Raw genomic sequence first — 45,483 nt, 5'->3', positions numbered from 1 at the left:
CACCCGAGAGACTCTCTCAGGCTTTCCTCCGGGCAGTTTCCCTTCGGTCTTGCGTTTCCGACTCTATCAGACTCTTTCGCGTCCGATTTCCTCGGTGCCTTTCAGGTTTCCGCTCCGGCCTTTCGGCTTTCGCGTTTCCCTTTCCGGCGGTTCCGACTCTATCAGATCCTTTCGGGCCTGATTTCCAGTCAGTGGCCACCCGGCGGAGCCGGATGTTTATGCCGTGTCTTCCCGGCTGTTGGGCCGTTCCGACGTCCCAGACTTTAGCGGATTCCCCCCGGCGGCTCCTAATCGGGCCACCGAGTCCACCGTGAATTGAATTCGGGCGTGCCGAATTCGCTCCCGGTGGGAGATCGTGCTGCTTGTTTGGGTGCCGCTTGAGCGGCGGAGGTGCTGCCACGGGGCCGACTGGCCGGGTGACAACTCGGAGGACTCTAGAGATCTCCGGGCCCTGTGTCAATTCGGTCCTACTGAGGCCCCTGGGCCGAGGGGTCCACTGTCGCCTGGTGCTCCTGGGCGAGGTGCTCCTCGGCCTTGAGCCAGGGCAGGAACTGGGCCGGTTTTCGCCAGCCGCAGGTGTCGCATCTGATGGTGCGGCGCGGGCCCGTGCGCTGTACCCGCACGGTGTGCTCCCGGCCGTGCTGGTCCCAGCGGCTGACCTTGCTCGTGGTGGTGTTCGGCAGCATGACGCCTCCTCCGCGGCCCCTGTGGGCGCGCGTTCCGCAAGGAGTGTGCAGCAAGAGCAATATCAACAGGGGGGTTTCTGTGGTGCGTTGTGTGTCTCGCCGGCGTCCGTGGCCGCCCGGAAACGACGGAAGCGGCCCGGGAGCGCGATGTGCACGCTCCTGGGCCGCTTCCTGTGGTGCGGGACCCCTTAGGGGGGCCAGGGGCCTGGGTTCAGCAGCCGACGAGGCGCGTCGCCAGGTAGCCCTCGATCTGGTCGAGGGAGACGCGCTCCTGCTTCATGGTGTCGCGCTCGCGGACCGTGACGGCATTGTCGTCGAGGGTGTCGAAGTCGACGGTGACGCAGTACGGCGTACCGATCTCGTCCTGGCGGCGGTAGCGGCGGCCGATGGCGCCGGCGTCGTCGAAGTCGATGTTCCAGTTCTGGCGCAGCGCGGTGGCGAGTCCCTTGGCCTTCGGGGACAGCTCCGGGTTGCGGGAGAGCGGGAGGACCGCGACCTTCACCGGGGCGAGGCGGTGGTCGAAGCGCATGACGGTGCGCTTCTCCATCTTGCCCTTGGCGTTGGGCGCCTCGTCCTCGACGTAGGCGTCGAGCATGAAGGCGAGCATGGAGCGGCCGACACCGGCGGCGGGCTCGATGACGTAGGGGGTGTAGCGCTCGCCGGCTTCCTGGTCGAAGTAGGAGAGGTCCTGGCCGGAGGCCTTGGAGTGCGCGGAGAGGTCGTAGTCCGTGCGGTTGGCGACGCCCTCGAGCTCGCCCCACTCGTTGCCGCCGAAGCGGAAGCGGTACTCGATGTCAGCGGTGCGCTTGGAGTAGTGGGAGAGCTTCTCCGCCGGGTGCTCGAACCAGCGCATGTTCTCCTCGCGCATGCCGAGGCCGGTGTACCAGTTCCAGCGCTGCTCCATCCAGTACTCCTGCCACTTCTCGTCCTCGCCCGGCTTGACGAAGAATTCCATCTCCATCTGCTCGAACTCGCGGGTGCGGAAGATGAAGTTGCCGGGCGTGATCTCGTTGCGGAAGCTCTTGCCCATCTGGGCGATGCCGAACGGCGGCTTGCGGCGCGAAGTCTGCTGGACGCTGGCGAAGTTGGTGAAGATGCCCTGGGCGGTCTCGGGGCGCAGGTAGGCGATGGAGCCGCTGTCCTGCGTGGGGCCGAGGTGCGTGGAGAGCAGGCCCGAGAACTGCTTGGGCTCGGTGAAGGTGCCCTTGTTGCCGCAGTTGGGGCAGTTGAGGTCGGTGAGGCCGTTCTCCGGCAGCTTGCCGTGCTTGGCCTCGTACGCCTCCTCCAGGTGGTCCGCGCGGTAGCGCTTGTGGCAGGAGGTGCACTCGGTGAGCGGGTCGGTGAACGTGGCGACGTGACCGGAGGCCTGCCAGACCTCGGTCGCCAGGATCACGGACGAGTCGATACCGACGACGTCCTCGCGCGAAGTGACCATGTAGCGCCACCACTGGCGCTTGAGGTTTTCCTTCAGCTCGACGCCCAGCGGCCCGTAGTCCCAGGCGGCGCGCTGGCCGCCGTAGATCTCGCTGCACGGGTAGACGAAGCCACGGCGCTTGCTGAGGCTGACGATGGTGTCGATCTTGTCGGCGGCCACGGTGCTCTCTTCATTACGACGACGACGAAGCGATTGCTGCTTCAGAGCGAATGCGAATGCTTCAGGTTACCGGCGGCGTGGGGCTCCGGATCAAATCGGTTGGGGGTCCGGGGTCCGGGCTGGGGTGGGATGCCCGTTTCGGTGTGATCGCGGCGACAGCTTGTTGACAATCGTTTCCAGATTTGTTGAAAATGAGTGTCATGAACGTACGACGCCTCATACCTACCGCCGCTGTCGCCTCCGTCACCGTGCTCGGCCTCGCGGCCCTGTCGGCCTGCTCCGCCTCCGCGGGTGACGGCAAGGACGGTGACGGCAAGCTCGCGGTGGTGGCGTCGTTCTATCCGATGCAGTACCTCGCGGAGCAGATCGGCGGGGACCACGTCGCCGTCACCAATCTGACCAAGCCCGGCCAGGAGCCGCACGATCTGGAGATCAGCGCGAAGCAGACCGCGCAGCTCCAGGACGCGGGGGTCGCCCTCTATCTCAAGGGCCTCCAGCCGGCCGTCGACGACGCGATACAGCAGTCCGGCATCAGGACCAAGGTCGATGCCGCGTCGCTGACGCATCTGGAGAAGCACGGCACCGAGGTCGGCGGGCACGCCGCGGAGCACGACCACGAGCACGGCTCGGAGGGCGGCAGCGACCCGCACATCTGGCTGGACCCGGTGAAGTACGCCGAGGTCGCCAAGGGTGTGGGCAAGGCCTTCGAGAAGGCCGACCCGGATCACGCGGCGGCGTACAAGAAGAACACCGCGGCGCTGGTCGGCAAGCTCGACGGGCTGAACACGCGGTTCAAGGACGGGCTGAAGGACACCGACTCGAAGGTGTTCATCACGACCCATGCGGCCTTCGGCTATCTGGCCGAGCGGTACGGGCTCACCGAGGAGGCCATCAGCGGTCTCGACCCGGAGAGCGAGCCCAGCGCGGCGCGCGTGAAGGATCTCCAGAGCATGGCGAAGGCCGACGGGGTGACCACGATCTTCTACGAGACGCTCGTCAGCGACAGGACGGCGAAGACCCTCGCGGGCGACGCGCACCTCAAGACCGATGTGCTCGACCCGCTCGAGGGCATCACGGACAAGTCCAAGGGCGATGACTACATCCAGGTGATGGATTCGAATCTGAAGGCCCTGCAGACGGCGCTCGGCGCCAAGTGACCACGGAGGACAGCGGCATGGACGCATCGGTGAAGGCCGGCGAGCCCGTCATAGCCCTGCGCAGCGTGACGGCCGAGCTCGGCTCGCGTCCCGTGCTGCGCGGCATCGATCTGACCGTGCGCCGAGGTGAGGTCGTGGCCCTGCTCGGCGCCAATGGGTCGGGCAAGTCGACGGCCGTCCGTACGGTGATCGGGCAGGTGCCGGTCAGCGGCGGCGAGGTCGAGATCTTCGGTACGCCGCGTCGGCGGTTCCGGGACTGGGCGCGGGTCGGTTACGTGCCGCAGCGGACGACCGCCGCGGGCGGTGTGCCGGCCACGGTCACCGAGGTCGTGTCCTCGGGGCGGCTGTCGCGGGCCCGGTTCGGGCTGCTGCGCAAGGCCGACCGTGAGGCGGTGCGCCGGGCGCTGGACCTGGTCGGGATGGCCGACCGTGCCAAGGACTCGGTGGACGCGCTCTCCGGCGGCCAGCACCAGCGCGTGCTGATCGCGCGCGCCCTGGTCTCCGAGCCCGAGCTGCTGATCATGGACGAGCCCATGGCGGGCGTCGACCTGGCGAGCCAGGAGATCCTCGCTCGGACGCTGCGGGCGCAGGTCGCGGCCGGCGCCTCCGTGCTGCTCGTCCTGCATGAGCTGGGTCCCCTGGAGCCGCTGATCGACCGCGCGGTCGTGCTGCGCGACGGCTGTGTCCTGCACGACGGGCCGCCGCCCGAGGCCGTGGGCCAGCACGCGCTGCCGGGCCACGACCACGTCCACCCGCACACCTCGGATCTCACCCCCGTACGCACAGGACTGCTGAGCTGACATGGAATTCCTCGACTCCGCCTTCATGCAGCGGGCCCTGCTCGCCGCGGTCCTGGTCGGCATCACCGCCCCCGCGATCGGCATCTATCTCGTCCAGCGCAGGCAGGCCCTGATGGGCGACGGCATCGGCCATGTCGCGATGACGGGCGTCGGCCTCGGCTTCCTGCTCTCCACCTCGCCCGTGTGGATGGCGATGGCCGTCTCCGTGGTCGGCGTGGTGATCATGGAGCTGATCCGCTGGTACGGGAAGACGCGCGGCGACATCGCGCTCGCGATGCTCTTCTACGGGGGTATGGCGGGCGGCGTGATGCTGATCAACCTCGCCCCCGGCGGCTCCACGGCGAATCTGCAGAGTTATCTCTTCGGTTCGCTGTCGACCGTCTCGCAGAGCGACCTCGTGTCGATCTGCGTCCTCGCCGGATTCGTCGCCCTGGTCACGATCGGTCTGCGCCGGCAGCTGTTCGCGGTCAGCCAGGACGAGGAGTTCGCCCGGGTCACCGGCCTGCCGGTGCGCGTCCTGAACCTGCTCGTCGCGGTGACCGCGGCGGCGACCGTCACCGTCGCGATGCGCGTCGTGGGCCTGCTCCTGGTGTCGGCGCTGATGGTGGTCCCGGTGGCGGCGGCGCAGCAGCTGACGCGGAGCTTCGCGGCGACGTTCGCGATCGCCGTCGCCATCGGCGTCACCACTACGCTGGGCGGCACCATCACCAACTACTACGTCGAGATCCCGCCCGGCGCGACGATCGTGCTGCTGACCATCGCGGCGTTCATCGTCTTCAGCCTGATCGCCACGCCGCTGGCCAGGCGCAGGGCGCGGGCGGCGGCGAGCGCGGCCGGCGACCCGGCGGAGTGCGCGATTCCGGGCCGGATCCCCGGTCAGGCCGGGGCCGAGGTCTGACCCGGGCACCGCGCGGCCTGGCACAATGGGCCGCCGGCAGTAAATGCGAGGAGGCAACAGTGGGAGCCCCGGTTCGAGGCAGGTCGACCCGCCAGCGTGCGGCCGTGGCGGCGGCGCTCGACGAGGTGGACGAGTTCCGCAGTGCCCAGGAGCTCCACGACGTCCTCAAGCACAAGGGTGACTCGGTGGGTCTGACGACCGTCTACCGCACCCTGCAGTCCCTCGCCGACGCGGGCGAGGTCGATGTCCTGCGCACGTCGGACGGCGAGGCCGTCTACCGGCGCTGTTCCAGCGGCGAGCACCACCATCACCTGGTGTGCCGGGTGTGCGGCAAGGCGGTCGAGGTCGGGGGGCCGGCCGTGGAGAAGTGGGCCGAGGCGATCGCCGCGGAGCACGGGTACGTGAATGTTGCGCACACGGTGGAGATTTTTGGTACGTGCGCGGAGTGCGCTGCCGCGGAGTGAGTTTTCGGGTGCGGGTCGGGTGTGGCTGGGTGCGCAGTTCCCCGCGCCCCTGAAATGCATGCGCTCCGCGCAGCATTTCCCCGATGGGGAAGGCGCGGCGAAGCCGCAAGCCTTCAGGGGCGCGGGGAACTGCGCGACCAGCCCCCAACGGCCCGCAGACTCTGTCTAGCCCTCCGCCTCCAGTTGCTGGAGCACCTCGTTGGGCGTCGCGCCGCCGAAGCGGCGGTCGCGCGAGGCGTATTCCACGCAGGCGCGCCACAGGTCGCGGCGGTCGAAGTCGGGCCACAGGACGTCCTGGAAGACCATTTCGGCGTAAGCGCTCTGCCACAGCAGGTAGTTGGAGGTGCGCTGCTCGCCGCTGGGGCGCAGGAACAGGTCGACGTCCGGCATGTCCGGGTAGTAGAGGTACTTCGCGAAGGTCTTCTCGCTGACCTTCGACGGGGCGAGGCGGCCCGCCTTCACGTCCTCGGCGATGGCCTGCGCGGCGTCGGCGATCTCGGCGCGGCCGCCGTAGTTCATGCAGAAGTAGAGGGTCAGCTTGTCGTTGCCCTTGGTCTGTTCCTGGGAGATCTCCAGCTCCTGGGCGACCGACTTCCACAGCTTGGGCATGCGGCCCACCCAGCGCACCCGTACGCCCAGCTCGTCGAGCTGGTCGCGGGTCTTGCGGATGAAGTCGCGGTTGAAGTTCATGAGGAAGCGGACCTCGTCGGGTGAGCGCTTCCAGTTCTCCGTGGAGAAGGCGTAGAGCGAGATCGCGCCGACGCCCATCTCGATCGCGCCCTGGAGGACGTCCATGACGCGCTCGGCGCCGACCTTGTGTCCCTCGGTGCGCGGCAGTCCGCGCTCCTTCGCCCACCGGCCGTTGCCGTCCATGACGATGGCGACGTGCTCCGGCACCAGCTCGCCGGGGATCTTCGGCGGCCGCGCGCCCGTCGGGTGCGGTTCGGGCGTCTTGTACTCACGGCGGGACCGTCCGAGGATTCCGCGACGTGCCATGTGGGCTCTCCCCTAGCTCAGTTCTAGCTTTTCTCTACGTAACGCAGGGAGCGCAGTCCGCGCTCCAGGTGCCAGTGCAGATACGCCGACACCAGTCCGCTGCCCTCTCTGACGAAGCGTGCCTCGCACGCGTCCGCCGTCTCCCAGTCGCCGGTCAGGAGCGCGCCGAGGAGGATGAGGGCCTGCGGTGAGGGTACGACGCTGCCCGGTACCCGGCAGTCGACGCAAACCGAGCCGCCCGCGCCGACGGAGAAGAACCGGTTGGGGCCCGGGAGGCCGCACTTCGCGCAGTCGCCGAAACTCGGGGCATAGCCGTTCACGGCGAGGGAGCGCAGCAGGAAGGCGTCGAGGACGAGGTGGGGTTCGTGCTCGCCCCTGGAGAGGGTCCGCAGTCCGCCGACCAGGAGGAGGTACTGCTGGACGGCCGGCTCGCCCTCGTGGTCGGTGAAGCGTTCCGCGGTCTCCAGCATGGCGGTGCCGGCGGTGTAGCGGGCGTAGTCGCTGACGATGCCGCCACCGTAGGGGGCGATGGTCTCGCTCTGGGTGCACAGGGGCAGCCCGCGCCCGATCAGCTCGCTGCCCCGGGCGAAGAACTGCACGTCGACGTGCGAGAAGGGTTCGAGCCGCGCCCCGAACTTGGACTTGGTCCGCCGCACACCACGCGCCACGGCGCGCACGCGCCCGTGATTGCGGGTGAGCAGCGTGATGATGCGGTCCGCTTCGCCCAGCTTCTGGGTGCGCAGCACGATGCCGTCGTCGCGAAAGAGACTCATCGCGCGCCGCCGCGGGTGTCCGGCTGGGGGTACGGGGGTCGCCCCCCGGGAGCGAACAGCATGATGCGGTCCGCTTCGCCCAGCTTCTGGGTGCGCAGCACGATGCCGTCGTCGCGGAACAGGCTCATGCGCCTATTCTCGCCTACGCCGAAGGGGTGAGGGCCGGGGACCTACGAAGGGTGCGGTGAAGGGACCTCTCGAGGTGGGGTCAGGGGACCTCAGGTGGAGTCAGGGGACCTCGCCGCGGCTCCTCGCGTTCGCATAGGCCGTTGCCGCCCGCAGCCGCTCGGAAGTCGTCGCCACTCGCACCGTGTCCGGGGCACAGTCCCATTCGCGGCCGCCTCCGAAGGGCCGGAGCTGTACGTACGGACCCTCGTGCCCCATGACCCGGCCCACCTGTCCGGTGCTGATGTCGACGGCGTAAGAACCGATTGGCGGCTTCATCGGCGTTGGCTCCTGTCCATACGTTCCGTGCGTTTCCCGGCGGGCGGCGGCGTCAACCGAAACAACGGCCCCATTCCACGAGCAGACACGGGACGTGGCGCTGAATCGTCAGCGGGGTGAAGCGAGAGGCAATTCCCGACCTCCGGCGCGGGTATTCGCCCAGCCCTTCCCGCACCTTCGATCGCATGACCGGGCCGCCGTTCCGCCCACGTCAGATGGCTCCCCGCCGCCGTCGGATTTCACGCTTCCCGCCCGGGCGGGTACGCGCGCCAATTAGAGTGGGAACGACCTCTGGGCTCTATGCGGCGAGGGCGAATTCGAACACTCTCTTAAGAACGGGGATGCTCGATGCTGTTTGAAGCCGGGGGAATGTGCACGCGTAACTCCACAGATATCCAGCGCGCTCACTCGACGCCTCTCGTCTCCTGTTCCGCGCGTGCCTCGATGCCCCGGAAATGATGGGCCATGGCCCGCTGCGCGCCGACGGCGTCCTGGGCGCGCAGGGCGGTGACGATGTCGCGGTGGCGGCTGACGGTGACGTCGGGGGCGGGGTCGCTGGACCAGGAGCGCGCGCCGGCGACCCGGTCGAAGACGTTCCAGAACGCGCCGAGGAGCTGCGGGATCAGTTCGTTGCCCAGCGAGCCGTAGAGGGTCTCGTGAAAGTCCCTGTCGAGGTCGGCGAAGGGCTCGTCGATCTGGCCCGCGGCGGCCATTTTCCGGACGATGTCGTCGAGCCGGTCGAGGATCTCCGGTGGGAGCGGGGCCGCGGCGACCCTGCGGATCAGGCCTTCCTCGAGGATCTCGCGGACCTGGAGGATCTCGGCGAGGGCGTGCGCGTCGGCGGCGGGGCGCAGCAGGGTGCGGAAGGTGAGGCCGTCGGCGAGCGGGGTGAGGGAGGCCTGGCCGACGTAGGTGCCGTAGCCGTGTCTGATCTCGACGATGTCGAGTGCCTGGAGTGCCTTGAGGGACTCGCGTACGGAGTTCCTGCTGACGCCGAGTGATTCCATCAACTCGGCCTCGGTGGGCAGCAGTTCGCCGGGCCGCAGCCCTCTGTCCAGGATGAGCTGTGTGACCGCGCGCTGGACCTGCTGGCTGACGCGGCGGTGCCGGATCGCCGGGTTCCTGGGCTCCTCAGACATGCGCCGCATCGTAGGCCGAGCAGACGTCCCACGTCCCATGTCAGGACCAAACTTCTTCCCGCCCGGCGCCCGGAGCTCCACGGGCCTCCCTCCGGGCTTCTCTGCGCGATCTCTTGACCGGCCATCGCGGCGCTCTTATGGTCACGTCGCTACCAAGACGTAGGACGTTGGATCTCCCGCGCATCTCCCTCTCTGGAGGCACCATGAGCGACCACGAGCCCACCGGCCGCCGATCCTTCCTCAAGTACACCGGCGCCCTCGGCGCGGCAGCTGCCATCTCCACCTCCCTGTCGGCCTGTTCGTCCGGGCCGAAGTCCACCAACGACACGGGCGGTGGCAAAGGCGGCGGATCCTCGCTGACCGCGGTCATCGGGTACGGCAACGACGGAAGCTGGGACCCGACGCAGACCGCGTCGGCCTTCGCCATGGCCGGCAACCAGCACATCTACGAGGGCCTCCTCGACACCGACCCGATCACACGCGAGCCGTACGCGGCGCTCGCCACGAAGGTGCCGACGGACGCCGAACTGGCCACCACCTCCTGGAAGTTCACCCTGCGCGCGGGCGCCAAGTGGCACGACGGCAAGCCCGTCACGGCGGACGACGTCGTGTTCGTCTTCGACCGGATCCTCGACCCGGGCACGCAGTCGCTGGCCAAGGGGTTCTTCGAGAGCTGGCTCAAGGAGGTCAGGAAGACGGGCGACGACTCCGTCGAGCTCGTCCTCAAGTTCCCGTTCCCCGACGGGGCCGCGCGGCTGACCCTCGCCAAGATCATGCCGAAGCACGTGTTCTCGAAGCCGGGCGCGTGGGACGACGCGACCAAGGGCAAGGCGGTGGGGTCGGGCCCGTACCGGCAGACCTCGCACCAGCCGAAGACGAACACCACCTTCGAGGCGTATCCGGACTACAACGGGCCGCTCAAGGCGTCGTTCAAGAAGATGAACTGGCTGACCATCGTGGACGCGGCACCCCGCGTGGCGAAGATCTCCGGCGGCAACGCGGACGCGCAGATAGCCGACAACATCCCGTACGCGAACATCACCCAGCTGAAGAAGGGCGGCCTCACCGTCGAGGGCGGGGCCGGGATGAACAACCTCTTCCTGATGTTCAACACCGCGCACAAGCCGTTCGACGACGTGCGGGTGAGGCAGGCCCTGCACTACGCCATCGACAAGCAGAAGATGATCGAGGTGGCACTCAAGGGGCACGGGAAGGCGTCGAGTTCGTTCCTGAACGAGGGCAACCCCGACCACCGGCCGGCGAAGACGGTGTACGACTACGACCCCGAGAAGGCGAAGAAGCTCCTCAAGGACGCCGGGGTGAGCGGGCTCTCGGTCTCCCTGATGTCCGTCAACGTGTCGTGGATCATGGACTGTCTGCCGACGATCAAGGCGTCGTGGGACGCGATCGGCGTGAAGACGACGCTCGATCCGCAGGAGACCACGGCCGTCTTCACGAAGATGGACCAGAAGAAGGACTACCAGATCGTGGCGGCCGCCTCGAACCCCAACCAGTTCGGGGTCGACGCGGACCTGATCATGCATTACAACTACGGCCCCTCGAACCTGTGGATGGGCTACGCGCGCTGGGCGGGCAGCTCCGACGCCAAGAACCTCTTCAAGCTGATGGACCAGGCCACGCGAGAGCCGGACCCGGCGAAGAAGAAGACGATGATCCAGGAGTACATCGACATCGTCGCCGAGCAGGCCGTGCTCTACCCGGTCGTGCACAACGAGCTGATGACGGCCTGGGACCCGAAGAAGATCACCGGCGTGCAGGCGCAGCCCTATCCCGGGATCAACGTGCTCAAGGCCAAGCCCGCGTAACGCGGCTTTCTCGCAAGGGAGTTCGTGCCCGTGGTCGTGATCGCCAGAATTCTGGCCCGACGCCTGGTCCTGCTCGTGCCGCTGCTGCTCGGCATCGTCCTGTTCGTGTTTCTCGTGATGCGGTTCTCGGACAGCGATCCGGCGTCGGCGTTCTTCCAGGGCGCCAATCCGACGCCCCGGCAGCTGCACGACTTCCGGGAGCGCAACGGGCTTCTCGATCCGCTGCCCGTGCGCTACTTCCACTTCGTGGGCGATCTCGTCCGGGGCGACATGGGCGTCAGCGCCCTGACCCGGCAGCCGGTGGTCGACCAGGTGACCACCGCGCTGCCGCTGACCCTCCAGCTGACGTTCCTCGGCCTCGCGGTCGCGGTCGCCGTGTCCCTGGTGCTCGGAGTCACGGCGGCCATCCACCGCGACCGGCTCCTCGACCAGGTCATCCGTGTCGTGTCGCTGACGGGGGTTGCGGCGCCCGGGTTCTGGCTGGCGCTGCTGATGATCCAGTATCTGGCGGTCGGGCAGGGCTGGTTCCCGACCGGCGGCTACGTCAATCCGGCGGACTCCTTCACCGGCTGGCTCAAGTGCATGACGCTCCCCGCGCTGTCGCTGTCCCTGCCGGTCGCGGCGCAGCTGACGCGCATCGTGCGTACGGCGGTGGTCGAGGAGCTGGACAAGGACTACGTCCGTACGGCGATCGGCAGCGGTCTTCCGCCGGTCGTCGTGGTGGGGCGCAACGTGCTGCGCAACGCCCTGATCAATCCGCTGACCGTGCTCGGACTGCGGGTCGGCTATCTGCTGGGCGGGGCGGTCGTCACGGAGACGATCTTCTCCCTGCCGGGGATGGGGAAGCTGATGATCGACGCGGTGAAGAACGGTGACCCGGCGGTCGTCCAGGGCGTCGTCCTGACGACGGCCGTCGGGTTCGTCGTCGTGAACCTCGCCATCGACATCCTGTATCTGATGGTCAACCCGCGGCTCAGGGGGGCGCAGAGCTAGATGGTCACCTCCCGTGAAGCGCTCGCCGAGGCGCTGTCCCGGCCGGGCATCCGGCTGCGGTCCCTGCGCCGGCTGCCCGTCCTGTCCCGGATCGCCGTCGCCGTCGTCGCCGTCGTCGTCCTCATGGCGCTGTTCGCGCCCCTGCTCGCACCGCACGACCCGCTCGACCAGCAGTCGCAGACCGACGGCACCGGGCATCCGTCGGGCGGCCACTGGATGGGCCAGGACAGCCTGGGCCGCGACATCCTCAGCCGGCTGATGTACGGGGCGCGCTGGTCGCTGGCCATCGGGCTCGGCGCGACGCTGCTCGCGCTCGTGGTGGGCGCGGTGCTCGGGGCGATCGCGGCGACGTCGCGCAAGGCGGTCGACGAGACTCTGATGCGCTGTCTCGATGTCGTGATGGCGTTCCCCGGGATCGCTCTGGCGGCGGTCCTCGTCGCCGTGTTCGGCGGCGGCATCCCCGTACTGATCTGCGCGATCGCGTTCCTGTTCACTCCGCCGGTCGCCCGGGTCGTACGGGCCAACGTGCTCGACCAGTACGGCGAGGACTACGTGACGGCGGAGCGGGTGATCGGGGCGCGGACGCCGCACATCGTGCTGCGGCACGTCGCGGTCAACTGCGCGGCGCCCGTGCTGGTGTTCTGCACGGTGCAGGTCGCGGAGGCCATCGTCTTCGAGGCGTCGCTGTCGTTCATCGGGGCGGGGGTCCGGCCGCCCGACCCGTCGTGGGGCAGTGTCATCGCGGACGGCAAGAACATGGTCCTGATCGGGGGCTGGTGGGCGACCGTCTTCCCCGGTCTGCTGATGCTGCTCACCGTGCTGGCGCTCAACGTCCTGTCCGAGGGCGTGTCCGACGCGTGGGCCGCGCCCGGCGCGCGTGACGTGTCCGGCGCGGAGGCGGACCGCCTCGAAGCGCCGAAGCCCGGCAGCGGCACCGTCCTCGAACTGCCCGGACTCACCGAGGCCGCCGCCCGGCTGAGGTCCCGCGCCCGGCCCCTGCCCGAGGGCGACCCCGTCCTCCAGGTCACCGATCTCGCCATCGGCTTCGACGCGCGGCACGGCGGCGTGGACATCGTCGACGGCATCACCTTCGACGTACGCCCCGGTGAAGTGCTCGGCCTGGTCGGCGAGTCGGGGTGCGGCAAGTCGCTGACCGCGCTGACCGTGATGGGTCTCGAACCCAAGGGCGCGCGGATCCGCGGCCGGGTCACCTTCGACGGCCAGGAGCTGATCGGCCGCACGATGGGGGCCAGGCGCCGCCTCCTCGGCCACGACATGGCGATGATCTACCAGGACGCCCTGTCCTCGCTGAATCCGGCGATGACCGTGCGCTCCCAGCTCAAGCAGGTCGTACGCCGGAGTGGCAGGCGCACCCCGGCCGAGCTGCTCTCCCTCGTCGGCCTCGACCCCGAGCGGACCCTGCGCAGCTACCCGCACGAGCTGTCGGGCGGGCAGCGCCAGCGTGTCCTGATCGCGATGGCCCTGTCGCGCAGCCCGAAGCTGATCGTCGCCGACGAGCCGACGACCGCGCTCGACGTGACCGTGCAGGCGCAGGTCATCGAGCTGCTGCTGCGGCTGCGCGAGGAGCTGGGCTTCGCGCTGATCCTCGTCTCGCACGACCTGGCGCTCGTCGCCGACGTCACGGACCGGGTGGTCGTGATGTACGGCGGGCAGATCGTGGAGACGGGCGTGACGGCGGACCTCGTCGAGGCGCCCACCCACCACTACACGCGCGGGCTGCTCGGCTCGGTCCTCTCGCTGGAGACGGCGGCGGACCGGCTGACGCAGATCCGGGGTGTCGTGCCCTCACCGGCCGACTTCCCTGCGGGCTGCCGGTTCGCCGACCGGTGCCCGATGGCGAGCGAGGTGTGCCGGACGACGGCGCCCGATCTGCTCGGCGGCCGGCGGCACGCGTCGGCCTGTCACCATCCGGCGGTGGTCCCGCCGCCCACGGTTCCGGCTCCCCGGGGAAGCGAGGCTCTCAAGTGACGGATCCCGTGGTCGAGTTGAAAGCTGCCCACGTGGTGCACCGGGCCCGCTCCGGCGGCCTGTTCGCCCGCGACCGGGTGTACGCCCTCACCGGCGCCGACCTGTCCGTGTCCCCCGGCGAGACGGTCGGTGTGGTCGGCGAGTCCGGCTGCGGCAAGTCGACGCTCGCCAAGGTCCTCGTGGGGGTGCAGCGCCCGACGTCCGGCACGGTCGTCGTGGACGGCCGCGACCTGTGGACCATGAAGCCGGGCGAGCGGCGCGCCACCGTCGGCGAAGGGGTCGGCATGATCTTCCAGGACCCGTCGACCGCCCTGAACCGGCGCCTGACCGTCCGCCAGATCCTGCGCGACCCCCTCGACGTCCACCACCGTGGCACGCCCGCCGCGCGCGAGGAGCGCGTACGGGAGCTGATGTCCCTGGTCGGGCTGCCGAGCGCGCTCGCCGGGGCGCTGCCCGGGCAGCTGTCGGGCGGGCAGCGCCAGCGCGTGGCGATCGCCCGTGCCCTCGCCCTCGAACCCGCCCTGGTCGTGGCGGATGAGCCGACGAGCGCGCTCGACGTGTCGGTGCGGGCGCAGATCCTGAATCTGCTGCTCGACCTGAAGGAACGCCTCGGTCTCGCCCTCGTGTTCGTCTCGCACGACATCCAGACCGTGCGGCGCATGAGCGACCGTGTGATCACGATGTATCTGGGCCGGATCGTGGAGGAGTCGCCGTCCGAGGACGTGCTCGACCGGGCCAGGCACCCGTACACCCGCGCGCTGTTCTCGGCGACACCCGGGCTGCTCGACCCGATCGACCCGATTCCGCTGGTCGGCCCGGTACCGTCGGCGACGCATCCGCCGAGCGGCTGCCCGTTCCGCACGCGGTGCTGGAAGGCCGACGCGGTGTGCGCGCAGGCGATGCCGGAGTTCGAGTCGGGCGGTGACGGGCACCGGTTCCGCTGCCACCATCCCGTGCGCGAGGGCCAGTCCACGCACGAACTCGTCCAGGAGGTCTCGTGACGCCAGGCACCCCGCTGACCGGAGTCGTCCCGCCCGTCTGCACGCCCCTGACCCCGGACAACGAGGTGGACGTCGCTTCCCTCGTGCGCCTTGTCGACCACCTCGTCGCGGGTGGTGTCGACGGGCTCTTCGTGCTCGGCTCGACGAGCGAGGCGGCCTTCCTGCCCGACCGGCACCGCACCGTGGTCGTCGACACCGTCGTCGGTCATGTCGCCGGCCAGCTGCCCGTCCTGGCCGGGGCGATCGACATGGCGACGCTGCGCGTCCTCGACCACGCCCGCACGGCGGCGGCGGCCGGCGCGGACGGGATCGTCGCGACGGCGCCGTTCTACACGCGCACCCATCCGGCCGAGATCGCCCGCCACTTCCGGCTCCTGGCCCAGCGCTGCGGCCTGCCGGTCTTCGCCTACGACCTCCCGGTGTCGGTGCACTCCAAACTGGGCGCCGACCTCGTCCTCGACCTGGCCGCCGACGGGACGCTCGCCGGCCTGAAGGACTCCAGCGGTGACGAGGGCGCGTTCCGGGAGGTCCTCATCGGGGCGCGCTCCCGCGCCGACATCACGGGGTTCAGCGTCCTGACCGGGTCGGAGCTGACCGTGGACTCGGCGCTCGCGATGGGCGCGGACGGGGTGGTGCCGGGTCTCGGGAACGTCGACCCGGCCGGGTACGCGCGGCTGTACGCGTACTGCCGGGCCGGTGACCGGGAGCGGGCGCGGATCGAGCAGGAGCGGCTGTGTGCGCTGTTCCGGATGGTGCGGGTGGGGGATCCGGCGCGGATGGGCGGGAGTTCGTCCGCGCTCGGGGCGTTCAAGGCGGCCCTGTATCTGCGGGGCGTGATCGACTGCCCGGTGACGGCGGAACCGCAGATCCCGCTGTCCGCGGAGGAGACCGAGCGGGTGGGGAAGTTCCTCGCGGCGGCCGGTCTGCTGTAGCGCGGCGGCGGGTGGGTCCGCTGTAGCGTGGACGGTCAGGCGCTGCCCGGCTCGATGAGGCCCGACTCGTAGGCCACGATGACGAGTTGGGCCCTGTCGCGCGCGGCCAGCTTGCCCATGATGCGGCTCACGTGCGTCTTGACCGTGAGAGGGCTGAGGCCGAGGACGTCGGCGGCCTCCGTGTTGGTGAGGCCGCGCGCCACGAGGGTCAGGACCTGGCGCTCGCGGCCGGTGAGCGCGGCGAGGCCGGGCGGGACGGGGCCGGGTTCGGCCGGGGCGCGCAGGACGCGGGCGATCAGGCGGGCCGTGGGGCCGGGCGAGAGCAGGGACTCGCCGGCGGCGACGGTGCGGATGGCGTCGAGGAGTTCGGCGGGCTTGGTGTCCTTGACGAGGAATCCGGACGCGCCCGCCCGCAGCGCCTCGACGACGTGTTCGTCGGTGTCGTACGTCGTCAGCATCAGGACCTTGACGCCCGCGAGGTCCTCGTCGGCGGCGAGCAGGCGGGTCGCCTCGATGCCGTCGAGGTCGGGCATGCGGATGTCCATGACGATCAGGTCGGCGCGGCGGGTGCGGGCCTGTTCCACGGCCTCGCGGCCGGTGCCGGCCTGGCCGACGACCTCCATGTCCGGCGCGGACTCGACGAGCATCGCGAACGCGGCCCGTACGAGGGTCTGGTCGTCGGCGAGGAGTACGCGCACGGCCTGTGGCTCGGTCACGGGTGTCCCCCGGTCGGCAGGACCGCCGCGACTTCGAATCCGCCCTGGGCGCGCGGCCCGGCGTCGAGGGTGCCGCCGACGCTGCGGGCCCGCTCGCGCATGCCGAGCAGGCCGAAGCCCGGGGGCCGGTCGGGTTGGGGGCCGGGCGAGGGCGGGGGTGCGCCGTCGTCCGCGACGCGCAGGTGGAGGGCGTCGCCCCGGCTGCGGATGCCGACGCGGACGGTGAGTCCGGGGCCGCCGTGCCGGACGGCGTTCGTGAGGGCCTCCTGGACGATGCGGTAGGCCGCGGCGCCCACGGCGGGCGGTGCCTCCATGTTCTCGACGGACAGGTCGACGGTGGCTCCGGCGGTGCGGGCGGCCTCGGCGAGGTCGGGCAGCCCGTCGAGCCCGGGGAGCGGGCCGCGGCTGTCGTCGGGTCCTGCGCGCAGCACTTCGAGGGTGGCGCGCAGTTCGCCGCGTGCGGTGCGGCAGGTCTCGGCGATGTCGTCGAGCGCCTTGGCCACGGCGGCGCGGTCCAGGCGGTCCGGGTCGGCCTGGAGGACGTGGGCGGCCACCGACGTCTGGACGCCGACGAGGGTGATGCTGTGGGCGAGCAGGTCGTGCAGGTCGCGGGCGACACGCAGCCGCTCCTCCGCGACCCGGCGCCGCGCCTCCTCCTCGCGGGTCCGTTCGGCCCGCTCGGCGCGCTCCACGACCGACGCGACGTACTGGCGGTGGACGCGGACGATGACGCCGACCAGGAGGAACGCGACGATCCAGCCGGAGATCCGCAGCGCCTCCGTGCCCTCGGTCATGCCCTCGCCGAACTTGACGCCGAGCATGATGCCGAGGACGCCTGCGCCGAGGAACAGGGTGCGCAGGGGACGCCCTGTCGCGGCGATCGTGTAGAGGGCGGTCATGGAGACCACCATCGGCGCCGTGTGGTTGTAGTCGAGGGCGTGGTACGGGGCGACGCAGACGACGAGGCCCAGGAACGCCCGCAGCGGCGCCCGCCGCCGGAACACCGACGGGACGTGCGCGGCCAGGAGCAGGGCCCAGCCGAGCGCGTCGGGGTGACGGCCGTTGCCGCTCGTCGTCAGGGCGATCACGACGGAGGCGACCGCCACGACGGCGGCCAGGAGCGCGTCCTCGCGCAGGGTCCGGGCGGCGCTGACGTCGCGCCGGCCGAGGCCCGGGACCAGGATGTGTTTGACGTCCACCGGTACATCTTCCGTCAGGAGGGCGCGGAGGACGCCCCTGCGGGGAGAGAGGGGCGCCGTACGGTCCGCGGGGCGGTCAGGGTGCGGGCGCGAGGGTGCGCTCCGGTTCCTGGGCCGGTGGCTGCTGGGGCCGCGGCTTCCTGGACAGCGGCCCGGGCCACCACACCGTACGGCCGAGGGCCATGCTCGCCGACGTCACCAGGTACGTACGGACGAGGAACGTGTCCAGGAGCACGCCGACCGCGATGACGAAGCCCATCTCGACGAGTGACACCAGCGGCATGTTGGTGAGGACCGAGAACGTCGCGGCGAGGACGAGTCCGGCCGACGCGATCACCCCTCCCGTGGTGCGCAGCGCGGTCAGCGCGGCGGCTCCCGGTTCGGCGCCCGCGAGGGACTCCTCGCGCATGCGGTGCATCAGGAAGATGCCGTAGTCGACGCCGAGGGCGACGAGGAACACGAAGGTCAGCAGGCCGAGTCCGGGGTCGGTGCCCTGGAAGCCGAACAGCGGCCCGAAGACGAGTCCGGCGATGCCGAGCGAGGCGCCCCACACGGCGATGACCGCGGCGAGCAGGATCAGCGGCGCCACGAGGCTGCGCAGCAGCACGACGAGGATCAGCAGGACGGCGGCCAGGACGATCGGCACGACGACCTTGCGGTCACGGGAGTTGGTGTCCTTGAGGTCGAGCTGCTGGGCGCTCGGTCCGCCGACGTACGAGCCCTTGCCGTCGAGCCGGTCGCGCAGGGTCTCGATGGTGGTGGTCTCGCCCCTGGACTGGGGCGGGGCGGAGGCGGTGACGGAGATCTCCGTCCAGCCGTGTCCGCTGCGCACCTGCTCGGCGGCGGCGACCCCGGGCACGCCGCGCGAGGTGGCGAGCGTCTCGCCGGCGCGGCCCGTCGGGGTGATCACGCTGATGGGCTGGGTGCCGCGCTCGGGGTACGCGGCGGCCAGGGTCTGCATCGCGACGACGGAGTCCGGCTTGTCGGTGAAGGTGTCCTCCTGCTTGAGGCTGCCGGGCAGGCTGAACACGCCGAGCGCGAGCGCCCCGAGGAGCAGGGCGCCACAGGCGAGGACGGTCAGCGGCCTGCGCCCGGCCGAGCTGCCCATCGCCGCGAACAGGGACCTGCGGACCTTGGGCGTGGAGCCGTACGCAGGGACGAGCGGCCAGAACACGCGCCGTCCGAGCAGGACGAGGACGGCGGGCAGCAGCGTCAGCATGGCGAAGAGCGCGCACAGGACGCCCACGGCGCCGAGCGGTCCCATGCCGCGGCTGCTGTTGAGGTCGGCGGCGAGCAGGCAGAACAGGCCGACGGCGACGGTCCCCGACGAGGCGAGGACGGCGGGCCCGCAGCCGCGCAGGGCGGCCCGCATCGCGTCGTAGGGCCGCTCGGTGCGGCGCAGTTCCTCGCGGTAGCGGGAGACGAGGAGCAGCGCGTAGTCGGTGCCCGCGCCGAAGACGAGGATCGTCATCACGCCGGAGCTCTGACCGCTGACGGTGGTGCCGAACGCCTGGTGGAGCCCGTAGGCGACGCCCATCGACAGGAAGTCGGCGATGCCCGCGACGACGAGCGGCACGAGCCACAGGAACGGGCTGCGGTAGATGAGGATGAGCAGGATCGCGACGACGGCGACGGTCGTGTAGAGCAGGGGGCCGTCGAGCGAGCCGTAGACCTCGCTCGCGTCGGTGGCGAGCGCTCCTGCTCCGCCGGTGTCGACGCTCAGGCCGCCGGTGTCGTGGGCGATGTCGCGCACATCGTTGACGAAGGCGTCGCGGGCCTTCTCGTCGTGTCCCGGTGCGGTGCTGGCGACCGGGTACATGAGGGTGGCGCCGTCGCGGGACGGTACGCCCTTCGGGGCGGCGGTGAGGTCGAAGTCCCGGTCGATGCGGGCGACTTGGGCGGCGGCCGTGGTGCGGTCGGCCGCGGTGAGCCCGCCGTCGCGGTGGTAGACGAGGACGAGTTCGGTGCTCTCGCCGCCCGGCAGTCCGTCCTGGATCTTCGCCACCTGCGTGGAGTCGGCGCTCGCCGGCAGATAGTCGACGGCCCGGTCGTGCTGGACGTCGCTCAGCTTGCCGGCGAAGGGCCCGGCGATCGCGAGCACGGCGATCCACAGGCCGAGCAGCGTCCAGGGCACGGCTGCCCGGCGCCTCTTTGTCGGTACGCCCCCCATCGGCGGGCCTCCCTCAGGTCACGGTGTCCGGTGTCGCCGTCCGGTCGGACAGGACGTCTCCAGACTCCCGTCGGGGAGGCCTCGGTTCGTCGGGCGTGAGGGCGAGGTGCGGGGTACTGCCGGGGGTGCGGGCGGCGGCTCGTTACTCCCTGGGGAGTACGGGAGCGCCGTACGGCGTCACGACGGGGTGCGGGCGGCTTCCAGGAGCTGCGAGACCTCGTCGGTGCACATGGTGAGCGCGGCGCCCGCGGTGCTGAGTACGTCGCGTTCGGCGGGCGTGTAGGGCCCGTCGGCGAGCGCGATTCTGGCGCCCTGGAGGAGGATCGACTCGCGTCCGGCGGGGGCGAGGTGCGGGGCGAGCGGGTCGAGGGCCTCATGGAGTTCGATGGCGAGTCCGGCGCCGGGCCCGCAGTGTTCGGGGACGCGGCCCGCGTCGGTGAGCAACGCCTCGACGAGTGCGGCGAGTTGGACGTCCGTGCAGTCGTCGAACCCGGCGCCGCGCAGCGTCCCGACGGCCGTCTCCAGTGCCGTACGGGAGGAGACTCCGCCCGCGGAGAGGACCGCGAGGACGACGGTGTGGACGGCGTCGCGGAGCATCGCGGAGAAGCGGTGCGTGGTGGGGTGGTCGAGGACGTCGGCGGCGAACCGGTCCTCGCAGGCGGCGCATTCGACGACGGGGCCGGTGGAGCCGCGCGGGACGAGCGGGATGCCGAGGAGCACGAAGCGGCGACGGCCCGTGCGGCGGCGGTAGTTGCGGTCGCCGCCGCAGCCGGGACAGAAGAACTCGCCGTCGCCGACGGTGGTCCACGCGGTGCGGACGCCGATCAGGCCCGACAGGGGGCGGTCCCCGGCGCGTGCCACGGGAACACCGGGACCGTTACGACTGGTTCGTCCCCAATTCGGCAGCACGTCGCACACCTCCGTCGACCCCCAGGCCCCATCGCCTGGTTGGGCGTGATGTTAGCCACATTGTTGATACGGCGTCATCACCTTGTACGGGACCGTGGCCGGTATACGACGCGGCCCCGCCCGCCACGAGGGCGGACGGGGCCGGGGAACGTGCCGGTGACCTGGGTCAGCGTGCGGAGCGGTTGACCGCGGAGACCACGGCCTTCAGGGACGCGCGTGTCGTATTCGCGTCGATGCCGATGCCCCACAGGACCTTGTCGCCGATCGCGCACTCGATGTACGAGGCGGCCTGCGCGGAGGCGCCCTCGCTCATCGTGTGCTCCTGGTAGTCCAGCAGGCGGGCGTCGATACCGACGGCCTGCAGTGCGTCGAAGAACGCGGAGATCGGGCCGTTGCCCGTACCGGTCAGGACGGTGGCCTCACCGTCGACGTCGGCCGAGACGGTCAGCGTGTCGACGCCGTCCGTGTCGGTCGTGCTCTGCCCGGCCCTGACCTGGATGCGGCCCCAGGGGTTCTCGGCGTGGGGCAGGTACTCGTCCTGGAAGACCGACCAGATCTCCTTCGGCGTGACCTCGCCGCCCTCGGCGTCCGTCTTCGCCTGGATGATCTTCGAGAACTCGATCTGCATGCGGCGCGGCAGGTCCAGCTTGTGGTCGTTCTTCAGGACGTACGCGATACCGCCCTTGCCGGACTGCGAGTTGACGCGGATGACGGCCTCGTAGGAGCGGCCGACGTCCTTCGGGTCGATGGGCAGGTACGGGACCGCCCACTCGATGTCGTCGACGGACTTGCCCGCGGCCGCGGCCCGCGCGTCCATCGCCTCGAAGCCCTTCTTGATGGCGTCCTGGTGGGAGCCGGAGAAGGACGTGTAGACCAGGTCGCCCGCGTAGGGGTGGCGCGGGTGGACCTCCATCTGGTTGCAGTACTCGGCGGTGCGGCGGATCTCGTCGATGTCGGAGAAGTCGATCTGAGGGTCGACGCCCTGCGAGAACAGGTTCATGCCCAGTGTGACCAGGTCGACGTTGCCGGTGCGCTCGCCCTGGCCGAACAGGCAGCCCTCGATGCGGTCGGCGCCCGCCATCAGGGCCAGCTCGGCGGCGGCGACGGCCGTGCCGCGGTCGTTGTGCGGGTGCACGGACAGGCAGACGTACTCGCGGTTCGACAGGTTGCGGTGCATCCACTCGAAGCGGTCCGCGTGCGTGGACGGGGTCGAACGCTCCACCGTGGCGGGCAGGTTGAGGATGATCTCGCGGCCGGGGCCCGGCTTGTAGACCTCCATGACCGCCTCGCAGACCTCCAGGGCGAAGTCCAGCTCGGTGTCGGTGAAGATCTCCGGGCTGTACTGGTATCCGAAGGTCGTCTCCGGGCCGAGGATCTTCTCCGCGTAGTCCATGACGTGCTGCGTGCCGTCGACGGCGATCTGCTTGATCTGTTCCTTGGTGCCGCGGAAGACGATCTCGCGGAAGGTCGGCGCGGTCGCGTTGTACAGGTGCACCGTGGCGCGCTTGGCGCCCTTCAGGGACTCGACCGTGCGCTCGATGAGCTCCTCGCGCGCCTGCGTCAGCACGGAGATCGTCACGTCGTCCGGGATCGCGCCCTCTTCGATGATCGACCGTACGAACGCGAAGTCCGTCTCGCCGGAGGCGGGGAAGCCGACCTCGATCTCCTTGTAGCCCATGCGGACCAGGAGGTCGAACATCTCGCGCTTGCGCGCCGGGGACATCGGGTCGATCAGCGCCTGGTTGCCGTCGCGCAGGTCGGTGGAGAGCCAGCGGGGGGCGACGGTGACTCGCTTGCCGGGCCACGTGCGGTCGGGGATGTCGACCTGCTCGTACTGTCCGTACTTGTGGACCGGCATGGAAGTGGGGCGCTGGAAATTCGACATGTGCGGGGGCTCCTCGGGTGTGTCCGGAAGGACGGCCGACGGTCTGAGCGCAACACCGAACTCCGCGGGGAGGGGGTCGGCCTCGACTACAGGCCCTCGCCGCGGCAGCTAAGGAGAAGCAGCCCGTAACGCATGATGCGTCGCAGCCTAGCCCAGCCGTGCGAGGGACGCGGGTCTGTATCAGTATGCGGGATCGCCGTCAGGTAACGGGCAAGAGGTGACGAATACCTCTATTCCATTAATCCTGGCTGCAGGTAGTGACACTGAGGTCACGCAGTGCCACATTGCCGCCATGACCGCGAACCGCTCGGGCTTCGAGCCCGTCTTCTGCACCATCGTGCCGCCCCACATCCTCGACAAGGCTGCCCGCTCCGGCGACCCCGCCCTCTCCGCCCTGGCCCGCCGCACCCTGGAACGCGACGCCCTCGAGCGCACACGCCGCCGCCTGACCACCGTGATCGGCGCCCCCTCGGTGGCCGCGCCCATCGACGCCGTCGAGCACAAGCCGCACCGCACGCTCTACGACGCGGGCCACCGCACCGAGCTGCCGGGCACGAAGGTCCGCGGCGAGGGGGACGAGCCCGGCAAGGACGCGACCGTCAACCGCGCGTACGCGGGCCTCGGCGCCACCTTCGAGCTGTACCTGGAGAAGTACGCCCGCGACTCCGTCGACGGCAGCGGTCTGCCGCTGAAGGCGTCCGTGCACTTCGACAACGACTACAACAACGCGTTCTGGAACGGCGAGCAGATGGTGTTCGGCGACGGGGACGGCGAGATCTTCCTCGACTTCACCATCCCGGTCGACGTGATCGGCCACGAGCTGACGCACGGCGTCACCCAGTACACGGCGAACCTCACGTACTTCGGGCAGCCGGGCGCCCTGAACGAGTCCGTGTCGGACGTCTTCGGCTCCCTGATCAAGCAGTACTCGCTCGGCCAGGGCGCCGCCGACGCCGACTGGCTGATCGGCGCGGGCCTGCTCGCGCCGCGCGTCACCGGCAAGGCGCTGCGCTCCATGAAGGCGCCCGGCACGGCGTACGACGACGACGTGCTCGGCAAGGACCCGCAGCCCGCCGACATGGACCACTTCGTGCAGACCAGCAGCGACAACGGCGGTGTGCACATCAACTCCGGCATCCCGAACCACGCCTTCTATCTGCTGGCCGTGGCGCTCGGCGGCCACGCGTGGGAGCGGGCCGGGCAGATCTGGTACGACGTCCTGACCGGCGGGGAACTGGCGCAGGACGCGTCCTTCACGGACTTCGCGAAGCTGACGGTGAAGGCGGCGCGCACCCGCTACAAGGACGGCGAGGAGCTGGAGTCCGTCCAGAAGGCCTGGTCGCAGGTGGGCGTGCCCACGGAGTAGGGCCCGGCTCAGGCACAGGGCTCGGCGGCCGCCCGGCTGGGCAGCGGGCGGCCGCTGGAGTAGACAGGTGCCATGCGTATTCAGGTCATCCGTACCGGAGGGTTCGCCGGGATCGAGCGGCGGGCCGAGGTCGACACCTCGGGCCGTGCCGACGCCCACGAGTGGCACGCCCTCGCCGAGCAGGCGCTGGCCGGGGGCCGGGACACGCCGCCCGTGGGGGTGCCGGACGGGTTCAGCTACACGATCACGGTGGACGGGAAGACCGTGTACTGCGCGGATCCGCGGCTCACGGACGAGCAGCGGGGGCTGATCTCGCGGGTGCTGAAGGAAGGGGCTTAGCGGCCCTCAGGGTGTGTAACGACCTTTTCCTGCAAGGGCGTTGACTTCCCTTACCGCCGGTACGGATGATCGCGCGCATGGCAGCGAGCGAACCGGTACCTCAGTTCCCGCACGACTTCCTGTGGGGCGTGTCCACCTCGGCCCATCAGATCGAGGGCGCCGCCGACGTGCGCCTGCCCTCGGTGTGGGACGCGTTCACGGCAGAGCCGGGGCGGGTGAAGGACGGTTCGACGGCCGCCGTCGCCTGCGACCACTACCACCGCTACGGCGAGGACGTGGCGCTGATCGCCGGCCTCGGGGCGGGGGCGTACCGCTTCTCCGTCTCCTGGCCGCGGGTCCTGTCGCCGGGCGGCCTCGACTTCTACGACCGGCTCGTCGACGCGCTGTGCGCGACGGGCGTACAGCCCGTGCCGACGCTCTTCCACTGGGACACCCCGCTGTCCGTGGAGGAGGCGGGCGGCTGGCTGAAGCGGGACACGGCGTCGCTCTTCGCGGACTACGCGGCCGAGGTCGCGGACCGTATCGGCGACCGCGTACAGAAGTGGATCACGCTCAACGAGCCCGCCGAGCACACCCTCCTCGGCCACGCGCTCGGCCGGCACGCGCCCGGCAGGCAGCTCCTGTTCGACGCTCTGCCGGCGGCCCACCACCAGCTCCTCGCCCACGGCCTCGCCGTACGGGCGCTGCGCGCGGCCGGCGCCACGGACATCGGGATCGCGAACTCGCACGGCCCGACCTGGCCCGCCTCCGAGGACCCGGCCGACCGCGAGGCCGCGGACTTCTACGACGTGCTCCTCAACCGGCTCTTCGCCGATCCGCTGCTGCTCGGCGCCTACCCGGAGGGCATCGGGGACCTGATGCCGGGCGATGTGGACGCCGATCTGTCGGTGATCTCGGAGCCCGTGGACTGGTACGGGATCAACTTCTACCAGCCGACCAAGGTGGGCGCGCCGCTCGCGTCGGGGACGGCGACGGAGTTCTCCGGCCTCACCCTGCCGCCCGAACTCCCTTTCTCCCCGAGGGAGATCGAGGGATATCCCGTCACGGACTTCGGCTGGCCGGTGGTCCCCGAAGCGCTCACCGAGCTCCTCCTCTCCTTCCGCGACCGCTACGGCGACCGGCTCCCGCCCCTCGTCATCACCGAGAACGGCTGCAGTTACGACGGGGTGGACGACCAGGAGCGGATCGCGTACCTGGACGGGCATCTGCGGGCCCTGCACCGGGCCCTTGAGGCCGGTGTCGACGTGCGCGGCTACTTCGTGTGGTCGCTGATGGACAACTTCGAGTGGGCGGAGGGCTACGCGCGCCGCTTCGGCCTCGTCCACGTCGACTACGCGACCCTGGAGCGCACGCCCAAGGCGTCGTACCACTGGCTGCGGGACGTGCTGCGGGCGCAGCGCGCATGACGGTCGCCGCCACGGCGCTCGACGAGCCCGTCATGGGGGTCCCCCCGGTTTGAGCGAAGCCGAGAACTGGGAGAGGGTCGGGCGCGGCTGGACGGCCGCGCTGTCGCTGGCCAACGGGGCGATCTGGGTCGGCTGGTACGGGCCCCTGCAGGTCCTGCTCGCCCTCCAGGCCGAGGACTTCGCGCCCGGCACCGGCCTGTCCAAGGAGACGCTGCTCGCGTGGGTGACCGGGGTGGGCGCCGTGGTGTCGCTCGCCGCGAACCCGTTCTTCGGCGCGCTCTCGGACCGTACGGTGTCGCGGTTCGGGCGGCGTACGCCGTGGATCGTGGCGGGCGCGGCGGGCGGCGCGTGTGCGCTGCTCCTGCTGGCGGGCGCCGGGTCGGTGTGGACGATGGCGGCCGGCTGGTGCCTGGTGCAGCTGACGCTGAACGCGGCGTTCGCGGCGGTGACGGCGGCCGTGCCCGACCGGGTGCCGCGGCTCCAGCGGGGCGCGGTGGGCGGCTGGCTGGGGGCCGCGCAGATCCTGGGCGTGGTCGTGGGCACGGGGCTCGCGACGGTCGTGGGCGGGGTCGGCGCCGGGTACACGGCGTGCGCGGTGTTCGCCCTGGTGGGCGTCCTGCCGTACGTGCTGCGCCATCCGGACCTGCGGCTCGCCCCGGCGGACCGGCCGCCGTGGGCCTGGCGGACCTTCCTGGCCGGATTCTGGCTGAGCCCCCGCCGCCACCCCGACCTCGGCTGGGCCTGGCTGACCCGCTTCCTGATCAACCTCAGCAACGCGCTGGTCCTCCTGTACCTCCTCTACTACCTGCGCGACCGCCTGCACTACGGCGACCCCGACCAGGGCGTACTGATCCTGACCGCCGTCAACGGCGTGACCCTGCTGTGCACGGTCGTCGTGGCCGGGGTCGCCTCCGACCGGGTGGGGCGCCGCAAGCCCTTCGTGATCTGGTCGGGCGTCCTGATGGCGGTGGCGACGGCCGGGCTGTCCGGCTGGCAGACCTGGCCCGGCGCGATCGTCGCGGCGGCGGTCCTCGGCATCGGCTTCGGCGTCTTCACCTCGGTCGACTTCGCGCTGATGACGGACGTCCTACCCAAGGCCATGGACCGGGGCAAGGACCTGGGCCTCATCAACGTCGCCAACTCCCTGCCCCAGGTCGCCGCGCCCGCGCTCGCCGCGCCGATCGTGACGTACCTCGGCGGCTACCGCGTCCTGTACCTGGTGGCGGCGGTGATCGGGCTCGTGGGGGCGCTCCTGGTACGGCGGATCCGGTCGGTGGCCTGAGCGGTGGGCTCTCCCGCCGGGCGCTACAGCGCGCCGGCGTCCAGGGCCGTCCAGACGGACGGGAAGAACGGGCGGAAGCCCAGTTCGCGGCGGATGCGGGCCGTCGACATGACGCCGGCCCAGGGATCCGGGTCCACCTTGTCGTACGCCTCCGGCGGCACCGGCACGCCGTTGACCTGGTACACGTCGACCATCGTGACCGGGGCGTCGTCGGCGATGTTGTAGACGCCGTGCGCACCCGGCGCGTACAGCAGCCGTTGCAGACCCTGGGCGACATCCGCGTGGTGGCCCATGTGCAGGCGCTGCATGGCCGGCCAGTTCTGCGCGAACTGCGTCACGTCGGCCAGGTGCGAGTCCCCGTCGCCGTACACGAAGGGCAGCCGGGCGATGCGCAGGTCGTCGAGTCCGTCCATCGCCCGCAGCGCGCGCTCCGCCTCCCACTTCGACTCGGGGTAGGTGCCCCACAGGTGGCCGCCCGGCACCGTCTCGTCGTCCTCGACCAGCGGCCTGCCGCGCCCGGAGCCGTACACCAGACCCGTGCTGACCTGCACGAACCGCCGCACGCCCGAGGCCACGGAGGCCCGGCCCAGCTCGATGGCGGCGTCCCTGTTGACCGCCCGCGCCTCCTCGTCGGGCACTCCGCGGAAGGCCGCGGCGACGTTCACCACGGCGTCCGCCCCGGCCGTCGCCTTGCCCAGCACGTCCGCGTCCCGCAGGTCGCCGACCACCACGTCCGCGCCCAGTGCGGCGAACCGCTCGCCGCGTGCCGCGTCCCGCACGAGCACCCGCACCTGGTCGCCCGGCGCCGTGCTCTGCAGCAGTCGCGGCACGAACCGCTGTCCGACCTTGCCCGTCGCACCTGTCACCAGTGTCAGCATGGCCGCCTCCTCGTGTTTCGTAGCCATGCCTGAAGCCTGCGCGAGTGGCGGTCGCGGCGGGAGAGACGCGGTTATCCGGGGACTGGCGCTCCCTGGTTACGAGGACGGTTCCGAGCGATCCTGAAGAGGTGAACCGAGCCGAACTCGCCGACTTCCTGCGCCGCTCCCGGGCGCGCCTGGCGCCCTCCGACGTGGGCCTGACCGCGGGCGCGCGGCGCCGCACGCCGGGGCTGCGCCGCGAGGAGGTGGCGCAGCTCGCCGGGATGTCCACGGACTACTACACGCGCCTGGAGCAGCGCCGCGGCTCCCATCCGTCGCGGCAGATGCTGACCGCGCTGGCCCGCGCGCTGCGGCTCAACGACGCCGAGCGGGACCATCTGTTCCATCTGGCGGGCGAGGAGCCGCCCCGTCCCGGCCGTTCCTCCGGGCATGTGCGACCGGGGCTGCTGCTGATCCTGGACCGGCTGCACGATCTGCCGGCGTCGGTGATCAGCGACTGGGGCGAGATGCTCGCCCAGAACACGATGTCGGTGGCCCTGACCGGCGACCACACCGGCAGGAACGTGATCCGCGACTGGTTCATGAACCCGGAGACCCGGCCCATGTTCCCGCCCGAGAACCACGGGGCGCACGCCCGCGCCCACGTGGCGAGCCTGCGGGCGGTCGCCGCGGCCCGCCCCGACGATCCGGGCCCGGCCGCGCTCGTGGCCGAGCTGCGCGCCGGATCACGGGAGTTCGAGGAGCTGTGGCAGTCGCACGACGTCGTCGTGCGCCGCCCCTCACCGAAGCGCTTCCTGCACCCCGTGGTCGGCGCACTCGACCTCGACTGCGAGGTACTGCTCAGCGACGGCCACGACCAGCAACTCGTCGTGCACTCGGCCCGGCCGGGCACGGAGACGTACGAACGCCTGGAACTGCTGCGGGTCGTGGGCCTCCAGGACCTGACCCCGAGCTCGTACGAGGGCTAGCACCTTTCGGAGCTAGAACCCCAGCTTGCGCAGCTGCCTCGGGTCGCGCTGCCAGTCCTTCGCGACCTTTACATGCAGGTCCAGGAAGACGGGTGTTCCGAGGAGCGCTTCGATCTGCTTGCGGGACTTGATGCCGACGTCCTTGAGGCGCTTGCCCTTCGGGCCGATGATGATGCCCTTCTGGCTGGGGCGCTCGATGTAGACGAAGGCGTGGATGTCGAGCAGCGGCCGGTCCGCCGGGCGGTCCTCGCGCGGCAGCATCTCCTCGACGACGACGGCGATGGAGTGCGGCAGCTCGTCGCGCACACCCTCCAGCGCGGCCTCGCGGATCAGCTCCGCCACCATGACCTGCTCGGGCTCGTCCGTGAGGTCGCCCTCCGGGTAGAGCGCGGGGCCCTTGGGCAGCAGCGGGACGAGCAGGTCGGCGAGCAGGCCGACCTGCTGGTCGCCGACGGCCGAGACGGGCACGATCTCCGCCCACTCGAAGCCGAGCTCCTTGCCGAGCTGGTCGATGGCGATGAGCTGCTCGGCGAGCTGCTTGCTGTCGACCAGGTCGGTCTTGGTGACGATCGCGACCTTCGGCGTCTTCTTGATGGAGGCGAGCTCCTTGGCGATGAAGCGGTCGCCGGGGCCGAGCTTCTCGTTCGCGGGCAGGCAGAAGCCGATGACGTCGACCTCGGCCCACGTCGTGCGCACGACGTCGTTGAGCCGCTGGCCCAGCAGCGTGCGCGGCTTGTGCAGGCCCGGGGTGTCGACCAGGATCAGCTGGGCGTCGGGCCGGTGCACGATGCCGCGCACCGTGTGCCGCGTGGTCTGCGGCTGGTCCGCGGTGATCGCGACCTTCTTGCCGACCAGAGCATTCGTGAGGGTGGACTTGCCCGCGTTGGGGCGGCCGACGAAGCAGGCGAAGCCGGCCCGGTGGGACGCTTCCCCGGACGGCTCGGATGACTGGGTACGAACGCTCATGGCGCCCATTGTCCCTGATCCATCGCGCCCTGCCGCACCTGCGGGGCAAGCCGGTCCGCCGTGAGGCCCCGGAAACCCCCGCGCAACACGAAACACCGCGGAAACGCGGGGGTCAGCGAACGGAAACGCGCGGCGGTGAGGCTCGTCGTCCGCCCCCACGCCCGAGGAGACCTCCGTGCAGACCGAGAACGCGCCGCTGGCCGCCGCCGGCCTCGACACCGGCGACACCGCGTGGCTGCTGGCCGCGACCGCGCTCGTCCTCCTGATGACGCCGGGCCTGGCCCTCTTCTACGGCGGCATGGTCCGCACGAAGAGCGTCCTGAACATGCTGCTGATGTCGTTCGTGTCGATCGCGCTGGTCACCGTCGTCTGGCTGGTCGCCGGCTACTCGCTCGCGTTCGGCGACGACGCGTTCGCGGGCCTCATCGGCGATCTGGAGCACGCGGGCATGGCGGGCATCGGCCCGCACAGCCTGACCGGCACGGTCCCCACGTTCCTGTTCTCCACGTTCCAGCTCACCTTCGCGTTCCTGACGGCCGCGCTGATCAGCGGCGCGGTCGCGGACCGCACCAAGTTCGCGGCCTGGCTGGTGTTCGTACCGGTGTGGACGCTGCTCGTATACGTTCCCGTGGCGCACTGGGTGTGGGGTCCGGGCGGCTGGATCTCGCAGTCGCTCGGCGGGCTCGACTTCGCGGGCGGCCTCGTCGTGGAGATCGCCTCGGGCGCCTCCGGTCTGGCCCTGTGCCTGGTCCTTGGCCCGCGTCTCGGCTTCAAGAAGGAGGCGATGCGCCCGCACAACCTGCCGATGGTGATGACGGGTGCGGGTCTGCTCTGGTTCGGCTGGCTCGGCTTCAACGGCGGCTCGGCGCTCGCCGCGAACGGCCTGGCGGCCGCGTCCGTCCTCAACACGCTGATCGCGGGCTGCACCGGCCTGCTCGGCTGGCTCTTCGTGGAGCACAAGCGCGACGGTCACCCCACGACGTTCGGCGCGGCGTCCGGCGCGGTCGCCGGCCTGGTCGCGATCACCCCGGCGTGCGGCGTGGTCGGCGTGCTCGGCGCCTGCGTGGTGGGCCTTGCGGCGGGCGTCGTCTGCTCGTACGCCGTCGCGTGGAAGTTCCGCTTCGACTACGACGACTCGCTGGACGTCGTCGGAGTGCACTTCGTCGGCGGTGTCGTCGGCACCCTGCTGATCGGCCTGTTCGCGACGGCCACGATGACCGGCGGCAAGGAGGGCCTGTTCTACGGGGGCGGGTTCGGGCAGCTCGGCAGGCAGGCGGTCGCCGTGCTCACCGTCGCGGCGTACACGTTCCTGGTGACGTACGGAACCGGCAAGGCGATCGACCGGGCGATGGGCTTCCGGGCCTCCGCCGACGAGGAGCTGACGGGCCTCGACCAGACGGTGCACGCGGAGACCGCCTACGATCACGGCGTCCACGCCGGACACACCGCCCCGCACAGCGCCCACTCCGCCCCGCCGAAGGAGCCCTCCGCATGAAGCTCGTGACCGCGATCGTCAAGCCGTTCCGCCTGGACGAGGTGAAGACCGCGCTCCAGGAGCTCGGCGTGCAGGGTTTGACCGTCACGGAGGCCAGCGGGTACGGGCGCCAGCGCGGTCACACCGAGGTCTACCGCGGGGCCGAGTACCGGGTCGACCTCGTCCCCAAGGTCCGGATCGAGGTCGTCATCGAGGACGCGGACCTCGACCCGGTCATCGACGCGATCGTGCGCGCGGCGCAGACCGGGAAGATCGGTGACGGCAAGGTGTGGGCGGTCCCGGTGGAGACCGTCGTGCGCGTACGGACGGGAGAGCGGGGGCCGGACGCGGTGTAGGCAACTCCGGGGCTCCGCCCCGGAGTCCGGCTCCTCGAACGCCGGACGGGATGTCTCAGCCCGCGGCCACGGCCCCGCGCACCACTCCATCGGGCCCCGCGAGGAACACCGGCGTACCCGCGCCCCCCAGATCCCGTACCGCCGCCAGATCCTCCCCGTCGACCTCCGAACCGCCGGAGACAACGGCGGCGGCCTCCAGCGACTGCGCCCCCGACGCCACGGCCATCGCGACAGCGGTACGCAGGGCGGAAAGCTTCAGGGAGTCCAGCGAGACGGTCCCCGCCACATACGTACGCCCCGTCTCGTCCCGCACGGCGGCCCCCTCGGGCACACCGTTGCGGGCCCGGGCGCTGCGGGCCAGCGTGACGATCTTGCGGTCCTCGGCGGTGAGGTCGTTGCTCTCAGTCATGGGGTGAGCATAGGGAACGCCGTCACGCTCACCCGGCAACGGGGTACACGGCCCCACGCAGCGGTACGCGCTGCCGTCGTCAGCCGCGGTCGAGCTTGAGGCGCTCGGCCCTCGGCAGGCCGGCGACCACGAGGTCGTACGAGTCCTCCACGAGCTCCCGGACCATCCTGTCCGGGAGTCCGGCGACGGTCACGGTGTTCCAGTGCCGCTTGTTCATGTGCCAGCCGGGGACGATCGCCTCGTGGTCGGCGCGCAGGCGCACCGCGTCCTCAGGGTCGCACTTGAGGTTGACGGTGAGGGGCCGCGCGTCCAGGTTCGTCAGGGCGAAGAGCTTGCCCAGGACCTTGAAGACGGACGTGTCGGGGTTGAACGGGAACTCCTCGACGGCCGCGTTGAACGACAGACACAAGGCGCGCAGCTCCTGCGGCGTCACGACATCACTTCCCCTCTTCGCCCACCGGCTCCACGAGCACGGTCACGATCTTGTTGCGCCGGCCCGCGGCGGACTCCGCGGTGAGCCGCAGCTCGCGCCCGTCGGGCAGTCCGACGACGGACGAGGCCTCCGCGATCGGCACCCGGCCGAGCGCCTTGGCGAGGAGCCCGCCGACGGTCTCCACGTCCTCGTCGTCGTACTCCTCGATGCCGTAGAGCTCGCCGAGGTCGCCGATGTCGAGGCGGGCGGTCACCCGGAAGCGTTCGTCGCCGAGGTCCTGCACGGGCGGGAGTTCACGGTCGTACTCGTCGGTGATCTCGCCGACGATCTCCTCGAGGATGTCCTCGATGGTGACGATGCCCGCGGTGCCGCCGTACTCGTCGATCACGACGGCCACGTGGTTGCGCAGCTGCTGCATCTCGCGGAGCAGGTCGCCCGCGTTCTTCGTGTCGGGCACGAAAGTGGCGGGCCGCATCGCGGTCGAGACGAGCTCGCTCTCGGCGTCCCGGCTGATGTGCGTCTTGCGGGCGAGGTCCTTGAGATACACGATGCCGACGACGTCGTCCTCGCTCTCGCCGGTGACCGGGATGCGGGAGAACCCGGACCGCAGGGCCAGCGTGAGCGCCTGCCGGATCGTCTTGTACCGCTCGATGGCGACCAAGTCGGTGCGGGGGACCATGACTTCGCGGACCAGGGTGTCGCCCAGCTCGAAGACGGAGTGCACCATGCGGCGCTCCTCGTCCTCGATGAGGGACTCCTTCTCGGCGAGGTCGACCATGGCGCGCAGCTCGGCCTCGGAGGCGAAGGGCCCGCGCCGGAACCCCTTGCCGGGGGTCAGGGCGTTGCCGATGAGGATGAGCAGCGGCGGGATGGGCCCCATGATCCGGGCCAGCGGCAGCAGCACGTACGCGGCGGCCGTGGCCGTGTTCAGCGGGTGCTGCCGTCCGATGGTCCGGGGCGAGACGCCCACCGCCACGTACGAGACGAGGACCATCACGCCCATGGCGACGGCCAGCGCCTCCCAGGTCTCGTTGAACTCCTGGAGGCAGGCGTACGTGACCAGGGACGCGGCGGCCATCTCGCAGGCGACCCTGACCAGCAGCGCCACGTTCAGATAGCGGGTCGGGTCGGCCGCCACCTGGGCGAGCCGGTCGCTGCCGCGCCGCCCGGACCGGACGGCCTCCTCGGCGCGGAAGCTGGAGGTGCGGGCGATGCCGGCCTCGGCGCAGGCCGCCAGCCAGGCGACCACGACGAGGGCGACGGCTCCCGCGACGAGCGAAAGACTCATGACACGGTGGGCGCGGGGGACGGACCGGTCAGGCCCTTGTCACCCCGCCACCCGTCCACGATGGCCGCCTGAAGCCCGAACATCTCGGCCTTCTCGTCGGGCTCCTCGTGGTCGTAACCGAGCAGGTGCAGCACCCCGTGCACGGTGAGCAGCTGGAGCTCCTCGTCCATGGAGTGCTGCGTGTCGGCGTCCTCGCCCTGCTTCTTCGCGACCTCCGGGCACAGCACGATGTCGCCGAGCAGACCCTGCGGGGGCTCCTCGTCGTCCTTCGACGGCGGCCGCAGCTCGTCCATCGGGAACGACATGACATCCGTGGGCCCCGGCAGGTCCATCCACTGCACGTGCAACTGCTCCATGGCGTCGGCGTCCACGACGATCACCGACAGCTCGGAGAGCGGGTGGATGCGCATCCGCGCGAGCGCGTAGCGGGCGATGTCGAGGATCGCCTGCTCGTCGACCTCGGTTCCGGACTCGTTGTTGACGTCGATCGACATGCGGTGCTTGCTACTTCCCTCTGCCGCGGCCCTGGTGCGAGCCGTTCTCGGTGCCGTTCTGGCTGTCGTACTTCTCGTACGCGTCGACGATACGGCCGACCAGCTTGTGCCGGACGACATCCTGGGACGTGAGCCGCGAGAAGTGGACGTCGTCGAGGCCCTCCAGGATGTCCTGGACCTGCCGCAGCCCGCTCTTCGTCCCGCTCGGCAGGTCGACCTGCGTCACGTCACCCGTGACCACGATCTTCGAGTCGAACCCGAGCCGGGTGAGGAACATCTTCATCTGCTCGGCGCTCGTGTTCTGCGCCTCGTCCAGGATGATGAAGGCGTCGTTCAGCGTGCGGCCCCGCATGTAGGCCAGCGGCGCCACCTCGATCGTGCCCGCGGCCATCAGGCGGGGGATGGAGTCCGGGTCGAGCATGTCGTGCAGCGCGTCGTACAGGGGGCGCAGATAGGGGTCGATCTTCTCGTAGAGCGTGCCCGGCAGGAATCCGAGCCGCTCCCCCGCCTCCACGGCGGGCCGCGTCAGGATGATGCGGTTGACCTGCTTGGACTGCAGGGCCTGCACGGCCTTGGCCATCGCGAGATAGGTCTTGCCCGTACCGGCGGGGCCGATCCCGAAGACGACGGTGTGCTTGTCGATGGCGTCGACGTAGCGCTTCTGGTTGAGGGTCTTGGGACGGATGGTCCGGCCCCGCGACGAGAGAATGTTCTGAGTGAGAACCTCGGCCGGGGTCTCCTGGCCGTCCCCCTCCCCGTTCTCGCTCGCCTTGAGCATGGCGATCGAGCGTTCCACTGCGTCCTCCGTCATCGGCTGTCCGGTGCGGAGCACCAGCATCATCTCGTCGAACACGCGCTGGATGAGGACGACTTCCGTCGCGTCGCCCACAGCGCTGATCTCATTGCCCCGGACATGAATGTCGGCCGCCGGGAAGGCCTTCTCGATCACGCGAAGGAGCGCGTCGCCGGATCCGAGGACGGTCACCATGGGATGGTTCGCCGGGACCGTGAAATGCGCTCGCGCCTGAGCGGTGGGTGTCTGAGTCATGGGCCGGCACTGAAGGCCTGCTCATCCTCCTCGTGCGGGGGCTCGCTCCCGCGTCGACAGCCTTGCACTGCCCAGGGTACGACGGTGCACCGACAACGCCGTAGGCCTTTTCCACGGGCCCGGGGCATCTCGCTAGACGCCCCGCCCGAAGCCGATCGTCGGCACCGCCCGTCGCAGGGGCCACGGCCGGCTCACCTCGGGCAGCAGCGCCTCCAGGAAGGCGTACCGGCGCAGGGCCGCGGGCTCCTGGTCGTCGTAGGCCTGCACATGGCGCCACCAGGCCGCTATTTCCGACCAGCCGGGCGCGGACAGCGAGCCGCCGAACTCCTGCACGGACAGGGCGGCGGTCAGTCCGGCGAAGGCGAGCCGGTCGGCCAGCGGCCAGCCCGCGAGCGTCCCGGTCACGAACCCGGCGACGAAGACGTCCCCGGCGCCGGTGGGGTCGAGGGCGGCGACTTCGATGGCGGGCACGGAGGCGGTCTCCCCGCTGCCGGCGTCCACGGCGTAGGCGCCCTCGGCCCCCAGGGTGACCACGGCGAGCGGCACGTATTCGGCCAGGGCGTGCGCGGCGGCCCGGGGGCTGGACGTACGGGTGTAGCGCATCGCCTCCTCGGCGTTCGGCAGGAAGGCCTCGCAGCGCGACAGATCGTCGAGGGAGCTCAGGTCCCAGCGGCCCGTGTCGTCCCAGCCGACGTCACCGAAGATCCGCGTCCCGCGGCCCGCGGCCGTGGCGATCCAGGGCTCGCCAAGGCCGGGGGCCAGTGAGGCGACGGCGGCGCGTGCCTGCGGGGGGCACTCGGGGGCGGGCTCCCCGGGCGGCGGCTCGTGACCGTGGCTGACCATGGTCCGCTCGCCCTCGTAGGCCATGGAGACGGTGACGGGCGAGTGCCAGCCGGCGACGGTCCGCGACGACGTCAGGTCGATGCCCTCGCCCTGCTCCAGGCTGTCCCAGCAGTACTCGCCGTAGTGGTCGTCCCCGAAGGCGGCGGCCAGCGACGTCCGCAGCCCGAGCCGCGCCAGGGCGGTGGCCATGTTGGCGACTCCGCCGGGGCTGGACCCCATGCCGCGCGCCCAGGACTCGGTTCCCCGCACGGGGGCGCTGTCCAGGCCCGTGAAGATGATGTCGAGGAAGACGGTCCCCGTCAGATAGACGTCGCAGGGCGGATCGTCGGGGGTGCGCAGCCGGGCGAGCGGATCCACATGCGCCGGGTCGTTGGAGTTCAAGGTGGGCTCCCCAGAGTCGTGAGGGTCCGCACAGTGTGCCTGATACCCCACGGGCAACGCGCGTAGCACGGCCTGCGGAACGGGAGTCGGCGCCCCCGGAGCGGGGTCGCTGTCGCTGCCTGTTTCCCCGAAAAGGCGACCTCGTTTACCCCCACTCCTACCCCCCAAACAGAACGTGGTCCAGATCACACCGGCCCAGCTGTTTTCACCCTCCCCGCGCTTGATACAAATTGGCCGCGCCCCCTCGTATCGCGAGCCCCGGCACACCCCCCAATCCCCTTGCCTGTTCAGGCATCCCCGCAATTCCGCATGCCCTGATCCCCGTACACCGCCACGCTTTGGAACGCCCGTGTCCCGCCGCACTCCCCGGCCCCTTGTCGCCCTCTTCACGGCCGGTTATCTGGCCCCGTATCTGCTGCCCACCGTGGTGGGCCGCCTCGGCGACAGCCTCCATCTCCCCCCGGCGCAGGCGGGCCTCATCGGCAGTGCGCTGCTGATGAGTTCGGCCGCGGCGGGCTTCACGTTCGCCGGCCGGGTGGACCGCACCGGCCCCCGCACCCTCGCCAGAGCGGGCCTGCTGCTCGCGGCGCTCGGATACGGCACGGCCGCGGCGACGTCCTTCGTACCGCTGGTGGTCATCGGCGCGATGGCCGGCGGCTTCGGCTCGGGCACGGCGACGACGGTCGCCGCGACGGGAATCGCCGGGCAGCGCGACCCGCACCGGGCGTCGACGCTGGGCCTGCTCAGCGTCTCGGCGCTGGCGGGTGCGCTGTATCTGACGATGCCGCATCTGGGTACGGGTCATGCGCTCCCGTTCGCGGCGATCGCGCTGACGGCGCTGGCGACGTGGCCGGCGACCTCCGGTCTGGAGAGCGGCACCGACCGACTCCCTGCCTCCGCCGGGCAGCACGGGCCCGCAAGCCCTCTCCCCTTCCGCCGCTCGGGCCTGGTCCTCGCCGCCGCGATGCTCTGCTGGTCGATGGCGCAGAACTCCCTGTGGGGCGTCAGCAGCCGCATCGGCACGGACCAGGCGGGCCTGACGGAGATCACCGTCGGCGCGGTCTTCGCGGTGGCGCTCGGCACGGCGCTCGTGGGCGTGCTCGGCGCGGGAGCGCTCGGGTCCCGGCTCGGCCGCGCCGCCCCGATCGGCGCGGGCACGGCCCTGATCGCGGGTTGCATCGTGGTGAGCGCCCGCGCGGACGACCTCGCGTCGTTCGCGACCGGTGAGATCGCGTGGAACACGCTGTACCCGGTGGTCCTGTCGTATCTGATCGGCCTGGCCGCGTCCCTGGACCCGCGCGGCCGCTGGGCGGTCCTCGTCGGCTCGGCGGCGTCGCTCGGCACGGCCTGCGGGCCGCTCACCGGCAGCGTCCTGTCGCAGACGGCGGGCTATCCGGCGATGGGCACGACGCTCGCCGTGGCGCTGCTCGTCCTGGCGATGCCGCTCACGGCGGTGGCGCTGCACACGAGTGGCAGCCCGCTGCTGCGGCCCGGCACGGTCCGCAGGAGGGGCGGCGCCCCCGCCGCTCTGGTGGCCGGCGTGACGGGCGCCCCGGCGGGCGCGGTCCCGCAGATGGGCGCGGCCGAGCAGCCGGTCGTGGAGATCACGGTGAGCACGCCCCAACCGGCCCCGACGCAGGAGGAGTTCTCCACGGCGGGACCGCGGGGCGGTCCGGCGGCGCTCGGTCAGTCGTCGAACGCGAACGCGTCGACCTCGGCGAGGTAGCGCGAGCGCAGCTCCTCGTCGTCGTCGAGGAACGACGCGACGAACGAGTTGCGGGCGAGCTCGCGCAGCCGCTCGTGGTCGAGCGCGAGCGCCTCGTGGACCGCGTGGAAGGTGTCTGCGACGTACCCGCCGAAGTAGGACGGGTCGTCGGAGTTCACCGTGCAGAGCAGACCGGCGTCCATCATCCGCGGCAACGGGTGGTCTTCGAGTGCGTCGACCGCGCGCAGCCGCACGTTCGACAGCGGGCACAGCGTCAGGGGCACCCGGTCCCGCACGAGCCGTTCGACGAGCGCCGGGTCCTCGACGCAGCGGAGCCCGTGGTCGATGCGCTCGACGCCGAGCACGTCGAGCGCCTCCCATACGTACGAGGGGTCGCCCTCCTCGCCCGCGTGGGCGACCTTGCGCAGCCCGAGCGCGCCCGCCGCCTCGTACACCTCGCGGAACTTGGAGGCGGGGTTGCCGACCTCGGCGGAGTCGAGGCCGACGCCGACGATCCGGTCGAGGTAGGGCTTCGCGGACTCCAGGGTCCGCATCGCGGACTCGGCGGACCGGTCGCGCAGGAAGCACATGATGAGCCGGGTGGAGACGCCGTGGCGCTCCACGCTCTTCGACAGGGCGGCGCTCAGGCCCTCGACGACGGTCCCGATCGGCACGCCGCGGGCGGTGTGGGCCTGCGGGTCGAAGAAGATCTCGGCGTGCCGCACGCCCTGCGCGGCGGCGCGCGCGAGGTAGGCGTCGGCGAGCTGCTCGAAGTCCTCCTCGGTGCGCAGGACGGCCATCAGGCCGTAGTACAGGTCGAGGAAGGACTGCAGGTCTTCGAAGAGGTAGGCCTTGCGGAGGGCCTCGGTGTCGGCGAACGGCAGGTCGACGCCGTTGCGGGCCGCGAGCTCGAAGGCGAGCTCGGGTTCGAGGGTGCCTTCGATGTGCAGGTGGAGTTCGGCTTTGGGGAGCGAAGCGAGGGGCATCAGAGCATGGTACGCCCGGGATTAGACACGTTTGGGCACCTGTACGCGGTCGAGGTCCCGTGCGACGGTGAGCTCTCCGGTGAAGCCGGCGGCGCGGGCCTGGCGCTCGAACTCCTCGGGGTCGGAGTAGCGCTGGCTGAAGTGGGTGAGCACGAGGTGCCGCACCCCGCCCTCAGCCGCGACGCGCGCGGCCTGCCCGGCGGTCAAGTGGCCGTGGTCCGAGGCCAGTCGGTGGTCCCCGTCGAGGAACGTCGACTCGATGACGAGCATGTCGCACCCGTCGGCGAGCTCGTTCACCCCGTCGCAGAGCCGGGTGTCCATGACGAACGCGAACCGCTGCCCGCGCCGCACCTCGCTCACGTCGTCGAGAGTGACGCCGCGCAGGGACCCTTCGCGCTGGAGGAGCCCCACGTCGGGCCCCCGGATGCCGCGCTCGGCGAGAAGCTCGGGCAGCATGCGGCGCCCGTCGGGCTCCACGAGGCGGTAGCCGTAGGACTCGACGGGGTGGGACAGGCGCCGCGCCTCCAGCGTGTACGACGGCGTCTCGGCGAGCACGCCGCCCTCGCCTGACACCGGCTGCTCGGCGAGCGCGACGCTCTCGCGGTACGCGGTGGCGTACCGCAGCCGGTCGAAGAAGCGCTGCCCGGAGCGCGGGTAGTGCGCCGTGACGGGATGCGGCACCCGGTCCAGGTTGATGCGCTGGATGACCCCGGCGAGGCCGAGGGAGTGGTCGCCGTGGAAGTGGGTGACGCACAGCCGGTCGAGGTCGTGCGCGGCGACGCCGGCGCGGAGCATCTGACGCTGCGTGCCCTCGCCGGGATCGAAGAGGATGCCCTCCCCGTCCCAGCGCAGCAGGTAGCCGTTGTGGTTGCGGTGCCTTGTGGGCACCTGGCTCGCGGTGCCGAGCACCACCAATTCCCGTACGGACACGGTGCGTTACCCGGCGCCCGCTAGCCCGGGGGCCACTGGAGGCCGCGGCCCCCGAGGACGTGGGCGTGGGCGTGGAAGACGGTCTGGCCCGCGCCGCCGCCGGTGTTGAACACGACGCGGTAGCTGTCGAGCTTCTCCTCGGCGGCGACCTCGCCCGCCTCGCGCAGCACGTCGGCGGCGATCTGCGGCTCGGCGGCGGCCAGCGCTGCGACGTCGTGGTGGTGGACGCGCGGGATGACGAGGACGTGGGTCGGCGCCTGCGGGTTGATGTCCCGGAAGGCGACGGTGGTCTCGGTCTCCCGTACCAGCGTGGCCGGGACCTCCCCCGCGACGATCTTGCAGAACAGGCAGTCGGCCTGCGGCTCTCCGGCCACGATCACGTCTCCTCACACCGTCCGGTCACTACGCCGGGAATGCTATCCGTCCCGCCGCCACCCGCAATGCCCGCCTCCTGCGACAGGCCTCACTCCCGTACGCGCGGTTCCCGGAGTCCGGGTGCCGTGCGCGCCGGGTTCTCGGCGAGCGCCGCGAGCGCGATGCGCACGGCCTCGTCGAGCTGCGGGTCCCGCCCGGCCGCGTGGTCCTGCGGGGCGGCGACCACTTCGACGTCGGGGTCGACGCCGTGGTTCTCGAGCCCCCACTCGTATCCGTCCAGCCAGGTCGCGTACTTCGGCTGGGTCACCAGCGTCCCGTCGACGAGCCGGTAGCGGCTGTCGATGCCGATGACGCCGCCCCAGGTGCGTACGCCGACCACGGGGCCGATCCCGAGCGCCTTGATCGCCGCGTTGACGATGTCGCCGTCGGAGCCGGAGAACTCGTTGGCGACGGCCACCACGGGGCCGCGGGACGCGTCCCTCGGGTAGCTGTAGGGGCGGGAGCCGCGCGGCAGGGCCCAGCCGACGACCCGGCGGGCCAGCTTCTCCACGACGAGCTGCGAGGTGTGGCCGCCTCGGTTCTCGCGCACGTCGACGATGAGCCCGTCGCGCGCGACCTCGACGCGCAGATCGCGGTGGATCTGAGCCCAGCCCGGGGCCTGCATGTCGGGCACGTGGAGATAGCCGAGACGGCCGCCCGACTGCTCGTGGACGTGGGCGCGCCGGCCGGCGACCCACGCGTGGTAGCGCAGGGGCTCCTCGTCGGCGACGGGGACGACGACCGCGTGGCGCTGGTCGCCGCCGCCGGCCGGTGAGACGGTCAGCTCGACGGGCTTGCCTGCCGTGCCCACGAGAAGCGGTCCCGGACCGGTGACGGGGTCCACGGGGCGTCCGGCCACCGCGACGATCGCGTCACCCGCGCGGACGGCGACCCCGGGCGCGGCGAGCGGCGCGTGGGCGCGCGGGTCGGACGTCTCGGTGGGCAGGACGCGGTCGATGCGCCAACTGCCGTCGTCGTGACGGGAGATGTCCGCGCCGAGAAGGCCCTGGCGCCGGTCACCGCCGCTCCAGCCGCCGCCCGGCGTGACGTAGGCGTGCGAGGTGCCGAGTTCGCCCTGGACCTCCCACAGGAGGTCGACGAGGTCGTCGTGGGTGGCGACCCGGTCGAGGACGGGCCGGTAGCGCTCCAGGACGCCGTCCCAGTCGACGCCGTCCATGTCCGCGCGCCAGAAGTTGTCCCGCATGAGGCGGCCCGCCTCGTCGTACATCTGCCGCCACTCGGCGACGGGGTCGACGTCCTGGCGGACCCGGCTCAGTTCGACGGTGATGTTGGTGTCGCTGTCGTCGTCGGAGGAGGCGCGCCGGTCGCTGGGTACGACCTTGAGCTTGCCGTCGGTCCACAGCAGGACGCGCTTGCCGTCGCCGCTGACGGCCAGGTGGTCGGCGTCGGAGGCGAGGTGTTCGATGCGCTGCTGGGCGAGGTCGTAGCGTTCGAGTTCGCTCTTGGGGTCGGGGTCGTCGGGGGTGGCCCGGGACGCGCCGAGCACGCCCTGGACCGGATGCCGCAGCCACAGGACGCCGTCCTTCGCGGCGCGCAGGGTCGTGTAGCGGGCGGCCTCGACGGGGAATGCGACGATGCGGTCGGCGAGCCCTTCGAGGTCGATACGGGTGGTGGGGGTGCCCTCGCTGTCGGGGGTCTCGGCGGCGGGGCTGTCCGGGGTGTCGAAGGGCCGGCCGTGGCGCTGGGGGCCGAACGGGGACGGCGTCGCCGCGGCGAGGGTGATCAGGTGCGGCCGCGAGCCCCCGACGAACGCGAGGTCGAAGACGTGCTCGTCGTAGACCGGGTCGAAGGAGCGCGCGGAGAGGAACGCGAGGTGTTTGCCGTCGAGGGTGAACGCGGGCGCGTAGTCCCTGAACCGCAGCGGTGTCGCCTCCGTCACCGACAGGTCGGCGGTGTTGGCGAGCTTGAGGTGGCGCAGGGGCGAGGGTCCGGGGTGCGACCAGGCGAGCCACGCCGAGTCCGGCGAGAAGACGAGGCCGGTCACGTCGCCGTCCTCGCTGCGGTCGACCTCTCTGACCTCGCCGCTCTCCCGCTCGACGAGCAGCACACGCCCGTCGTGCGAGGCGACGGCGGCCCGGCTGCCGTCGGGTGCCATCGCGAGGTTCAGTACGCGGCCGAGCTGCCCGGCGGCGAGCCTGCGCGCGGTGGCGCCGGGCGCGATGCCGGTGGCGGGCGCGAACTCCAGGGCGTCGTCGCCCTCGGCGTCCGTCACCCACACCACGTGTTCCTCGCCCTCGACGCGGAAGGTGCGCGGCAGGCGGGCCCGTACGCCTTGTTCGGCGGCCAGCGCGCGGGCCGGCCCCGAGCGGTGGGTGACCCAATGGACGGCGCCGCGCACGCAGACGGCGCTGCCGCGCGCGGTGTGGTCGGGTGTCGCGTCGCCGAACCAGCGGGCGGCGCTCACGGGGTGGGGCTGGAGGTCGACGCGCTGCCCGCCGAGGCGGATGCCGAGGCGGCGCGGCACGGCGTCCTCCGCGCCGTCGAGGGCATCCACGATCCACAGCTCACCGGCCGAGGAGTACACGACGCGCGTGCCGTCGCTCGCCGCGTGGCGGGCGTAGAAGCCGCCGAGCGGGGTGTGCCGGCGCAGTGAACTGCCGTCCGCGAGGGACGAGTACAAGGCGCCGACGCCTTCGTGGTCGGACAGGAAGGCCACCCTTCCCCGAGCTCTCGGCTCCGCTCGAGCAGGGGAGGCCCCAATGCCGACCCACATCGGGTACTCGATGTTCCCGTCGAGCTCCTCGTGGAGGCGGACGAACTCGCCGTCGCCCGCCCGGTCGATCCACAGCTTCCCGGCGGTGCCGCCCCGGTAGCGCTTCCACCAGGCGGCCTCGCGGCCCATCGGCGCGGAGAGCAGGACGACCTGCCCGCCCGGCCCGGTCACGACGTCGCCCACGGGCCCGTACGGCAGTGTGGTGGCGGGTCCGCCGTCCAGGGGGACGGCCCTCGCCCAGCTGCGGCGCAGGGACGCCTGGCCCTGGGTGCTGAGCGCGAGGACCCGCCCGTCGGGAGTCCAGCCGCGCACCGTTGTCCTCGAACTGCCCCAGTGCGTCAGGCGTTTGGAGGGTCCGCCGTCGACCGGGGCGATGTGCACCTCGGGGGCGCCGTCGCGGGTGGACGTCCAGGCGACGGTGGTGCCGTCGGGCGAGATCCGGGGATGGCTGACGGGGACGTTGTCGGCGCTGACGCGCCAGGCGCGCCCGCCGTCCAGAGGAGCGACCCAGACGTCGTCCTCGGCGGTGAAGGCGGCCAACTCGCCGTGCAGATGCGGGAACCGGAGATATCCAGAGTGCGCTGTCCGTGTCACCCGATCACCCTAGGCACGCGCGCACGGCCAGGTCAGGAGGTTCGGTCACTTGCCCCGGACCGCTGCGCGACGCCACCGCCGGCGAGGGGGTCAGCCGCGCATCAGCAGCCACTCCTGGAGCTCCACGATGTTGTCCTCGGGGTCCTTGAGGTGGGCGACCCGCATCCGGTCGGTCATCGGCGCGGGCCCGTGGAGGATCTCGGCGCCGCGCGCGACGATCTGCTCGCAGTACTCGTCCAGGTCGTCGACCCGCAGCACGACGAGGGACCGGTGCCCGTCCGGGGCGTCAATCAGATCGCCGATGACCTGCGCCATCAGCGCCCGGTCCTCGAGCGCGATGCCCGCGGAGCCCGTCGTGGGGCTGAACTTCTCGTACGGGCCGTCCTGCGCGCCCGACTGCGGCTTGAGGCCGAGCACGTCCGCGTAGAAGTGGTAACAGGCACGGAAGTCGGTGACGAGGAGTCTGACCTGGGCGAGTTCCACGCGTTCCCCTCGGGGGTTGATCAGGACCAGCGGCCGGTGCGGCCGAGGAGCAGCGCCGTCGCGGCGGTCCCCGCGGTCGACGTACGCAGAACGCTACGCCCGAGCCGGTACGGGCGCGCGCCCGCCTCGGCGAACGCGGCGAGTTCGTCGGGCGAGACGCCGCCTTCCGGGCCGACCACGAGGACGATGTCCCCGGCCGTGGGCAGCTCCGCCGTGGCGAGGGCGCCGCTGTCGCAGTCGCGGTCCTCGTGCAGGACGGCCGCGAAGTCCGCCCCGGCGAGCAGTGCCGCGACCTGCCTGGTCGACGCGGCGTCCGCGACGTCCGGGAAGCGCACCCGGCGGGACTGCTTGCCCGCCTCGCGCGCGGTGGCCCGCCACTTGCCGAGCGCCTTGGCGCCGCGGTCGCCCTTCCACTGCGTGATGCAGCGGGCGGCCTGCCACGGCACGATCGCGTCGACGCCGGTCTCCGTCATGGTCTCGACGGCGAGCTCGCCCCGGTCGCCCTTGGGCAGGGCCTGGACGACGGTGATCCTGGGTGTCTGCGCGGGCTCCTCCTGGGCGGGGCCCGCCGTGACGACGAGCCGGTCCTTGCCCTCGGCGGCCTCCACGACCGCCTCGGTCCAGCGCCCGCGACCGTCGGTCAGGACGACGTCCTCACCGGCGCGCAGCCGCTTCACGGACACCGCGTGCCGTCCCTCGGCCCCGTCGAGCACGAACGTTTTGGCGGACGGCACCTCGTCGACGACGAACACCGGCGCCGTCATGCGGCACCCCGCGTGCCCAACGCGTCCTTCGCCTCGGCGAGTTCCGCCGCGAGCACCTCGACGAGCTGGCCGGCGGGCAGCTCACGGGCGAGCCGGTGGCCCTGCCCGGCCCACAGCGCCATCCCCTGCGGGTCCCCGGCCTTGGCGGCGGCCTTGCGCAGCGTCGACGTCATGTGGTGGATCTGGGGGTAGGCGGCGGGCGCGTACGGGCCGTGCTCGCGCATGAACCGGTTCACGAGGCCGCGCGCGGGGCGGCCCGAGAAGGCCCGGGTCAGCCCGGTCCGCACGAACAGCGGGTTCGTCATGGCCTGCTTGTGCAGGACGTTGGCGCCGGACTCGGGGCAGACCAGGAAGGCCGTGCCGAACTGTCC

44 protein-coding genes (1 of these 44 only partly in view) are annotated in these 45,483 nt (G+C 71.3%); 17 read left to right on the top strand and 27 right to left on the bottom strand.

Annotated features, from left to right (window positions below; all coding sequences use genetic code 11):
• Positions 1 to 467: 467 nt before the first annotated feature.
• On the bottom strand, positions 468 to 686 hold the full coding sequence (locus tag ACWIGU_RS14050) for a hypothetical protein (RefSeq protein ID WP_356278487.1): 219 nt from the start codon (positions 684 to 686) through the stop codon (positions 468 to 470).
• 211 nt (positions 687 to 897) lie between these two features.
• Positions 898 to 2,280, bottom strand: a complete 1,383-nt coding sequence (locus ACWIGU_RS14045) for a glycine--tRNA ligase (protein WP_100594288.1) — start codon at positions 2,278 to 2,280, stop codon at positions 898 to 900.
• Positions 2,281 to 2,480: 200 nt separating this feature from the next.
• On the opposite strand from ACWIGU_RS14045, the gene ACWIGU_RS14040 reads away from it, so the two are divergent.
• The 4 genes from ACWIGU_RS14040 to ACWIGU_RS14025 are packed head-to-tail and all read left to right on the top strand — an operon-like array spanning position 2,481 to position 5,599.
• Positions 2,481 to 3,437: a metal ABC transporter substrate-binding protein gene (locus tag ACWIGU_RS14040; protein ID WP_454400518.1), complete on the top strand. Its 957-nt coding sequence runs from the start codon at positions 2,481 to 2,483 to the stop codon at positions 3,435 to 3,437.
• Positions 3,438 to 3,454: 17 nt separating this feature from the next.
• Positions 3,455 to 4,237, top strand: coding sequence for a metal ABC transporter ATP-binding protein (locus ACWIGU_RS14035; RefSeq protein ID WP_356278496.1), 783 nt, complete (start codon positions 3,455 to 3,457; stop codon positions 4,235 to 4,237).
• 1 nt (position 4,238) lies between these two features.
• A complete protein-coding gene (locus tag ACWIGU_RS14030; protein ID WP_454400516.1) occupies positions 4,239 to 5,135 on the top strand; it encodes a metal ABC transporter permease in 897 nt (298 codons plus the stop codon).
• A gap of 59 nt (positions 5,136 to 5,194) precedes the next feature.
• Positions 5,195 to 5,599, top strand: coding sequence for a Fur family transcriptional regulator (locus ACWIGU_RS14025; RefSeq protein ID WP_454400514.1), 405 nt, complete (start codon positions 5,195 to 5,197; stop codon positions 5,597 to 5,599).
• 165 nt (positions 5,600 to 5,764) lie between these two features.
• Here ACWIGU_RS14025 and ACWIGU_RS14020 read toward each other — a convergent pair whose 3' ends face one another.
• The 5 genes from ACWIGU_RS14020 to ACWIGU_RS14000 form a co-directional block, all read right to left on the bottom strand.
• A complete protein-coding gene (locus tag ACWIGU_RS14020; RefSeq protein ID WP_454400512.1) occupies positions 5,765 to 6,595 on the bottom strand; it encodes an isoprenyl transferase in 831 nt (276 codons plus the stop codon).
• 23 nt (positions 6,596 to 6,618) lie between these two features.
• The gene (gene recO, locus ACWIGU_RS14015) at positions 6,619 to 7,368 is read right to left on the bottom strand and encodes a DNA repair protein RecO (RefSeq protein ID WP_100594283.1); all 750 of its coding nucleotides are present in this window, start codon (positions 7,366 to 7,368) and stop codon (positions 6,619 to 6,621) included.
• Positions 7,365 to 7,496 carry a hypothetical protein gene (locus ACWIGU_RS14010; RefSeq protein WP_454400510.1) on the bottom strand — a complete coding sequence of 44 codons (132 nt, stop codon included), beginning with the start codon at positions 7,494 to 7,496 and terminating at the stop codon, positions 7,365 to 7,367. The genes recO and ACWIGU_RS14010 overlap by 4 nt, the downstream gene beginning before the upstream one ends.
• Positions 7,497 to 7,596: 100 nt before the next feature.
• Positions 7,597 to 7,812, bottom strand: coding sequence for a hypothetical protein (locus ACWIGU_RS14005; RefSeq protein WP_100594282.1), 216 nt, complete (start codon positions 7,810 to 7,812; stop codon positions 7,597 to 7,599).
• A 404-nt stretch (positions 7,813 to 8,216) separates the two neighbouring features.
• Positions 8,217 to 8,960 (bottom strand): FadR/GntR family transcriptional regulator, encoded by a 744-nt coding sequence (locus ACWIGU_RS14000; RefSeq protein ID WP_454400508.1) that lies wholly within the window; start codon positions 8,958 to 8,960, stop codon positions 8,217 to 8,219.
• A gap of 194 nt (positions 8,961 to 9,154) precedes the next feature.
• Here ACWIGU_RS14000 and ACWIGU_RS13995 point away from each other — a divergent pair, with 194 nt between their 5' ends.
• The 5 genes from ACWIGU_RS13995 to ACWIGU_RS13975 are packed head-to-tail and all read left to right on the top strand — an operon-like array spanning position 9,155 to position 15,692.
• Positions 9,155 to 10,777, top strand: a complete 1,623-nt coding sequence (locus tag ACWIGU_RS13995; RefSeq protein WP_454400506.1) for an ABC transporter substrate-binding protein — start codon at positions 9,155 to 9,157, stop codon at positions 10,775 to 10,777.
• A 30-nt stretch (positions 10,778 to 10,807) separates the two neighbouring features.
• Positions 10,808 to 11,770: an ABC transporter permease gene (locus ACWIGU_RS13990; RefSeq protein WP_454400574.1), complete on the top strand. Its 963-nt coding sequence runs from the start codon at positions 10,808 to 10,810 to the stop codon at positions 11,768 to 11,770.
• Positions 11,771 to 13,759 (top strand): dipeptide/oligopeptide/nickel ABC transporter permease/ATP-binding protein, encoded by a 1,989-nt coding sequence (locus tag ACWIGU_RS13985; protein ID WP_454400504.1) that lies wholly within the window; start codon positions 11,771 to 11,773, stop codon positions 13,757 to 13,759. It begins immediately after the preceding gene.
• Complete coding sequence (locus tag ACWIGU_RS13980; protein WP_454400502.1) at positions 13,756 to 14,760, top strand: oligopeptide/dipeptide ABC transporter ATP-binding protein; 1,005 nt, start codon at positions 13,756 to 13,758, stop codon at positions 14,758 to 14,760. Before ACWIGU_RS13985 ends, ACWIGU_RS13980 begins: the two co-directional genes overlap by 4 nt.
• Positions 14,757 to 15,692 (top strand): dihydrodipicolinate synthase family protein, encoded by a 936-nt coding sequence (locus tag ACWIGU_RS13975; protein ID WP_454400500.1) that lies wholly within the window; start codon positions 14,757 to 14,759, stop codon positions 15,690 to 15,692. Before ACWIGU_RS13980 ends, ACWIGU_RS13975 begins: the two co-directional genes overlap by 4 nt.
• Positions 15,693 to 15,727: 35 nt before the next feature.
• Here ACWIGU_RS13975 and ACWIGU_RS13970 read toward each other — a convergent pair whose 3' ends face one another.
• The 5 genes from ACWIGU_RS13970 to leuA form a co-directional block, all read right to left on the bottom strand.
• The gene (locus tag ACWIGU_RS13970; protein WP_454400498.1) at positions 15,728 to 16,408 is read right to left on the bottom strand and encodes a response regulator; all 681 of its coding nucleotides are present in this window, start codon (positions 16,406 to 16,408) and stop codon (positions 15,728 to 15,730) included.
• The gene (locus ACWIGU_RS13965) at positions 16,405 to 17,607 is read right to left on the bottom strand and encodes a sensor histidine kinase (RefSeq protein ID WP_454400496.1); all 1,203 of its coding nucleotides are present in this window, start codon (positions 17,605 to 17,607) and stop codon (positions 16,405 to 16,407) included. Before ACWIGU_RS13965 ends, ACWIGU_RS13970 begins: the two co-directional genes overlap by 4 nt.
• A gap of 76 nt (positions 17,608 to 17,683) precedes the next feature.
• Positions 17,684 to 19,777: an MMPL family transporter gene (locus ACWIGU_RS13960; protein ID WP_454400494.1), complete on the bottom strand. Its 2,094-nt coding sequence runs from the start codon at positions 19,775 to 19,777 to the stop codon at positions 17,684 to 17,686.
• Between the two features lie 177 nt (positions 19,778 to 19,954).
• Complete coding sequence (locus ACWIGU_RS13955) at positions 19,955 to 20,686, bottom strand: TerB family tellurite resistance protein (protein WP_454400492.1); 732 nt, start codon at positions 20,684 to 20,686, stop codon at positions 19,955 to 19,957.
• A 166-nt stretch (positions 20,687 to 20,852) separates the two neighbouring features.
• On the bottom strand, positions 20,853 to 22,571 hold the full coding sequence (gene leuA, locus ACWIGU_RS13950) for a 2-isopropylmalate synthase (protein WP_454400490.1): 1,719 nt from the start codon (positions 22,569 to 22,571) through the stop codon (positions 20,853 to 20,855).
• Between the two features lie 292 nt (positions 22,572 to 22,863).
• Here leuA and ACWIGU_RS13945 point away from each other — a divergent pair, with 292 nt between their 5' ends.
• The 4 genes from ACWIGU_RS13945 to ACWIGU_RS13930 all read left to right on the top strand — a co-directional run bounded on the left by ACWIGU_RS13945 (position 22,864) and on the right by ACWIGU_RS13930 (position 26,964).
• On the top strand, positions 22,864 to 23,937 hold the full coding sequence (locus tag ACWIGU_RS13945; protein WP_454400488.1) for a M4 family metallopeptidase: 1,074 nt from the start codon (positions 22,864 to 22,866) through the stop codon (positions 23,935 to 23,937).
• 72 nt (positions 23,938 to 24,009) lie between these two features.
• Positions 24,010 to 24,276, top strand: coding sequence for a protealysin inhibitor emfourin (locus ACWIGU_RS13940; protein WP_356278538.1), 267 nt, complete (start codon positions 24,010 to 24,012; stop codon positions 24,274 to 24,276).
• 65 nt (positions 24,277 to 24,341) lie between these two features.
• A complete protein-coding gene (locus ACWIGU_RS13935; protein ID WP_454400486.1) occupies positions 24,342 to 25,682 on the top strand; it encodes a GH1 family beta-glucosidase in 1,341 nt (446 codons plus the stop codon).
• A gap of 49 nt (positions 25,683 to 25,731) precedes the next feature.
• Positions 25,732 to 26,964, top strand: coding sequence for an MFS transporter (locus ACWIGU_RS13930; RefSeq protein WP_454400484.1), 1,233 nt, complete (start codon positions 25,732 to 25,734; stop codon positions 26,962 to 26,964).
• A 23-nt stretch (positions 26,965 to 26,987) separates the two neighbouring features.
• Here the strand turns inward: ACWIGU_RS13930 and ACWIGU_RS13925 are convergent, their stop codons facing one another.
• Positions 26,988 to 27,842 carry an NAD-dependent epimerase/dehydratase family protein gene (locus ACWIGU_RS13925; protein WP_454400572.1) on the bottom strand — a complete coding sequence of 285 codons (855 nt, stop codon included), beginning with the start codon at positions 27,840 to 27,842 and terminating at the stop codon, positions 26,988 to 26,990.
• A 128-nt stretch (positions 27,843 to 27,970) separates the two neighbouring features.
• Here ACWIGU_RS13925 and ACWIGU_RS13920 point away from each other — a divergent pair, with 128 nt between their 5' ends.
• A complete protein-coding gene (locus ACWIGU_RS13920) occupies positions 27,971 to 28,810 on the top strand; it encodes a helix-turn-helix transcriptional regulator (protein ID WP_454400482.1) in 840 nt (279 codons plus the stop codon).
• Between the two features lie 12 nt (positions 28,811 to 28,822).
• On the opposite strand, the gene era is transcribed toward ACWIGU_RS13920, so the two are convergent.
• On the bottom strand, positions 28,823 to 29,785 hold the full coding sequence (era, locus tag ACWIGU_RS13915; protein WP_454400480.1) for a GTPase Era: 963 nt from the start codon (positions 29,783 to 29,785) through the stop codon (positions 28,823 to 28,825).
• Between the two features lie 166 nt (positions 29,786 to 29,951).
• Here era and ACWIGU_RS13910 point away from each other — a divergent pair, with 166 nt between their 5' ends.
• Both ACWIGU_RS13910 and ACWIGU_RS13905 read left to right on the top strand, forming a co-directional pair.
• Positions 29,952 to 31,271, top strand: a complete 1,320-nt coding sequence (locus tag ACWIGU_RS13910) for an ammonium transporter (protein WP_454400478.1) — start codon at positions 29,952 to 29,954, stop codon at positions 31,269 to 31,271.
• Positions 31,268 to 31,606 carry a P-II family nitrogen regulator gene (locus ACWIGU_RS13905; RefSeq protein ID WP_454400476.1) on the top strand — a complete coding sequence of 113 codons (339 nt, stop codon included), beginning with the start codon at positions 31,268 to 31,270 and terminating at the stop codon, positions 31,604 to 31,606. Before ACWIGU_RS13910 ends, ACWIGU_RS13905 begins: the two co-directional genes overlap by 4 nt.
• A gap of 55 nt (positions 31,607 to 31,661) precedes the next feature.
• Here the strand turns inward: ACWIGU_RS13905 and ACWIGU_RS13900 are convergent, their stop codons facing one another.
• The 6 genes from ACWIGU_RS13900 to ACWIGU_RS13875 all read right to left on the bottom strand — a co-directional run bounded on the left by ACWIGU_RS13900 (position 31,662) and on the right by ACWIGU_RS13875 (position 36,502).
• On the bottom strand, positions 31,662 to 32,015 hold the full coding sequence (locus tag ACWIGU_RS13900) for a cytidine deaminase (protein ID WP_356278559.1): 354 nt from the start codon (positions 32,013 to 32,015) through the stop codon (positions 31,662 to 31,664).
• 79 nt (positions 32,016 to 32,094) lie between these two features.
• Positions 32,095 to 32,448 carry an MmcQ/YjbR family DNA-binding protein gene (locus tag ACWIGU_RS13895; RefSeq protein WP_454400474.1) on the bottom strand — a complete coding sequence of 118 codons (354 nt, stop codon included), beginning with the start codon at positions 32,446 to 32,448 and terminating at the stop codon, positions 32,095 to 32,097.
• A gap of 4 nt (positions 32,449 to 32,452) precedes the next feature.
• The gene (locus ACWIGU_RS13890) at positions 32,453 to 33,736 is read right to left on the bottom strand and encodes a hemolysin family protein (RefSeq protein ID WP_454400472.1); all 1,284 of its coding nucleotides are present in this window, start codon (positions 33,734 to 33,736) and stop codon (positions 32,453 to 32,455) included.
• Positions 33,733 to 34,230, bottom strand: a complete 498-nt coding sequence (gene ybeY / locus ACWIGU_RS13885; protein ID WP_100594262.1) for an rRNA maturation RNase YbeY — start codon at positions 34,228 to 34,230, stop codon at positions 33,733 to 33,735. Before ybeY ends, ACWIGU_RS13890 begins: the two co-directional genes overlap by 4 nt.
• A 10-nt stretch (positions 34,231 to 34,240) precedes the next feature.
• Complete coding sequence (locus ACWIGU_RS13880; RefSeq protein ID WP_454400470.1) at positions 34,241 to 35,278, bottom strand: PhoH family protein; 1,038 nt, start codon at positions 35,276 to 35,278, stop codon at positions 34,241 to 34,243.
• Positions 35,279 to 35,410: 132 nt separating this feature from the next.
• Positions 35,411 to 36,502, bottom strand: coding sequence for a carbohydrate kinase family protein (locus ACWIGU_RS13875; RefSeq protein WP_454400468.1), 1,092 nt, complete (start codon positions 36,500 to 36,502; stop codon positions 35,411 to 35,413).
• Between the two features lie 349 nt (positions 36,503 to 36,851).
• Between ACWIGU_RS13875 and ACWIGU_RS13870 the strand changes: the two genes are divergently transcribed.
• Positions 36,852 to 38,228, top strand: a complete 1,377-nt coding sequence (locus tag ACWIGU_RS13870; RefSeq protein WP_454400467.1) for an MFS transporter — start codon at positions 36,852 to 36,854, stop codon at positions 38,226 to 38,228.
• Here ACWIGU_RS13870 and ACWIGU_RS13865 read toward each other — a convergent pair.
• The 7 genes from ACWIGU_RS13865 to ACWIGU_RS13835 all read right to left on the bottom strand — a co-directional run.
• Positions 38,189 to 39,193, bottom strand: coding sequence for an adenosine deaminase (locus ACWIGU_RS13865; RefSeq protein ID WP_454400465.1), 1,005 nt, complete (start codon positions 39,191 to 39,193; stop codon positions 38,189 to 38,191). The genes ACWIGU_RS13870 and ACWIGU_RS13865 overlap by 40 nt on opposite strands.
• Positions 39,194 to 39,214: 21 nt before the next feature.
• Positions 39,215 to 40,123 carry a ribonuclease Z gene (locus ACWIGU_RS13860; protein WP_454400463.1) on the bottom strand — a complete coding sequence of 303 codons (909 nt, stop codon included), beginning with the start codon at positions 40,121 to 40,123 and terminating at the stop codon, positions 39,215 to 39,217.
• 20 nt (positions 40,124 to 40,143) lie between these two features.
• Positions 40,144 to 40,497, bottom strand: a complete 354-nt coding sequence (locus ACWIGU_RS13855; RefSeq protein WP_356278584.1) for a histidine triad nucleotide-binding protein — start codon at positions 40,495 to 40,497, stop codon at positions 40,144 to 40,146.
• 89 nt (positions 40,498 to 40,586) lie between these two features.
• On the bottom strand, positions 40,587 to 43,865 hold the full coding sequence (locus ACWIGU_RS13850) for a S41 family peptidase (RefSeq protein WP_454400461.1): 3,279 nt from the start codon (positions 43,863 to 43,865) through the stop codon (positions 40,587 to 40,589).
• A gap of 90 nt (positions 43,866 to 43,955) precedes the next feature.
• Positions 43,956 to 44,348 carry a VOC family protein gene (locus tag ACWIGU_RS13845; RefSeq protein WP_454400460.1) on the bottom strand — a complete coding sequence of 131 codons (393 nt, stop codon included), beginning with the start codon at positions 44,346 to 44,348 and terminating at the stop codon, positions 43,956 to 43,958.
• Positions 44,349 to 44,368: 20 nt separating this feature from the next.
• On the bottom strand, positions 44,369 to 45,112 hold the full coding sequence (locus ACWIGU_RS13840; RefSeq protein WP_454400458.1) for a 16S rRNA (uracil(1498)-N(3))-methyltransferase: 744 nt from the start codon (positions 45,110 to 45,112) through the stop codon (positions 44,369 to 44,371).
• Positions 45,109 to 45,483, bottom strand: the 3' end of a protein-coding gene (locus tag ACWIGU_RS13835; RefSeq protein WP_454400457.1) for a nitronate monooxygenase. 699 nt of this gene lie beyond the right edge of the window; the window shows 375 of its 1,074 coding nt (coding positions 700–1,074); its start codon lies off the right edge, out of view — the gene reads right to left on this strand; the stop codon is at positions 45,109 to 45,111. The genes ACWIGU_RS13840 and ACWIGU_RS13835 overlap by 4 nt, the downstream gene beginning before the upstream one ends.

The sequence above is a fragment of the Streptomyces sp. NPDC055400 genome (assembly GCF_053644375.1).
Note: the sequence above shows the minus strand (reverse complement) of the source record. Positions and strands in the feature narration are given on the sequence as shown.

What these genes read in the sequence shown, in the direction of transcription:
- ACWIGU_RS14050 (WP_356278487.1), bottom strand. Translation starts at nt 686, where the DNA reads ATGCTGCCGAACACCACCACGAGCAAGGTCAGCCGCTGGGACCAGCAC.
- ACWIGU_RS14040 (WP_454400518.1), top strand. Translation starts at nt 2,481, where the DNA reads ATGAACGTACGACGCCTCATACCTACCGCCGCTGTCGCCTCCGTCACC.
- ACWIGU_RS14035 (WP_356278496.1), top strand. Translation starts at nt 3,455, where the DNA reads ATGGACGCATCGGTGAAGGCCGGCGAGCCCGTCATAGCCCTGCGCAGC.
- ACWIGU_RS14030 (WP_454400516.1), top strand. Translation starts at nt 4,239, where the DNA reads ATGGAATTCCTCGACTCCGCCTTCATGCAGCGGGCCCTGCTCGCCGCG.
- ACWIGU_RS14020 (WP_454400512.1), bottom strand. Translation starts at nt 6,595, where the DNA reads ATGGCACGTCGCGGAATCCTCGGACGGTCCCGCCGTGAGTACAAGACG.
- recO (WP_100594283.1), bottom strand. Translation starts at nt 7,368, where the DNA reads ATGAGTCTCTTTCGCGACGACGGCATCGTGCTGCGCACCCAGAAGCTG.
- ACWIGU_RS14010 (WP_454400510.1), bottom strand. Translation starts at nt 7,496, where the DNA reads ATGAGCCTGTTCCGCGACGACGGCATCGTGCTGCGCACCCAGAAGCTG.
- ACWIGU_RS14005 (WP_100594282.1), bottom strand. Translation starts at nt 7,812, where the DNA reads ATGAAGCCGCCAATCGGTTCTTACGCCGTCGACATCAGCACCGGACAG.
- ACWIGU_RS14000 (WP_454400508.1), bottom strand. Translation starts at nt 8,960, where the DNA reads ATGCGGCGCATGTCTGAGGAGCCCAGGAACCCGGCGATCCGGCACCGC.
- ACWIGU_RS13995 (WP_454400506.1), top strand. Translation starts at nt 9,155, where the DNA reads ATGAGCGACCACGAGCCCACCGGCCGCCGATCCTTCCTCAAGTACACC.
- ACWIGU_RS13985 (WP_454400504.1), top strand. Translation starts at nt 11,771, where the DNA reads ATGGTCACCTCCCGTGAAGCGCTCGCCGAGGCGCTGTCCCGGCCGGGC.
- ACWIGU_RS13960 (WP_454400494.1), bottom strand. Translation starts at nt 19,777, where the DNA reads ATGGGGGGCGTACCGACAAAGAGGCGCCGGGCAGCCGTGCCCTGGACG.
- leuA (WP_454400490.1), bottom strand. Translation starts at nt 22,571, where the DNA reads ATGTCGAATTTCCAGCGCCCCACTTCCATGCCGGTCCACAAGTACGGA.
- ACWIGU_RS13945 (WP_454400488.1), top strand. Translation starts at nt 22,864, where the DNA reads ATGACCGCGAACCGCTCGGGCTTCGAGCCCGTCTTCTGCACCATCGTG.
- ACWIGU_RS13940 (WP_356278538.1), top strand. Translation starts at nt 24,010, where the DNA reads ATGCGTATTCAGGTCATCCGTACCGGAGGGTTCGCCGGGATCGAGCGG.
- ACWIGU_RS13935 (WP_454400486.1), top strand. Translation starts at nt 24,342, where the DNA reads ATGATCGCGCGCATGGCAGCGAGCGAACCGGTACCTCAGTTCCCGCAC.
- ACWIGU_RS13925 (WP_454400572.1), bottom strand. Translation starts at nt 27,842, where the DNA reads ATGCTGACACTGGTGACAGGTGCGACGGGCAAGGTCGGACAGCGGTTC.
- era (WP_454400480.1), bottom strand. Translation starts at nt 29,785, where the DNA reads ATGGGCGCCATGAGCGTTCGTACCCAGTCATCCGAGCCGTCCGGGGAA.
- ACWIGU_RS13905 (WP_454400476.1), top strand. Translation starts at nt 31,268, where the DNA reads ATGAAGCTCGTGACCGCGATCGTCAAGCCGTTCCGCCTGGACGAGGTG.
- ACWIGU_RS13900 (WP_356278559.1), bottom strand. Translation starts at nt 32,015, where the DNA reads ATGACTGAGAGCAACGACCTCACCGCCGAGGACCGCAAGATCGTCACG.
- ACWIGU_RS13890 (WP_454400472.1), bottom strand. Translation starts at nt 33,736, where the DNA reads ATGAGTCTTTCGCTCGTCGCGGGAGCCGTCGCCCTCGTCGTGGTCGCC.
- ybeY (WP_100594262.1), bottom strand. Translation starts at nt 34,230, where the DNA reads ATGTCGATCGACGTCAACAACGAGTCCGGAACCGAGGTCGACGAGCAG.
- ACWIGU_RS13880 (WP_454400470.1), bottom strand. Translation starts at nt 35,278, where the DNA reads ATGACTCAGACACCCACCGCTCAGGCGCGAGCGCATTTCACGGTCCCG.
- ACWIGU_RS13865 (WP_454400465.1), bottom strand. Translation starts at nt 39,193, where the DNA reads ATGCCCCTCGCTTCGCTCCCCAAAGCCGAACTCCACCTGCACATCGAA.
- ACWIGU_RS13840 (WP_454400458.1), bottom strand. Translation starts at nt 45,112, where the DNA reads ATGACGGCGCCGGTGTTCGTCGTCGACGAGGTGCCGTCCGCCAAAACG.